Here is a 56,220-nt window from a genome sequence, read left to right on the forward strand (position 1 = left end):
CGATCCTGGAGGCGCGGCACCTGGTGCTGCTCGCCACCGGTGAGGGCAAGGCGGACGCGGTGGCCGCGACCGTCGAGGGCCCGGTCGCCTCCGTGGTGCCGGCCTCCGCGCTGCAGTTGCACCCGCACGCGACCGTCGTGGTCGACGATGCGGCCGCGTCGAAGCTGAAGCTGGCGGGTTACTTCCGGCACACGTACGCCAACAAGCCGGAGTGGCAGGGGCTGTAGCCCTGCCGGGCGTTTACGTGACGGTGCCGGTCGCCCCCGTCGGGGTGACCGGCACCGTTCGTTTCTGCCCTGAAGCGGGGCCCGGGCCACTGGAACGCTCGGCCCCCACCGGGGTGCCGCCTTGCCCACCCTGCCGCCCAAGGCGGGTGCGGCGGACGGGAGCGGAGCCGTCCGTGGGCGCCGGCGGATCTCCCAAGGCGTGGTGCGGCACCCCGTCGGGCCGACGCCCCCGGAGGGGGCGGGTGGTGGGAGATGGGCGGGGGGCACGGCCATTGCCCACGGGTGGGCGGGGCAGTTCAAGCCCGGCTCTTGGGCGAGAGCCCGCCGGGGGGGCGGAGCGCGGTCCCGGGGCCTCAGCCGCTCACGATCGCCTCCACCGCCCACGGGCGAGCGGGGCAGTTCAAGCCCGGCTCTTGCCGAGGCGCGGCCCCGGGGCCTCAGCCGCCCGCGGGTGAGCGGGACAGTTCAAGCCCGGCTCTTGCCGAGGCGCGGCCCCGGGGCCTCAGCCGCCCACGAACACCTCCGCCGCCCGCGGGTGAGCGGGACAGTACAAGCCCAGCTCATGCCGGGGCGCAGCCCCGGGGCCTCAGCCGCTCACGATCGCCTCAGCGGCAGCGACCCCGCACACCCTCGCCGCCCCGTGCGTAGCGATGTGCGGTGCGCCGCGTGGTGGGGCCTGGGGTACGCCCATTTCGACGACGACCGTGTCCGGGCGGGCGGCCAGGAGGTCGTCCAGGGCCCGGGACATCCACGGGTGCCGGTGCTCGTCGCGGACCACCGCCACCACGCGCCGCTCCCCCGCGGCGGCCAGGGCGGCGGAGCCCGCGTCGGCGCCGGTGTAGGAGCCGGTGGTGGTGCCGGGCAGCAGGCGTTCGAGTTCGGCGGCGACGCCCCACGGCGTCTCGTCGCCGACCGCGATGTTGGCGACGGGCGTGAAGGCGGCGACGTGCACGGGGCCCGAGACCGGCGCCCCCTGCTCCCCGCGCGTCACCGTGACCGCGCGGCGCGCCGCGTCGAGCCCCACCCCGGAATCGCCCTCCGGGGTCCCGGTACGGGCCGACGCCGTCGCCCACTTGGACAGCGCGCGGACCCGCGCGGCCGCGTCCGCGAGGCGTTCCTCCGGGAGGTCACCGGAGCGCACCGCGCCCACCAGCGCGTCCCGCAGCCGCAGCACCGTGTCGTCGTCGGCGAGCCCACCGCCCACGCAGATCGCGTCGGCGCCCGCGGCGATCGCGAGGACGCTGCCGCGCTCGATGCCGTACGTGGCGGAGATGGCCTTCATCTCCATGCCGTCCGTGACGATCAGGCCCTCGTAGCCGAACTCCTCGCGCAGCAGGCCGGTGAGGATGCGACGCGACAACGTTGCCGGGTACTCCGGGTCGAGCGCGGGCACCAGGATGTGCGCGCTCATCACGGCCCGCGAGCCCGCCGCGATCGCCGCCCGGAACGGCGCGAGGTCACGGGAGCGCAGCACGTCCAGGTCGACGTCGATGCGCGGCACGTCGTGGTGCGAGTCGACCGCCGTGTCCCCGTGTCCCGGGAAGTGCTTCGCACAGGCGGCGACGCCCGCGGACTGCAGGCCCTCGACGTACGCGGCGGTGTGCCGGGCCACGAGCGTGGTGTCCGCGCCGAAGGAACGTACGCCGATCACCGGGTTGTCCGGGTTGGCGTTGACGTCCGCGGAGGGCGCCCAGTTGAGGTTGACGCCGCACTCGGCGAGGCGGTGGCCGAGCTCGGCGGCGACCGCGCGGGTCAGCGCCGCGTCGTCGACCGCGCCGAGCGCGTGGTTGCCCGGGAAGGACGAACCTGTGCGGACTTCGAGGCGGGTGACGTCGCCGCCCTCCTCGTCGATGGCGACCAGGACGTCATCACGCTCGGACCGCAACTGGGCGGTGAGGGCGGCAAGTTGCTCGGGCGTGGCGATATTGCGACCGAAAAGACCGACCGACGCCAGTCCCTCGCCGAGCCGGCGCAGCAGCCAGTCGGGCGCCGATGTGCCGGTGAACCCGGGCTGGAGGACGGTCAGGGCGTCGCGCGTCAGAGTGTCGGTACCACGTGTCAATGTCGACCGGTTTGTCATCTGGGTGCGTTATCCCTTCACGGCGCCGGATGTGAGTCCCGTGGCCATCTTCTTCTGGATGAACATGAAGAAGATCACCACCGGCAGAGCGATCATGGTGGACGCGGCCATCAACGCGCCGTAGTCGGTGCCTCGTTCGGTCGTGAACGTCATCAGCCACACGTTAAGCGTGTACTTCGAGTCCTCGTTCATCAGGATGTACGCGAACAGGTACTCATTCCACGCGTTGACGAGGGCGAAGATCGAGGAGGCGGCGAGGCCGGGGGCGAGCAGCGGGAAGACGACGCGGCGGAACGCGCCCATCCGCGTACAGCCGTCGACCATCGCCGACTCCTCCAGCTCCACGGGGATGTTGACCACGAAGCCGCGGATCATCACCGTGGCGAAGGGCAGCGTGGAGACGAGGTAGACGACGATGACGCCCCAGTACTCGTTGAGTCCGCCCATCGCGTTGAGCTGGGTGTAGATGGGGATGAGCATCGCGGTCGGCGGCAGCATCTGGACCAGGATCATCGCCATGAGGAGCGCGCGCCGGCCGGTGAAGCGGAAGCGGCCGATGGCGAGGGCCGCGAGGGTCGCGATGACCATGCCGCCGACGACGGCGACGATCGAGATGATCAGGCTGGACTGGATCGCGGTGCCGAAGTTCGGCTGTTTCACGGCGCGGGCGAAGTTGTCGAAGGTGAGCGACGACGGCCACAGCGTCTGGTCGTAGGAGCGGATCTCGTGGTTGGGGCGCAGCGCCGAGATGACGAGCCAGTAGACCGGGAAGGCCATCACGACGGCGATGGCGAGCCCGAGGATGTTGTAGCCGAGCCTGGTCTTCTTGCGGTCGGGGCGCAGCCCCTGCCTGACCGGTGCGGTGGAGGCGCTCATTCGACCTCTCCTGTCTTCATGAGCTGGCGCAGGTAGTACACGGCCACGCCGGAGAGCAGCAGAACGGTGATCAGGGCGATCGCGGTGCCCTGGCTGAAGGACGTCGAGGTGAACGCCTTGGAGAAGGAGTAGAGACCGAGGGTCTCGTAGTCCGGTTCGGGTTTGTTGCCGCGCAGCAGCCAGATCTGCCCGAAGACGTTGAAGTCCCAGATCACCGAGAGCGTGGTGACCATGATGAAGACGGGCTTGATGACCGGCCAGGTGACGAAGCGGAAGACACCGAGGGCGCTCGCGCCGTCGAGCTGGGCGGCCTCCTCCAGCTCCGCGGGGACCTGGGTGAGGGCCGCGTACAGGGTGATCACGACGAACGGGACGGCGCCCCAGATGACGAGCGCGGCGATGATCGAGAAGCCCTGCAGCGGGTCGAGGAACCAGTTGTGTCCGAGGAAGTCCTCGCCGGCAACCTTGGCGATGAGCGTGTTGATCAGGCCGTAGTCGGAGTCGGCGAGCCAGCGGAAGATCGAGGAGGCGACGAGCAGGGGCATCGACCAGGCGGCGATCAGGGCCGTGGTGAGTGTGAGCCGCACCCAGGTCGCCAGGCGCATCATCAGCAGCGAGATCAGCAGGCCGATCGCCATGGTGAGCGCGACGCAGACCACCATGAAGACCACCGTGCGGACGGTGACCTGCCAGAACTCCGCGTCGCCGAGGATGTTGGTGAACTGGTCGAGGCCGACCCACGGCGGGCTCTCACCCGTCCACAGCTCGCGGCGTCCCATGTCCTGGAAGGACATGATCACGGTCTTGACCAGGGGGTACGCATAGACAGCGGCCAGCGCGACGATCGCCGGCAGGATCAGGAGGTAAGGGAGCGACGCCCCCTTCTTCCGCGGGGGGCGGCCGGTGCCGCGGGGGCCTTTGATGCCCTTGGTGAGCACGTCCCCTTCCGGGGTGTCCGCCGTGAGCGGCGGCGGCCCGGCGGCCTTGGTGTCGGCGGCAGTCACGTGGCTGACCTTTCTCGTTCTCAGCGAAAGGGAGAAGAGGAGACAGAGGGGGAACGGCGGGGCCGGTCGATGCCGGCCCCGCCCCCGCCGCTCCTCGCTCCGGAGCCCCGAAGGCGGCTCAGGACTCCTTGTTGATCAGCTCGTCGATCTTGGCGTCGGCCGCCTTGGTGGCCTCGGCGACGGACTTGCCCTTGAGGATGTCGAGAAGCATGTTCTTCAGGACCTCCTCCTTCTCGATCGCCGTCCAGCCCGGGGCGATCGGCGTGAACCAGGCGCTCTCCACCGCGTTCGCCGCGGCCTCGGTCTCCGCCTTCTCCTTCAGCGGCTGCAGCTGCTTGGTGTTGCTCGGCAGCACGTTCTTGGAGGTGAGGACCTCCTGGGACTTCCCGCTCGTGAACATGGAGATCCAGTCCTCGGCGAGGTCCGCGTTCTTCGACTTCTGCGTGACGGCGAGGTCGGAGCCGCCGACGAAGGACGGCAGGGTCTTGCCGTTCGGGCCCGGCATGGAGGCGACGGCGATCTTGTCCTTCAGCTTCGGGTTGCCGTTGGCCTTGCCGTCGACGACGGAGCCGGCCTCCCAGCCGTTGCCGTACAGGACGCCGGCCTTCTCGTTGGCCATCACGTTGGCGTGGTCCTGCTCGTCCTTGGTGATGTCGCCCTTGTTGTACTTCTTCACCAGGTCGATGAAGTGCTGGATGCCTTGCCTCGACTTGGCGTCGGAGAGGGTGCCCTTCCACTTCTTGGTGGCGTCGTCGTACGAGGCGATGCTGCCGCCGTACGCCTCGACGTAGGACATGGCGGCGTACCAGTAGCGTCCCGGCAGGTACAACGAGGAGAAGCGCTTGTCCTTCGCGCCCTGCTTCGCCGTCTCCTTGTCCATCGCCTTGAGGAACGCGGCCTCGTCGGTGGGCAGCTTGTCGGAGCCGGTGGCCGACTTCAGCAGGTCCTTGTTGTAGATGGCGACGCGCGCGCTGGAGTAGTACGGGACGCAGTACATCTTGCCCTCGAAGGAACAGGTGTCCGCGAGGCCCTTGATCCAGGAGTCGCTGTTGTCGTACTTCTTCGGGTCGATCTCGGCGAGCGCCCCGTTGAGGATGTACTGCATGGTCTCGGTGTTGCCGAGCTCGACGACGTCCGGGAACTTGTCGCCGCCCAGGGCGGTGTCGAGCTTCTTGGCCTTGTCAGCCCACTGCTGGTACGAGACGTTGACCTTGACCTTCGGGTACTTCTTCTTGAACTGCGCGTTGACGTCCTTGACCAGCTCGGGCCAGGTGCTCTGCGCGTCGACCATCAGCCAGACCGTGACGGCCCCCGTGCGGTCCTTCGGGTCCTTGCCGGCATTGCTGCCCCCGTCGCCCCCACACGCCGCGACCGCGGACATCATCGCCGCGACGCCAACGGCCGCTATGAGCTTGCGCTTCATGTCACCCTCCTCAGGGATGCCTGCAACCCCCCACCCACAGCGATGACATACGGCGAGCACACGTCTGTGTACGCGGATCCGGCTGATGGGACTGGGACCTGATCTTTAATGGTGTAGACCAGTACGGGGAGCTTGGCCCAGACCAATAGGGCTGTCAAGGGTGGTCGAGAGGGGTCTCCGCGTCCGTTACCGGAACGACACCCGGGCCGCATCCGCCAAGCGGGGCAAGGGCGTTGACCGCGTCTCGGCACCCCCGGCGGGTGGACTAGACCAGACGGCCACCGGGCGGTATAAGGAGGGGTCACGGAGTCGCGTGGGCACCGGAGCGCGGGAAGGCGGAGCATGAGCACCGACGTCAGCAGTGCGGAGAACGAGGGCGGGGCGCCCGTCCGCACCGCACGCGTGCCCAAGTACTACCGCCTCAAGAAGCATCTGCTCGACATGACGGAGACACTGCCGCCCGGCACCCCCGTCCCGCCCGAGCGCACCCTCGCCTCCGAGTTCGACACCTCCCGCACCACCGTCCGCCAGGCCCTCCAGGAGCTCGTCGTCGAGGGCAGGCTCGAACGGATCCAGGGCAAGGGCACCTTCGTCGCCAAGCCCAAGGTCTCCCAGGCGCTCCAACTCACCTCGTACACCGAGGACATGAGGGCCCAGGGCCTGGAGCCGACGTCGCAGCTGCTCGACATCGGCTACGTCACCGCCGACGACACGCTCGCGCACCTCCTCGACATCTCCGCCGGCGGCCGTGTCCTGCGCATCGAGCGGCTGCGCCTCGCGAGCGGGGAGCCGATGGCGATCGAGACCACGCACCTGTCGGCGAAGCGCTTCCCGGCGCTACGCCGCAGCCTCGCCAAGTACACCTCCCTCTACACCGCGCTCGCCGAGGTCTACGACGTGCGCCTCGCCGAGGCCGAGGAGACCATCGAGACCTCGCTGGCCACGCCGCGCGAGGCGGGCCTGCTCGGCACGGACGTGGGCCTGCCGATGCTGATGCTCTCCCGCCACTCGATCGACGGCTCGGGGCAACCGGTGGAGTGGGTACGCTCGGTCTACCGCGGCGACCGCTACAAGTTCGTGGCACGGCTGAAGCGGCCGGCGGATTAGCGGTTCGGCTGGGGGTCCGGGGGTTACCCCCGGGAGAACACAGCGTGGCACGACTGAAGCGGCCGGCGGATTAGCGGTTCGGCTGGGGGTCCGGGGGTTACCCCCGGGAGAACACAGCGTGGCACGACTGAAGCGGCCGGCGGATTAGCGGTTCGGCTGGGGGTCCGGGGGTTACCCCCGGGAGAACACAGCGTGGCACGACTGAAGCGGCCGGCCGACTAGCCGTCGGTGCAGCCCCAACTCCCGCGCCCGGTAACGGAGTAGACGCTTTCCCGCACGCGGTGTAGCGCAGCTCACATTCCCTGGCTTACGGTCCTCCCGTCATCGCATGGACGTGGAGGACACACCGGTGCGTACCGCTTCTCCTAGAACCATCATTCTGTGGACCGCCGTCGCCCTGGTGGGCGCGGCCGGCTGGTCCGTACTCGCGCTCTCCCGCGGCGAGGAGATCTCCGCCGCGTGGATGGTGGCCGCCGCCCTCGGGACGTACGCCATCGCCTACCGCTTCTACGCGAAGTTCATCGCCAACAAGGTGCTGAAGGTCGACGCGAAACGGGCCACGCCCGCCGAGCGGCTCAACAACGGCATCGACTTCCACCCCACCGACCGGCGCGTGCTCCTCGGGCACCACTTCGCGGCCATCGCGGGGGCCGGTCCACTGGTGGGCCCCGTGCTCGCGGCGCAGATGGGGTATCTGCCGGGCACCATCTGGATCATCGTCGGCGTGATCTTCGCGGGCGCCGTCCAGGACATGGTCGTGCTGTTCTTCTCGACGCGGCGCGACGGGCGTTCGCTCGGGCAGATGGCGCGCGAGGAGATCGGCCCGTTCGGCGGGGCCGCCGCCCTGGTCGCCGCCTTCGCCATCATGATCATCCTCCTCGGGGTGCTCGCCCTGGTCGTGGTGAACGCGCTGGCCGAGTCGCCTTGGGGCACCTTCTCCATCGCGATGACCATCCCGATCGCGCTGCTCATGGGCTTCTATCTGCGGGTACTGCGCCCCGGGCGGGTCACCGAGGTGTCGCTGATCGGCGTCGCGCTGCTGCTGATCGCGCTCATCGCGGGCCGCTGGGTCGCCGAGTCCTCGTGGTCGGACACCTTCACGCTCGCGCCGTCGACGCTCGTGATCTGGATGGTGATCTACGGGTTCGTCGCCTCGGTCCTGCCGGTGTGGATGCTGCTCGCCCCGCGCGACTATCTGTCGACGTTCATGAAGCTCGGCACCATCGCGCTGCTCGCCATCGGCGTCGTGGTCGCGCTGCCGACGCTGAAGATGGACCCGGTCACCGACTTCGCCTCGCGCGGCGACGGCCCGGTCTTCGCGGGCTCGCTGTTCCCCTTCGTCTTCATCACCATCGCGTGCGGCGCGCTCTCCGGCTTCCACGCGCTGATCTCCTCCGGTACGACGCCGAAGATGATCCAGAAGGAGACGCAGGTCCGGATGATCGGCTACGGCTCCATGCTGATGGAGTCGTCGGTGGCCGTGATGGCGCTGGTCGCCGCCTCGATCATCGATCCGGGCCTGTACTTCGCGATGAACGCGCCCGCCGGAGTCATCGGCGACAGCGTGCAGTCCGCGTCGCAGGCCGTCGCCGGCTTCGGGTACTCGATCTCGCCCGCGGAGCTCGCGCAGGCCGCGAAGAACGTCGAGGAGTCGAGCCTGCTGTCCCGTACGGGCGGTGCGCCGACGCTCGCCGTCGGCGTCTCGGAGATCTTCTCGCAGGTCACCGGGGGCGGGCTGCGCTCCTTCTGGTACCACTTCGCGATCATGTTCGAGGCGCTGTTCATCCTGACCGCGCTCGACGCGGGCACGCGCGTGGGCCGCTTCATGCTCCAGGACATGCTCGGCAACGTCTACAAGCCGTTCAAGAACATCAGCTGGAAGCCGGGGCTCCTGCTCACCAGCGCCGTCGTCGTCGGCCTGTGGGGTTACTTCCTGTGGATCGGCGTGCACGAACCGCTCGGCGGGATCAACCAGCTCTTCCCGATCTTCGGCATCTCCAACCAGCTGCTCGCCGCGGTCGCCCTCGCCGTCTGTACGACGCTGCTGGTGAAGTCGGGGCGGCTCAAGTGGGCCTGGATCACCGGGGTCCCGCTGATCTGGGACACCGTCGTGACGCTGACCGCCAGCTGGCAGAAGGTGTTCTCCTCCGATCCGCGCGTCGGCTTCTTCCAGCAGCGCTCGAACTACCAGGACGCCATCGACGACGGGAAGATCCTGCCGCCCGCGAAGACCATGGACGACATGCACACCGTGGTCACCAACTCCACGGTGGACGGCGTCCTTTCGGCCGCGCTCGCCCTCCTCATCGTCGTGGTGGTCCTCGACGCGCTGCGGGTATGCGTGAAGCACGTACGGAATCCGCAGTCGTCGAAGCTGAGCGAGGCGCCGTACGTCGAGTCCACGCTGGTGGCACCGGCCGGGCTCGTCCCCACGCAGGAGGAGAAGGCGGAGGCGCGCGATGCCGGCGTCGGCAGTTCTACGGGTGGCTAGGTATGTGCGGTGGTTCGTCCGGGAGTTGACGGACGAGAGCGCGTACGAGCGGTACGTGACGCACCTCGGGCAGACCCACCCGGGTGCGTCCGTGCCGTCCCGGCGCGACTTCGAGCGCATGCGGACGGACCGCCAGGAATCGGATCCCCGACAGGGGTTCCGCTGCTGCTGAGCGGGCCCGGCGGCCCGTCCGTTATCCGGACGGGGGTTCCATAGATCAAGACTCTCGCTTAGATTTCCCGGGCGTTAAACATGAGATAAGTGGGATCTCTGATCAGCGAGGGGAACGGAACGTCGAATGTCCGATGCGCCTGAAGTGAAACAACCGGTGGTCACGCCGGTCCGCGTGATCATTGCACTCTGTCTGGTCGCACCGTTCGTCGCGATGCTCTGGGTCAGCTCCTACGCGAGGGTCGAACCGACCTTCATCGGCGTCCCGTTCTTCTACTGGTACCAGATGCTCTGGGTGCTCGTCTCGACCGCGCTCACGATGATCGCGTACAAGCTGTGGCAGCGCGATCAGCGTGCCCGCAAGGTCACTTCCGAAGGGACGGGCGCGTGAACGGCGGCGTCAACGGTGTCGCGCTCACCGTCTTCATCATCTTCTTCGTGGCCGTCACGGTCATGGGCTTCCTCGCCGCGCGCTGGCGCAAGGCCGAGAACGACTCGCTCGACGAATGGGGCCTGGGCGGCCGCTCGTTCGGCACCTGGGTCACCTGGTTCCTGCTCGGCGGCGACCTCTACACCGCGTACACCTTCGTCGCCGTCCCCGCGGCGATCTACGCGGCCGGCGCCTCCGGCTTCTTCGCGGTGCCGTACACGATCCTGGTGTACCCGCTGATCTTCACGTTCCTGCCGCGCCTGTGGTCGGTCTCGCACAAGCACGGGTACGTGACGACCTCGGACTTCGTACGCGGCCGCTTCGGCTCCAAGGGCCTCTCGCTCGCGGTCGCCGTCACCGGCATCCTCGCCACGATGCCGTACATCGCGCTCCAACTGGTCGGCATCCAGGCCGTTCTCGACGTGATGGGCGTCGGCGGCGGCGAGAACACCAACTGGTTCATCAAGGACCTGCCGCTGCTGCTCGCCTTCGGCGTGCTGGCCGCGTACACGTACTCCTCGGGCCTGCGGGCGCCCGCGCTGATCGCGTTCGTCAAGGACGGCCTGATCTACCTCGTGATCGCGGTCGCCATCATCTACATCCCGATCAAGCTCGGCGGCTTCGAGCACATCTTCGCCGCGGCGAGCGACAAGTTCGACGCCGCGAACGAGACGGCGGGCAAACCGGTCGCCGGGCTCGCGCCGGGCTCCTCGGGCACCTGGACGTACGCGACGCTCGCCATCGGCTCCGCCCTCGCGCTGTTCATGTACCCGCACTCGATCACGGCGACCCTGTCGTCCAAGAGCCGCAACGTGATCCGCCGCAACACCACGATCCTGCCGCTGTACTCCCTGATGCTCGGCTTCCTCGCGCTGCTCGGGTTCATGGCGATCGCGGCCGGGATCAAGGTGCAGAACGGGCAGTTGGCGATCCCGCAGCTGTTCGAGGACATGTTCCCCGACTGGTTCACGGGCGTCGCGTTCGCCGCCATCGGCATCGGCGCGCTGGTCCCCGCGGCCATCATGTCCATCGCCGCCGCGAACCTGTTCACGCGCAACATCTACAAGGACTTCATCAAGCCGGACGCGACGCCCGCGCAGGAGACCAAGGTCTCCAAGCTGGTGTCGCTGCTCGTGAAGGTGGGCGCGCTGGCCTTCGTCCTGACCATGGACAAGACCGTCGCCATCAACTTCCAGCTGCTCGGCGGCATCTGGATCCTTCAGACCTTCCCGGCGCTCGTCGGCGGCCTGTTCACCCGCTGGTTCCACCGGTGGGCGCTGCTCGCCGGCTGGGCGGTCGGCATGGTGTACGGCACGCTCGCCGCGTGGGGTGTCGCGTCGCCGACGCAGAAGCACTTCGGCGGCTCGTCGGCTGAGATCCCCGGCATCGGTGAGATCGGCTACATCGGCTTCACCGCGTTCGTCCTCAACGTCGTCGTCACCGTCGTCGCGACCTTCGTCCTGAAGGCGCTCAAGGCCCCGGACGGCGTCGACGAGACGACCCCCGCGGACTACACGGCCGACGCCGGCGACAAGGGCGTCCAGGTCGACCTTCCGACGGTCGGCGCGGGCACCGGTCACTGACCCTCGCGTACGTGACATGTGTCGGCCCCTCCACGGCGGAGGGGCCCGACACATTTTCCGAAACACGTTGCGGCCGCGGCCGGGCGTCGCGTAACCATGGCGACGTGATCAGAACAGTGCGCCCCGAAGAGTACGCCGCGCTCGGCGAGTTGAGTGCCCGCGCCTACCTGGGCAGCGGCCTCCTCGCGTTCGGCGAGGACGACTGGTACGCCGCCGAACTGCGCGACGTCGAGAAACGCGCGCGGCAGGCCGAGGTCCTCGTCGCCGACGACCCCCAAGGCCGGGTCCTCGGCGGCGTCACCTACGTCCCCTCGCACGACCACCCGTACGCGGACCTGGCCCGCCCCTCGGAGGCCGAGTTCCGGATGCTGGCCGTCGCCGTCGAGGCGCGCGGGAAGGGCGTCGGCGAGGCGCTCGTGCGGGCCGTGATCGACCGGGCCCGCGCCGCCGGGAAGACGGCCGTGGTGCTCTGCACACAGCCGCTCGCGACCGCCTCGCACCGCCTCTACGAACGCCTCGGCTTCAGGCGGATCCCGGACCGCGACTGGTCCCCGATCCCGGAAGTGACGCTGCGGGCGTACGAGTTGAAGCTGGCGGCGGACTGAGGCATCGGCGCGCATCGGCGCCCGGACCGCCACCGACACACAACATATGGTGCTGAAGCGAAGACCCGACACAACATGTATGCTCGCTCTCGCTGTCACCACAGGGGAATCCGGTGCGAATCCGGAACTGTCCCGCAACGGTGTACGTAGGCGCACATAAACGCCCGCGTGAGTCCGATGACCTGTCGACGGCACGCCCGAGCCGACCGGCCCGGGCGTCGACGACGTCCGGGCCTCGCGGAAAGGGCCGGTGGACGAGGGCCCGCCATCGCGCGCCCGCGCTGCCACCTCCTCCCCGCAGGCCTCGGGGCCTGCCGTCACACTCGCGTCTGCCCCGCGACGTCTGGCACGCACGCTCGCCGCGTTGCGGGCCGGGCCTAGTAGCTCCGCTACGAGGCCCGGCCCGCGCCTTGCGATCGCACGCACCAGACGCCCCGGAGCCGCCCTTTGGGCGACAACGCGAGTGTGACGGCAGGCCCCGCCCGAGCGAGGGAGAGCCTCCACGTGACCATCGCGCCCGCCGATCCTGCTTCAGCCGAGGTCGGTGCCCCCGGTGCCGCGCTGCTGCGCAGCCTGACGGACCTCACCGCCGACCTTCCCGACGCCGACCCCGGCCGGATCGCGGCCGCCGCGCTGCGCGGCCGTTCGGCACGGGCCGATGAGGCGGAGCTGCGCGATCTCGCCACCGAGGCCGCCGCCGGGCTGATCTCCGAGGACCCCGCCTACTCCCGGCTCGCCGCCCGCCTGCTCACCCGCTCCATCGCCGCGGAGGCCGCCTCGCAGGGCGTCACGTCCTTCACCGAGTCGGTCGCCGTCGGCCACCGCGAGGGCCTGATCGCGGACCGCACGGCCGAGTTCGTACGGGTGCACGCCGCGCGCCTCGACGCACTGATCGACGTCGCGGGCGACGACCGCTTCGGCTACTTCGGCCTGCGCACCCTGCACAGCCGCTACCTGCTGCGCCACCCCATCACCCGGCACGTCATCGAGACCCCGCAGCACTTCATGCTGCGCGTGGCCTGTGGCCTCGCCGAGGACGACACCGTCCGCGCCCTGGACGAAGTCGCCGCGCTCTACGGCCTGATGAGCCGCCTCGACTACCTCCCCTCCTCCCCCACCCTCTTCAACTCCGGCACCCGCCACCCCCAGATGTCGAGCTGCTACCTGCTCGACTCCCCGCTCGACGAGCTCGACTCGATCTACGACCGGTACCACCAGGTCGCCCGCCTCTCGAAGCACGCGGGCGGCATCGGCCTCTCGTACTCCCGCATCCGCAGCCGCGGCTCGCTGATCCGCGGCACGAACGGGCACTCCAACGGCATCGTCCCGTTCCTCAAGACCCTCGACGCCTCGGTCGCCGCCGTGAACCAGGGCGGCCGCCGCAAGGGCGCGGCCGCGGTCTACCTGGAGACCTGGCACTCCGACATCGAGGAGTTCCTGGAGCTGCGCGACAACACCGGCGAGGACGCGCGCCGCACCCACAACCTGAACCTCGCGCACTGGATCCCCGACGAGTTCATGCGCCGGGTCAACGCGGACCAGCCCTGGTCGCTGTTCTCCCCGGCCGACGTGCCCGACCTCGTCGACCTCTGGGGCGACGAGTTCGACGCCGCGTACCGCGACGCCGAGGCCCGCGGTCTCGCCCAGAAGACCATCCCCGCCCGGGACCTGTACGGCCGCATGATGCGCACCCTCGCGCAGACCGGCAACGGCTGGCTGACCTTCAAGGACGCCGCCAACCGCACGGCCAACCAGACGGCCGAGCCGGGCCACACGGTCCACTCCTCCAACCTCTGCACGGAGATCCTGGAGGTGACGGACGACGGGGAGACGGCCGTCTGCAACCTGGGTTCGGTGAACCTCGGCGCCTTCGTCGTCGAGGGCGACATCGACTGGGAACGCCTCGACGAAACGGTCCGCACGGCCGTCACCTTCCTCGACCGCGTCGTGGACATCAACTTCTACCCGACCGACCAGGCGGGCCGCTCCAACGCCCGCTGGCGCCCCGTGGGCCTGGGCGCGATGGGCCTCCAGGACGTCTTCTTCAAGCTGAAGCTCCCCTTCGACTCGGCGGAGGCCCGCGCCCTCTCCACCCGCATCGCGGAACGCGTCATGCTCGCGGCCTACGAGGCGTCTGCCGACCTGGCCGAACGCAACGGCCCCCTCCCCGCCTGGGAGAAGACCCGTACGGCGCGCGGCGTCCTGCACCCCGACCACTACGACGTACAGCTGACGTGGCCGGAACGCTGGGCGGCGCTGCGCGAACGTATCGCGTCGGTCGGCATGCGCAACTCCCTCCTCCTCGCCATCGCGCCCACCGCCACCATCGCCTCGATCGCCGGCGTCTACGAGTGCATCGAGCCCCAGGTCTCCAACCTCTTCAAGCGCGAGACGCTGTCGGGCGAGTTCCTCCAGATCAACGGATACCTGATCGACGAGCTGAAGAAGCTCGGCGTGTGGGACGCGCAGTCGCGCGAGGCGCTGCGGGAGTCCAACGGCTCGGTGCAGGGCTTCACTTGGATCCCCGAAGAGGTCCGCGCCCTCTACCGCACGGCGTGGGAGATCCCGCAGCGCGGCCTGATCGACATGGCGGCGGCGCGCACCCCGTTCCTCGACCAGGCCCAGTCCCTGAACCTCTTCCTGGAGACGCCCACCATCGGCAAGCTCTCCTCGATGTACGCGTACGCCTGGAAGTCGGGCCTGAAGACGACGTACTACCTGCGCTCACGCCCGGCGACGCGCATCGCGCGGGCGGCGGGCAACAGCACCGTCCCCACGCAGACCGCGACCCCGGCGACCCCGGACCCCGACGCGGTCGCCTGCTCCCTGGAAAACCCCGAGTCCTGCGAGGCCTGCCAGTAATGAACGTTCCTACAGAGAAGAACCTGCTCGACCCGGGCTTCGAACTGACCCTGCGCCCCATGCGCTACCCGGACTTCTACGAGCGCTACCGCGACGCCATCAAGAACACGTGGACGGTGGAGGAGGTCGACCTCCACTCGGACGTCGCCGACCTCGCGAAGCTGTCGCCCGGCGAGCAGCACATGATCGGCCGACTTGTCGCGTTCTTCGCGACGGGCGACTCGATCGTCGCGAACAACCTGGTCCTCACGCTCTACAAGCACATCAACTCTCCCGAGGCGCGGCTGTACTTGAGCCGCCAGCTGTTCGAGGAGGCCGTGCACGTCCAGTTCTACTTGACGCTGCTCGACACCTACCTCCCTGACCCGGAGGACCGGACGGCGGCCTTCGCGGCGGTGGAGAACATCCCGTCCATCCGCGAGAAGGCGGCATTCTGCTTCAAGTGGATGGACTCCGTCGAGAAGATGGACCGCCTGGAGTCCCAGGCGGACCGCCGCCGCTTCCTCCTCAACCTGATCTGCTTCGCGGCGTGCATCGAGGGCCTGTTCTTCTACGGTGCGTTCGCGTACGTGTACTGGTTCCGGTCGCGGGGTCTGCTGCACGGGCTGGCCACGGGGACCAACTGGGTCTTCCGGGACGAAAGCATGCACATGGCCTTCGCCTTCGACGTCGTCGACACGGTCCGCAAGGAGGAGCCGGAACTCTTCGACGACGAGCTCCAGCAGCAGGTCACGGCCATGATGCGGGAGGCGGTCGACGCGGAGCTGCAGTTCGGGCGCGACCTGTGCGGTGAGGGTCTGCCGGGCATGAACACCGAGTCGATGCGCCAGTACCTGGAGTGCGTCGCCGACCAGCGCCTCCAGCGGCTCGGCCTGGCGCCCGTCTACGGCTCGGAGAACCCGTTCTCCTTCATGGAGCTCCAGGGTGTCCAGGAGCTGACCAACTTCTTCGAGCGGCGGCCTTCGGCGTACCAGGTCGCGGTCGAGGGCTCGGTCGGGTTCGACGAGGAGTTCTAGGTCCCCTAGGCGACCTTGGTGAACTCGGCGCGGCGGGACCGGAGTTCGGCGTCCCGCCGCGCCTGCTGGATCTGCCGGTCGATCCGCCGGTCGCGTGCCATCCCGTACAGGGACGGGGCGGCCAGGAGGAGGAAGACGAAGAGGACTGCGAAGTAGTTCATCGCTGTGTTCATGTCCTCTACTGTCCGCCCGTCCGTGGCCGCACGGCAGTGGCAGGACTGTCAGCAACCCTCGAATTACTGCCACGTATGCGGCACACTGTCAGGCATGCTGAAAAACGTGGCCGCCGTGCTGCTGGACGGCGTGCACCCCTTTGAACTCGGCGTCGTCTGCGAGGTGTTCGGCCTCGACCGCAGCGACGCCGGGCTGCCCGTGTACGACTTCGCGGCCGTCTCCACCGAGGGACCCTCGCTCACCACGCACGTGCCGGGCATGACGGTCTCCACCCCGCACGGCCTCGAACGGCTCGCGGAGGCCGACCTCATCACGATCCCCTCGGCGGGGCGGCGGTTCGGCCAGTACCCGCCGGAACTGCTCGACGCGCTGCGGCAGGCAGTCGACCGGGGCGCGCGCGTACTCAGCCTCTGCGCCGGGGTGTTCGTCCTCGGCGAGGCCGGGCTGCTCGACGGCCGCCGGTGCGCGGTCCACTGGCGGTACGCGCGCGAGCTCGCCGTCGCCTACCCGCGCACCCGCGTCGACCCCGATGTGCTGTACGTCGACGAGGGCCCGGTCATCACCTCCGCAGGGACGGCCGCGGGCATCGACGCCTGCCTCCACATCGTCCGGACCGAGCACGGCTCCGAGGTCGCCAACGCGATAGCCCGCCGCATGGTCGTCCCGCCGCACCGCGACGGCGGCCAGGCCCAGTACGTGGAGCGCCCGCTGCCGGCGACGCGCTGCGACACCGTGGGCGGGGTGCTGGCGTGGATGGAGCGGCATCTGGGAGAGCCGGTGACCGTGGAGGAGCTGGCGGCGCGGGCGCACATGTCGCCGCGTACGTTCGCGCGGCGCTTCCAGCAGGAGACCGGCACGACCCCGTACCGCTGGCTGCTGCGCCAACGCGTCCTGTTCGCCCAGGAGTTGCTGGAGGGCACGGACGAGACGGTCGACGCGATCGCGTTCCGCGCCGGGTTCGGCAACGCGGCGGCCATGCGCCATCAGTTCATGAAGGCGCTGGGCACGACGCCCAACGCCTTCAGAAGGACGTTCCGGGTGAAGCTCGCCTCCTAGGTCCCGGTCGCCGGCCTGTCAGTCGCGGGCCTTCACCCGCAGGTTCCCGTTCTTGGGGCCGATGGTGATCCCCAGCTTGGCCCTCGCGTCGGTCTCGGGGACCTGCTCGAACCGCCACCGGGACACCAACGTGCCGAGTATCAGCGCGAGTTCGACCATGCTGAAGTGATCACCCGGGCACTTGCGGTTGCCGGTGCCGAACGGCTGGTGCGCCACGTTCGCCACGTCCGTGACGCGCTCCGGCAGCCAGCGGTCGGGGTCGAAGACGTTCACGTCGTCGAACGAGCGCGGGTCGTGCTGCATCGCGTACGGGCTGTAGACGATGTCCGTCCCGGCCGGAATGCGATACCCACCGAGCGTCGTATCGACCGCCGAAATGCGCGTGAATATCCACACGCTGGGGCGAATGCGCATCGACTCGGTGAGGAGGTTCCGCATATATGCGAGTTTCCCGATGTCACCGAAAGCCACCTGCCTGGCGCCACCGGTAGCCGATTCAACCTCTTGGTACAACCGGCTTTCATGGTCGGGGTGTTCGGCGAGGAGCCCGAGCGTCCATGCCAGCGTCTTGGAGACATTCTCGCCGCCGGCCAACAGGAGGGCGAGAACCTGATCGTGGATCTCTTGGTCGGTGACCGCTTCCCCGTCATCGTCGTGCGCGTCGAGCAATGCCGCGAGAAGGTCTCCGGTGTCGATTCCCTCGGCCGCCTGAGCCCTTCGCTCGACGATGATCTCGTCGACCATGCGGTGCAATTCGGCCATCGCGCGCTCGAAACGCCGATTGGCGGGCAGGGGCAGCCGGTACAGCGGTCCGAAGGAGAGGATCATCCGCCGGTACATACCGGCGAAGACCGTGCCCATCGTCTCGCCGAGGCGGTCCGAGCGGTCGTCCTCCGCGTCGATGTGCAGCATGGCGCGGGCCGTGATCCGGGCCGCCAGGCGGAACATCTCGGCGTTGATGTCGACGGTCTGCCCGTCCTGCCAGCGGTCGGCCGCGGCCTGTGCCTCCTCCGCCATCAACGAGGCGTAGTCGGCCATCCGCTCGGCCCGGAACGCGGGCTGGATGGCGCGGCGCTGGCGCCGGTGCTTCTGCCCGTTGCTGCTCGCCACGCCCTCGCCGAGAAGCACCTCAAGGGTGTCCCACATCGCGCCGCCGATGAGGAAGTCCGGGCTCTTGAGGAGCTTCTCGACCAGTACGGGGTCGCAGACCGCGAAGACCGTCTTGGGGCCGAGCCGCAGCCGGACGACGTCGCCGCCGTCCCGCAGCCGGGTCAGGAAGGCCAGCGGGTCGCGGAGCATCTGCGGGGCGTGGCCGAGCAGCGGCGCACCGCCGGGCGCGAGCGGCGGCAGCGACGCTCCCGCCTGGCCGGGCGCCGGGGGCGGCAGCGTGGATTCCACGGTCATGCGCACTCACCTGCCTGTTCGGGGACCCGGTCAGGGATCCGGTGGGGAGCCTGCCTCGGGACGCGGCCCGCGCCGGGCACGGGGGCAGCGCCGACGGGCTCGTCGCTGACGTACGGCGGATTGCTGCGGTCCTCCCAGTCATCGACCTGATAGCGGCCCGACTCGTGGTGGAACCAGTAGACGGAACTGAACCAGTTCCGCATGTTCTCCAGGCATGACCTCATGGCCACGGAGAGGTCTTTTCCTTTTTCTCCGAGCGTCTCGACGCCGTCCGCGATGTTACCGACCTCGATTTCCGCCTCCAGGAAATCGTCGACACATCCGAGGACCCGGCGCCGAACTTCCGCCGTGGCTTCGGGAACGGAAAGCCCCTCGTGCTCGATGAGGCTTATCCCGAGGTTGTGGAATTCGTTTCCCGCGAGTTCCTTGGGGAGCGAACACAGGTCGTTGTACCAGGCGGAGAAATCCTGGAAGGCAAGTGCCGCGCGCACGAACGCCGGTGTTTTGCGCACCCACGCCGGGAGTTCGTACTGCGCCGTCGCCTCCAGCAGATCTATCCAGATCCAGTGCGCGAAGGTCTGCCGGCGCAACTCTATGTACGCGTCGACGCCGGGAACGGTCCCCGTCGTCCGGTTCCTGAACTCCTGGTCGTACGCGTCGATCACCGGGTGGAAATGGCGGGCGAACCGCACGTTCCAGGTGTGGCTCATCGAGCCGTAGAACCGCTGGAAGCAGTCGGCGAACCCCGCGACCAGCGGATCCCTGTGGTTCAGATGGAGCTCGGGCGCCTCGGTCGCCGCGTGCAGCTGGGCGACGAGCCGCCGCCAGCCGTCCGCTCGGCCGTGGATCACGTCGCGGTCGTGCCGGTCGTCCCAGGCGAAGAACCACGCGCTGTAGTCGCTGATCGTCGCGAGCAGTTCGTCCGGGGCGCCGATGTAGTAGCCCGCGACGAGGTCCGAATAGCACAGATCGTCGGCATACTTGGCCACCTTGTCCGGTGGCATGAGCCCCATTTCCAGGAGCCAGGACCTGGTCCTTCCCTGGAGCTCTGGCCAATACGGGTGCAGTCTGCGAGGAAACCCACCCTCGATCACCGGAAGCGCCACAGCCGTCGGAACCGACGTTTGTGAGAAAGCAGGCACGTAGTAACCCCTCTCTGTGGCCTGCAGCGCGCGCCCCTCCCGCGGTGCCGGTCGCGCGCCGTCGTGTAACCCCGCGCTTTCTATTGAGCACCATAACTGACCGCGCTGGGAACGGATTTGCTCCCCTCACTACCCCACACTTCCCGATTCTTCACGTGCGGTGACCGGATTCGGGCGGTACGCGGCCGGGCTCCACACCTCTGCCCGCACATGCGAACGGCGCCCGGCCGGAGGTCACTTCCGTACCGGGCGCCGCGTGACGCCTACGACTCCCCTACAGGGAGCGCCAGTTGCTCAGCTGTTGGGGACCACCGGGTAACGCGGCGTCCCCTCCTCCATCTGCTTCAACGCGCCCTTGCGCTCCCGCTTCGACAGCCGGTCGATGTACAGGTACCCGTACAGGTGGTCCGTCTCGTGCTGAAGGCAGCGCGCGAAGTAGCCGGTGCCACGCACCGTGATCGGGTTGCCCTTCTCGTCCCGGCCGTCGACCACCGCGTAGTCGGGGCGGGCGAGTTCGGCGTACGCCGTCGGCACGGACAGGCAGCCCTCGTTGGAGTCGTCGAGGCGCCGCTGCTCGGTGGGCAGCTCGCGCAGGACCGGGTTGCACACGACGCCGGTGTGCCGCGCGCCGTCGTCGTCCGGGCAGTCGTACACGAAGACCTTCAGGTCCACACCGACCTGGTTGGCGGCGAGGCCCACGCCCTCGGCGGTGTGCTGGCTCGCGAACATGTCGTCGACGAGCTTCGCGAGCTCGTCGTCGAACTCGGTGACGTCCTTGCACTCCTTGTGCAGCACCGGGTTCCCGACGACGGTGATCGGCCGCGACGTGCCGCGCTCCCGGTACGCCGCCTCCCGTGCCTCGCAGTCCTCGGTGTCGATGACGAAGCCCTCTTCGTCCACGGGGAGGACCCCATCGGTGTGCTGCTGATCGGTGTCCTGCTGAGCCATGACGGAGGCGGGCCTTCCTGGGAAACGGGGTGAGAATGCTGGTTAACAGGGTACGGGGGCCCGGCGGCGCGGCTCAGCACACCTCTTCGAGATCCCGCCAGTCACGGGAGTCCGGCGAATCCGCGACCCACCCGTCGAGCATTCCGCGCACCAGGGAGGCCGGCGCGGCCACCCCGCACTCCCGCTCCGGCACCCACAGCTGCCCGTCGGTCCGGTGCCCGAGGGGCCCGGGGTGCCCCGGCTCGCTGTGGTCGTGCGGATCGAGATGCGTGCCGTCCCCCTCGTCGGACGGCATCCGCGACTCCGAGCACGTCCGGCACAGCAGCCGTACGGAGGACGACCAGTCCTCGGCGGCGAAGCCCGCGTCGGCGGCAAGCCGCTCCAGCGCGTCCCGGTCGTCCTCGGTGGCGGCCTCAAGGAGCACCACCCAGGTGGGGACCGGCGAGGGCGCCCACAGCTCGATCTCGTCGAACACCGGGTACGAGTGCCCGGACGCCGTGGTCCGCTCGCCGTGCGGGACGCCGTCGTGCAGCACGACCTCGCCCCAGCGCCGCCCGGACGACGGCAGCGGGATGGAGAGCAGCTCGATGCGCGCGGGGTCGAGCCTGCGCCCCCACACGACCTCCGCCTCGCCCTCCGGCGAGAGCCGCACGGCGGCGCTCCCGAGGTCCATCCCGGTCGGCTCCCCGGCAGCGGCGGCGCCGCCCGGCACCTTCAGCCCGTACGCCTGCCAGGCCCTGCGCGCGAGCGGCCAGTCCTGCAGGGCGGTGGCGGCGATGCCCACGTTCCACCAGTCCGGTGCCCCGCCCTCCTTCTCGAGCAGGGCGACGGCCCGCAGGCCCGTGCTGCGGGCCTGCTCCCAGTCGTGCCGGAACTTGTGCAGCAGCGCGAGGTTGAACCAGGACTCCGACAGCCAGGGCTCCAGGTCGGCGGCGCGCGTGAGCAGCGCTCCCGCGTCCTCGTACCGGCCGTCGCCGATCAGCGTGAACGCGCGATCCGTGGCCTGCCGCCAGGAGGCGGAGGGCCGGTGCCGTCCCTTGCCGAAGATCCTCACGATTCCCGCCTGCCGATACTCGGGGCTGTGCCCCAGGACGCCGCGTTCTGTGCGTTTTCTGCCTTGCTTCGCATCCAACCACGTACGGTCGGACGACCGCTCATTACCCATGGGTTACCCAACCGACCCTAGGCTCAGACCGGGCTGGGACACCACTCTGGCCAGCGCTTCCACGACCTCCGGCTGGTACTCCCGGCCCGTGGCCAGACGCAGGCTTTCCAGGGCCCTGAGCGGCCCCTGTGGTCCCTGTTCCCTCGCCATCTCGTCGTACGCGTTCGCTGTCCGCACAATCCGGGCGGTGAGCGGCTGCTCGCGGTACGGGTCGGCCTGCCGCTCGACCACCACGGCCACCTGGGTGTCCACCCCGGTCTGGCGGACGACGGCGCCGCCGAGCAGGGCTATCCGCCGCTGCTGGGCGGGCGGCAGCGCGGCGGTGGCGCCCTCGGCCACCGGGTCGACGAGCGAGAGCTGCCCGATGTCGTGCATCAGCGCCGCGTACTCCAGGACCGACAGGTCCGGCTGCGAGAGCCCCAGGTCGCGGCCGACGGCCCGGCTGAGCGCGGCCACCCGGCGGGCGTGCCCGTGCGGCGTGTAGCCGGCGATCTCGGTGGCGCGGGCCAGTGAGGTGATGGTCTGCCGGTACGTCGCCTTGACCACGGCGTACCGGCGGAACGCCAACTGGGTGAGCAGCAGCGGCAGGCTGATCAGGGGCAGCGCCCACAGCCCGGCGACGGCGACGGCGAGCGCCATGACGGCCCCCGTCGCACACACGGCGGAGCCGATCCCGAGCATCGCCCGCAGCTCGTCGCGCAGCAGCGGGCCGAACGGCCACGCCGTCCTGGCGTGCGCCATGACGGCGGCGAGCACGGCATCGCACAGCGCGGTCAGCACCAGCAGCCCGACGATCAGCAGTGCGTAGGACGCCCCGTCGCCGAACCACTTGGCCAACACGCCTTCGTTGTAGAGCGGTTGGAAGCAGACGGCGGCGAACCCGACGGTGAGCACGCGCCGCGTCACGTGGTCGAGCGAGGCGCCCTTGCCGCGCGCCACATGCGGTATGCAGCCGACGAGCGTTCCGGCGACGACGATCGCGACGACCTGCAACGCGCCGTGGTGCGTGGGCCGCCCCGCGACCTCCCCGAGCAACGCGTACGCGAGCGCCCCCGCGGCCCCGAGCGGCGCGGCCTCCCGGTCCTCGGCGCCGCCCCACCGCGCCAGCTCCCCCACGGCGACGAGCACCCCGAACGCCAGCGCGTTCCCCCGCTCGACGACGCCGTGCCACACGGTGTCCCCCAGGGCCGTGGCGGCGAGCACCACGGCGATCCCGAACACCACGACGAGCAGTCCGGGCACGCGTCCCGCCCGGGGCGAGCCGTCCCTTTCGGTGCGGTGCTCCGGCTCGGCCCGCGTCACAGGGACGCCGCCGGAGGGACGGCGACGCTTTCCGGACGTGGCGCGGGCACCACCGTCTCGTCCGCCGTGACCACGGGATGCCACCCGTCGCGCTCAAGCACCCGCACCAGCGCCCCCACCATCAGCGGATCGAACTGCGACCCGGCACACCGCTCCAGCTCCGCCAGCGCCACCGTGACGGGCCGCGCCCGCGAATACGTCCGCGTGGAGGTCATCGCGTCGAACGCGTCCGCCACCGCCACCACGCGCGCGAACTCCGGGATCTGCGCCCCCGCGAGCCCGTACGGGTACCCGCTCCCGTCGAGCCGCTCGTGGTGATGCAGGATCGCGGCCCGTGCCTCGCCCAGGAACGCGATCCCCCGCACCATCTCGTGCCCGTACTCGGGATGCAGCTGAATGACCTCGCGCTCCTCGGGTGTCAGTGGCCCGTCCTTGCGCAACAGGCGTGTGGGCACGCCGAGTTTCCCCACGTCGTGCAGGATCCCGGCGAACCGCAGCGCCTCCACCCGCTCCCCCGCCATCCCGAGCTCGCGGGCGATCATCATCGACGCCTGTCCGACCCGCTCGCTGTGCCCGCGCGTGTACCCGTCCTTGATGTCGACGGCCTGGACGAGCGCCCGGATCGTGGCCTGGTGGGCCGACCACTCCCGCTGGTACTGGGCGAACATCCAGCAGGAGATGTACATCGGCAGGAGCACGAGCAGCGCGGCGAGCGGACCGTACGAACTCGTCCACATCGTCGCCATCACGAGCCCGGCGAGCCCGTGCGCGGCGACCGGCGCGAGCATCCGCAGGAAGAGGCCGCGCCAGGCGCTGCGCAGCGGCACCCGCTCCGCGCAGGCGAGCACGCCCCCGTCGAGCACGGTGAGCGCGCCGCAGAACGCGAGGACCGCGGCCCCACCGGGTACGAGCGCGTAAGGGAACTGGGGGTCGGCGACCGCGTCGGGCCCGCCGAGCGCGCCGAAGACGCGCGCCGCGGCCCAGGAGGCGAGGGCGAGTTGGGCCGCGCGCCACGTCTTGCGCAGCCACGCGGGCCGCCGCTCGACAGAGGTGAGCAGGGCGCCTGGCAGGGCGACGAGCGCGGCGGCGGCCGGCGGCAGCAGGAACGCCCCTGCGAGCAGTACGGGAAAGAAGGTGCCCATCCCCTTGGGCGCGCGCCGTCCGACGAGCCGGCAGCGGCCGAGCTGCTCACATCCCGCGTAGAGGAACGCGAGCAGCGCGACGCCGGGCCAGGATGTGGCGGCGGAGAACGCGGGGGCGGCGCAGACAGCGGCGGCACCGGCGGTCAGGAGCACATACGCACGGGCCACAGGCGGAACCGACCGCATGCCCCAACTCCCTCCCCAAGGCGTCCAGTTCAGGGAGGATAGGACGGGCGGGAAGGTGCTCGCGCCGCATCGCGGGGATTGCCGGGGCCTCGGGCCCCGGATTCGCACGATCGGGTGAACGGGGCCCGGAAAGGCCCTCATTCATCAGGCACTTCAGGCGAGCGGGTTGCCCATGCCCTCTTCGGGCGTGACCTGGCCCGAGCGGATCACTTCGATCCGCCCCATGACCTTGGCCCGCAGATCGGTGGGCACGTCGTCCTGACCGCAGCACCGCTTCACCAGCTTCTTCACGGCCTGCTCCAGGCCGTACTTCTCCAGGCACGGGGAGCACTCCTCGAAGTGCACCTCGAACTTGGTGCAGTCACTGTCCGGCATCTCGTGGTCGAGGAACTCGTAGAGATGGTCCAGGACTTCACTGCAGTCCGTTTCGTGCGGCTCTCCGCAGCTCATGAGCCTGAGCCTTTCGCTTCGTTCGCCTGGCCGGCACCGGCCGGGACGAGCCCGCGGTCACGGGCGTAGTCCTCGAGCATGCCGCGCAACTGGCGACGGCCACGGTGCAGCCGGGACATCACCGTACCGATAGGTGTTCCCATGATGTCCGCGATCTCCTTGTACGCAAAGCCCTCTACGTCGGCGAGATAGACCGCGATGCGGAATTCCTCGGGGATCGCCTGGAGGGCCCGCTTCACGTCCGAGTCGGGCAGGTGGTCGAGCGCCTGCGACTCGGCGGAGCGCAGACCGGTCGACATGTGCGACTCGGCGCGCGCCAGCTGCCAGTCCTCGATCTCCTCGGCGGCACTGCGCTGGGGCTCGCGCTGCTTCTTGCGGTACGAGTTGATGAAAGTGTTCGTCAGGATCCGGTACAGCCACGCCTTGAGGTTCGTGCCCTCACGGAACTGGTGGAACGAGGCGTACGCCTTCGCGTACGTCTCCTGCACCAGGTCCTCGGCGTCCGCCGGGTTGCGCGTCATGCGCAGGGCCGCCGAATACATCTGGTCGAGGAATTCCAGCGCGTCCCGCTCGAAGCGCGCGTTGCGCTCGGCGGTGCTCTCCTCGTTCCCGGGAGTCTCCGGGCGCGCCTCCGCCTGGCCGTGCTCGGCCCCTGCGTCGGTCCCTGTGACCGGACCCACCTCCTCAAGCGACGTCGCGGGGACGAACGAGACCCCGCTCGAATCGGAGGATAGACGACGATCCGGTCCGCCCGCCGCCCGAACGGAAGCGGTCTTGGCCGCGCTCAGCACGCTCCACTCCAGGTCAGGAGCGGTGGCACGGCTGGGGCAAGCGACTGAACCCATGCGGCGGACTTCCTCTCGTACGAACTGATGTCACCGACAGTCCGGACAACAGTGGTCCCGCCCTCAACATTCCCGGCCGCTAGACGAGTGACCCGGTCCACTTCGTGACCGCGTCGGTGATGACGGCGAGGGCCTCGTCCTGGGTGATGTCCGCGCGCTTCGGTACGGCGAAGCCATGGTCCCCGTAGGGGACTTCGGTGAGCTCGTACGCGCCGCCCTCCGGGAACTCGGCGGGCCTGCCGAAGGGGTCGTTGCCGCCCTGTACGACGAGGGTGGGCACGCCCGCGCCGAGGAGTTCGTCGGCGCGGGACTTCTCCGGCTTGCCCGGCGGGTGCAGCGGGAAGCTGAGCGCGAGGACGGCGGCGGCGCCGAGTTCCCCGGCGGTGCGGCAGGCGACGCGGGCGCCGGCGCTGCGGCCCGCGGCGATCACCGGGAGTCCGGGCTTCTCCAGGGCGGGCCAGATGCCCCGCCACCCCTTGTCGAGCGTCTTCGGGGCGGGCGCGAGCTTCTTCCCCGCGACGCGCCAGGGCTGCTCGACGAGGGCGACGCTCACTCCGTGGGCGGGCAGGGTCGCGGCGAGGGCCTGAAGGTCCCGGGCCTCGATGCCACCTCCTGCGCCGTGGCTCGCGGCCAGCACCAGCTTCGGCCTCTTGGCGGGGTACCAGGTGATGCGGGCGTCGCCGGTTTCCGTGGGAACGATCTCGGTACGTGTCACCCGGCCATAGTGCATCGGACATCAAGCCCGCTCTGGGACGAGAGCCCGCGGGGTCCGGGGCAGAGCCCCGCGACGTCAACCCCGGCCCACCGCACACGGTCAGAAGAGCGTCCCCTCCTCCGGCCCCTCCAGCTCCTTCAAAAGCTCCGGTCCGTTGTTGCGCACATTGCTCACCGCCGTGGACACGGGATACGCGCGCATCAGCCCCTCCGGAGGAGGGGCGAGGAGCGAGCGGAGGTCCTCCACGTCCGTACGGGCCGGGTCCAGCCAGTCGTCCCACCGGTCCGGCGTCAGCACCAGCGGCATCCGGGGGTGGATGTCGGCGAGCGTGTGCGGCCCGTCCTTGGGCGCGACGCCGAGCGGGGCGGTCTCCGCCTCCGTGGTGATCACGGAGCACGTCACCCACCAGGCCAGCGGGTGCTCGTCCGGGAGCGTGCGGTCGTGCCAGAACTCGTAGAGGCCGGCCATCGCGAAGACCGAGCCGTCCGCGGGCGTCACGAAGTACGGCTGCTTGCGCGGCCGCTTCTTCTTGCCCTCGACCTCCAGGTCGCGCTCGGTGGCCTCGGTCACCCACTCGTAATAGCCGTCGGCGGGCAGGACGCAGCGTCGCGTGGTGAAGGCCCGGCGGAACGAGGGCTTCTCGTGCACGGTCTCGGCCCGCGCGTTGATCATGCGGGCGCCGCCCTCCGGCGTCCTGGACCACGACGGCACGAGCCCCCACTTGAGCTTGCGGAGCTGGCGAACCGGACGCTGGTCCTCAGCGTCTTTCACGGGGCGGTCGAGAACCGCGTAGACCTCCTTAGTAGGAGCCACATTGAAGTCGGCCTCATAGGCCTCCTCCGGCTCCCACTTCTCGATCTCAAAGATTCCTGCGAGATCCTCGGGCCTGCGACTCGATGCATAACGTCCGCACATACGTGCCACAGTGCCAGATGCCGACCCGCCACCGAACCCGAACGGGAGCAGCCTCCACCCATGGACTCCAGCCTCTGGGACCGGATCTTCGGAACCCAGTCCGACCCCGACCAGTGGGTGACGATCGCCACCGCCGTCGTCGCGCTCGCCGCGATCGTCCCGCACACCGTCTGGCGGCTGACCCGGAACGCCATCACGATCGCCCACGAGGGCGGCCACGGCCTGATCGCGCTCCTCATGGGCCGCAGGCTCGACGGCATCCGGCTGCACTCCGACACCAGCGGCCTGACCGTCAGCCGGGGCAAGCCGACCGGGATCGGCATGGTCCTGACCGCGGCCGCCGGGTACACGGCCCCGCCGCTGCTCGGTCTCGGCGGCGCGGCGCTGCTCTCCGAGGGGCACATCACGCTGCTGCTGTGGCTGGCCACGGCGCTGCTCGTGGCGCTGCTCGTGATGATCCGGAACGCGTACGGGGCGCTGACCGTGGTGGTCACGGGCGGCGCCTTCGTCCTCGTGTCCTGGCTCGCGGGGCCGCAGGTCCAGGCCGCCTTCGCGTACACCGTCGTCTGGTTCCTGCTCCTCGGTGGCGTACGCCCCGCCTTCGAGCTGCAGCGCAAGCGCCGCAGGGGAGGCGCCGGCGACTCCGACGCCGACCAGCTCTCGCGCCTCACGCACGTCCCCGCGGGAATGTGGCTGTTCTTCTTCCACGCCGTCTCACTGTGCGCACTGCTCGGCGGTGGCCGCTGGCTGCTGGGGCTGTGAGCAGGTGCCTTCCCGGGGGCCGACTAGAGTTGGGGCATGACCACGAATCCGGCCCACACCGCCCTCTGGCCCGCCCCTCTCGCGAGCGGAGCCGTCGACGCGACTGTTCAGGTGCCGGGATCCAAATCCGTCACCAACCGGGCACTCGTGCTCGCCGCGCTCGCCGCGGAGCCGGGCTGGCTGCGCCGCCCGCTGCGCTCCCGCGACACGCTGCTGATGGCGGCCGCGCTGCGCGAGATGGGCGTGGGCATCGAGGAAGGCGTGGGGCCCGACGGGTCGGGTGAGGCGTGGCGCGTCATCCCGTCCGGCCTTCAGGGACCCGTCACGGTCGACGTCGGCAACGCGGGCACCGTGATGCGCTTCCTGCCGCCGGTCGCCACGCTCGCCGACGGGCCGATCCGGTTCGACGGCGACCCCCGTTCGTACGAGCGTCCGCTGCACGGCGTGATCGACGCGCTGCGCGCGCTCGGCGCCCGGATCGACGATCGCGATTTCGGGAGCCCCGGCGCGCTGCCGCTGACGGTGCACGGCGGGGGCGCCCTGGAGGGCGGCCCGGTGGAGATCGACGCTTCGTCGTCGTCCCAGTTCGTCTCGGCCCTGCTGCTGTCGGGCCCGCGCTTCAACCAGGGGGTCGAGGTCCGGCACACGGGCTCGGCGCTCCCCTCCATGCCGCACATCCGCATGACGGTCGACATGCTGCGCGCGGTCGGCGCCCAGGTCGACACCCCGGAGTCGGGCGGCGAGCCGAACGTGTGGCGGGTCACGCCCGGCGCCCTGCTCGGCCGGGACATCACCATCGAGCCGGACCTCTCGAACGCCCAGCCGTTCCTGGCCGCGGCCCTGATCACCGGCGGCAAGGTGACGATCCCCGACTGGCCGGAGCACACCACGCAGCCCGGCGACGCGCTGCGGGACATCTTCACGCAGATGGGCGGTCGCTGTGAACTGACCGAGCGGGGCCTCGAATTCACCGGCTCCGGCTCGATCCACGGCATTGACGTCGACCTGAGCGAGGTCGGCGAGCTGACCCCCGGCATCGCCGCGGTGGCCGCCCTGGCCGACTCCCCGTCCACCCTGCGCGGCGTCGCCCACCTGCGCCTGCACGAGACGGACCGGCTGGCCGCGCTCACCAAGGAGATCAACGAGCTGGGCGGTGACGTGACGGAGACCTCCGACGGTCTTCACATCCGCCCGCGCAAGCTGCACGGCGGGATCTTCCACACGTACGACGACCACCGCATGGCCACCGCGGGCGCGATCATCGGCCTCGCGGTCAAGGACGTACAGATCGAGAACGTGGCGACCACCGCGAAGACGCTGCCGGACTTCCCCGACATGTGGGCCGCGATGCTCGGGACCGACCGGGCGTAGGGGCACACCGCGATGCGCCGCTACGGCAAGCACACCGACGAGGACGACATCCGCCAGCGCCCGAACCGCAAGGGCAACCGGCCGCGGAGCAACATCCGTCCCAAGCACGAGGACGCGGCCGAGGGCATGGTCCTCACGGTCGACCGCGGCCGCCTCACCGTCCTCATCGACGACGTCCCGGTGACCGCGATGAAGGCCCGTGAGCTGGGCCGCAAGGCGGCGGTCGTGGGCGACCGGGTCTCCGTCGTCGGTGATCTGTCCGGCAAGAAGGACACCCTCGCGCGCATCGTCCGCATCGGTGGGCGCAGCTCCCTGCTGCGCCGCACGGCGGACGACGACGACCCGTACGAGCGGGTGGTCGTCGCCAATGCCGACCAGCTGGCCATCGTCACCGCGCTCGCCGACCCGGAGCCGCGCCCGCGCATGATCGACCGCTGCCTGGTGGCGGCGTTCGACGGCGGCCTCACCCCGCTCCTCGTCCTGACGAAGTCGGACCTGGCCCCGCCGGACAAGATGCTCGAGCTGTACGGGGCGCTCGACATCCCGTACGTCGTCACGAGCCGCGAGGAGCTGGAGGACGGTACGGCCGTGGCGCGGGTGCGCGAGCAGCTCGACGGGAAGATCACGGCGTTCGTCGGCCACTCCGGTGTCGGGAAGACGACGCTGGTCAACGCCCTGGTGCCGGACGATCAGCGGCGTACGACGGGGCATGTGAACGCGGTGACAGGGCGCGGCAGGCACACGACGACGTCGGCGCTCGCGCTGCCGCTGTCGGGGGACGCGGGCTGGGTCGTCGACACGCCCGGCGTGCGGTCGTTCGGGCTGCACCACGTGGACCCCTCGCGCGTCATCAAGGCCTTCCCGGACCTGGAGCCGGGCACGGAGAACTGCCCGCGCGCGTGCAGCCACGACGAGCCGGACTGCGCCCTCGACGCCTACGTGGAGGAGGGGCACGCGGATCCGGCCCGGCTGTACTCGCTGCGCCGCCTCCTCGCGACCCGGGAGCGCAGGGACGGCGACTGAACTCGCACTTGTTTGCCACCGCGCCGTACAGGTAAGGGCATAATCGCACCAAGCCGGACGCAAGATCGCAGACATTCAGAGATCAGTGGAACGCGGGAGGCACAAGGACATGGCGTGGCTGCTGGTCGTCGTCGCGGGGATCCTGGAGACCGGATTCGCCGTCTGCCTGAAGCTCTCCCACGGCTTCACGCGGCTGTGGCCAACGGTCGCGTTCGCCGCGTTCGCCCTCGGCAGCTTCGGGCTCCTCACGCTCTCCCTGAAGAAGCTCGACGTGGGTCCCGCGTACGCGGTGTGGACGGGCATCGGCGCGGCCGGCACGGCGATCTACGGCATGGTCTTCCTCGGCGACGTGGTCTCGGTCCTCAAGCTCGTCTCGATCAGCCTGGTGATCGCGGGCGTGATCGGCCTGCAGCTCTCGGGCTCGGCGCACTGAGCGTCCGTCCTACCGGCGTACTGCCTCTCGCACCATCCGCGCGGCCCCGCCCTCACCCGGCGGCGCCATGACGCACGACAGCGCGAGCCGCATCGCCACCTCGCAGTCCCGCGCCAGCGCCTCCGCCTCGCTCTTGGCCACGCCCGGCACGCCGAGCGCTGCCACGCTCCGGTCCCGCACGGCGACCACGAAGTCGCCGGGCGCCGGCAGCGGCCCGTCCGCTCTGCGCTGGGCCGGCACGGACGAGGAGGACGGCACGGCGGACAGCGTCGGCGAGGGCAGGCGTGCGCTCCAGCATCCGGTGAGCGCGGCCCGCACCAGCGGATTGCGCCGCGCGCTGGTGACGGTCCACTCGGCAACGCCATCGAGCCCGCCTTCCTTCAACGCCCGGTCCACGCCCGCGAGATAGGCGTCGGCCTCCCGGCGTACGAGGGCGCGCGCGAGTCCCTCCTTGCTGCCGAACTCGTTGTAGAGGGTCTGCCGGGAGACCCCGGCGACCGCCGCCACGTCGACCATCCGCACGCCGCCCCACGGTCGCCGCGCGAGCGCCGTGTAGGCCGCTTCCAGTAGGGATTCCCGCGCTGCAGGCATCGTCGCCTCCCCGGTTCGCCGGGTTTCGTAAGGCCTGTGTGGCCAGAGTTGACGCGCTCTTAAGCGGTGTCAAGGCCTCTCGTCGAGCACACCGGGCCCGCCGCCGGATCGGTCCCTGTAGAAGTCGGCGTACCGCGATCGATACTGTTCACTCATGCCCGACTACCAAGATGATCTGCGTCTCGCCCATGTCCTCGCGGACGTCGCCGATGCCGCGACGATGGACCGGTTCAAGGCCCTCGACCTGAAGGTGGAGACCAAGCCGGACATGACTCCGGTGAGCGAGGCCGACAAGGCTGCCGAGGAGCTGATCCGCGGCAACCTCCAACGGGCACGGCCGCGGGACGCCGTCCTGGGCGAGGAGTACGGCATCCAGGGCACGGGCCCGCGCCGCTGGGTCATCGACCCGATCGACGGGACCAAGAACTACGTGCGCGGCGTCCCGGTCTGGGCCACGCTGATCTCCCTGATGGAGGCGGGCGAGGGCGGCTACCAGCCGGTCGTCGGCGTGGTCTCCGCCCCGGCCCTCCAGCGTCGCTGGTGGGCGGCGAAGGGGGCGGGCGCGTACACGGGCCGCAGCCTGACCTCGGCGTCGCGCATCCACGTCTCCAAGGTGGGCCGTCTTGAGGACGCCTCGTTCGCGTACTCCTCGCTGACCGGCTGGGAGGAGGAGGGCAGGCTCGACGGGTTCCTCGATCTGACGCGGGCCGTGTGGCGCACGCGTGGCTACGGGGACTTCTGGCCGTACATGATGGTCGCCGACGGGTCGATCGACATGTGCGCCGAACCGGAGCTCTCCTTGTGGGACATGGCGGCGCCGTCGATCGTCGTGTCCGAGGCGGGCGGCAGCTACACGGGGCTCGACGGGCGTCCCGGCCCGCACAGCGGTAACGCGGCGGCCTCGAACGGCCTGCTCCACGACCAGTTGCTGAGCTACCTGCGCGCTTCGGTGTGAGTGCGGTGAGCGCGGGTTGAGCTGCTTGCGCCCCTGAACTCGCTCCCCGCGCCCCCTTGTTGACGCTCCCTTTGCCTGCAACTCTGAGAGTCCCCCCACTTGTGAACTTGTGAACCGTTTCTCGTTCCGTACGGACCCGGTGCCGCAAGTACCTCACACAGGAAGGTGGCTCCATCCATGCTCGTCCGTGACGCCATGAGCACGATGGTCCTCACCATCGGCCCCACCCACACCCTGCGCCAGGCGGCCCGGCTGATGTCGGCACGCCGCGTCGGCGCCGCCGTCGTCCTCGACCCGGACGGCATCGGCGTCGGGATCCTGACCGAGCGCGACATCCTCAACTCTCTCGGCCAGAACCAGGATCCGGACCTGGAGACCGCGGGCGCCCACACCACCGCGGACGTCGTCTTCGCCGCCCCGTCGTGGACCGTGGAGGAGGCCGCGGCCGCCATGGCGCACGGCGGCTTCCGGCATCTCATCGTGCTCGACGGACAGGAGCCGGTCGGCATCGTCTCGGTCCGCGACATCATCCGCCGCTGGGCCCCGGCCCGACGACAACCCGCCCCGCTCACGGCGTAGCAGCGACGCTCGGACACGACAGACAGGGCCGGTCCCCCGAAGGGAACCGGCCCTGTCTGCTCAGCAGTTCTCGATCAGCGCACGTCGAACCGGTCGAGGTCCATGACCTTGACCCACGCCGCGACGAAGTCCTTCACGAACTTCTCCTTGGCGTCGTCGCTCGCGTACACCTCGGCGAGCGCGCGCAGCTCGGAGTTGGCGCCGAAGACCAGGTCGGCGCGGGTGCCGGTCCACTTGACCTGCCCCGAGGCGTCGCGGCCCTCGAACTCGTCCTGCGCGGACGACGTCGACTCCCACTGGGTGTCGATGTCGGTGATGTTGACGAAGAAGTCGTTGCTCAGCGTGCCCGGACGGTCGGTCAGGACGCCGTGCTTCGACTGGTTCGCGTTGATCCCGATGACGCGCAGACCGCCGAGGAGGACGGTCATCTCGGGCGCGCTGAGGGTCAGCAGGTTCGCCTTGTCGGTGAGCAGGAACTCCGCCGGGAGGCGGTTGGCCTTGCCCACGTAGTTGCGGAAGCCGTCGGCCTTCGGCTCGAGAGGCGCGAAGGACTCGATGTCCGTCTGCTCCTGCGAGGCGTCGACACGGCCCGCCGTGAACGGCACCTCGACCTGGACGCCGCCGTCCTTGGCGGCCTGCTCGACGGCCGCGGAACCCGCGAGCACGATCAGGTCGGCCAGGGAGACCTTCTTTCCGCCTGCGACGTTGAAGGACTCCTGGATGCCCTCGAGCACGCGGAGCACCTGGGCGAGGCTCTCCGGGTTGTTGACCTCCCAGCCGCGCTGCGGCTCCAGGCGGATACGGGCGCCGTTGGCACCGCCGCGCTTGTCGCCACCGCGGAAGGTGGAGGCGGAGGCCCAGGCGGCGGACACCAGCTGCGGGACCGTGAGGTCCGAGGCGAGGACCTGCTGCTTGAGCGTGGCGATGTCGGCGGCGTCGATGACCGCGCCCTCACGCGCCGGCAGCGGGTCCTGCCAGAGCAGCTCCTCGGAGGGAACCTCCGGGCCGAGGTAGCGGACGACGGGGCCCAGGTCGCGGTGCGTCAGCTTGTACCAGGCACGGGCGAAGGCGTCCGCGAACTCCTCCGGGTTCTCGTAGAAGCGCCGCGAGATCGGCTCGTAGACCGGGTCGAGCTTCAGCGAGAGGTCCGTGGTGAGCATCGTGGGCAGACGCTTGACCGAGGAGTCCTCGGGGTCCGGGATGATCGCCTCGGCGTTCTTCGCCACCCACTGGTTGGCGCCGGCCGGCGACTGCGTGAGCTCGTACTCGTACTCGAAGAGGTTCTTGAAGAAATAGTTGCTCCACTGGGTGGGCGTCTCGGTCCAGGTCACCTCAAGGCCGGAGGTGATGGCGTCGCGGCCCTTGCCGGAGCCGTGCCCCGACTTCCAGCCGAGGCCCATCTGCTGCATGGGCGCGCCCTCGGGCTCGGCGCCGACGAGGTCCGCGTCACCCGCTCCGTGCGTCTTGCCGAAGGTGTGGCCACCGGCGATGAGGGCGACGGTCTCCTCGTCGTTCATCGCCATGCGGCGGAACGTCTCACGGATGTCGCGGGCCGCGGCGATCGGGTCCGGGTTCCCGTTGGGACCCTCGGGGTTGACGTAGATGAGGCCCATCTGGACGGCGCCGAGCGGGTCCTCGAGGTCGCGGTCGCCCGTGTAGCGCTTGTCGTCGAGCCAGATCTGCTCGGGGCCCCAGTAGACGTCCTCGTCCGGCTCCCACACGTCGGCGCGGCCGCCGGCGAAGCCGAAGGTCTCGAAGCCCATGGTCTCCAGGGCGACATTGCCGGTGAGGATCAGAAGGTCGGCCCAGGAGATGTTCTGGCCGTACTTCTTCTTCACGGGCCAGAGCAGCCGGCGGGCCTTGTCCAGGTTCCCGTTGTCCGGCCAGCTGTTGAGCGGGGCGAAACGCTGCTGGCCCGCGCCCGCGCCACCGCGGCCGTCGCTGATCCGGTACGTACCGGCGGAGTGCCAGGCCATACGGATCATCAGCGGGCCATAGTGCCCGAAGTCGGCGGGCCACCAGTCCTTCGAGGTGGTCAGGACCTCGGCGACGTCGCGCTTCACGGCCGCGAGGTCCAGGGAGTTGAACGCCTCGGCGTAGTCGAACTCCTCACCCAGCGGGTTCACCACGGCCGGGTTCTTCGCAAGGATCTTCAGATTGAGGCTCTCAGGCCACCACTGCCGGTTGCCGCCGCCCTGCGTCGGATGCGCGGCTCGGCCGTGCCCGACCGGACAACCACCCGCCTCCGCGTTGGGGTCCGTGACAAATTCTTCGTGATTCTCGGACATTGGGGGCCCTTCCCGAGTCGTCCTGTCGCTTGGCTATAGCCGAGCCTGATCCTACAATGGACAATGTCTAAGTCAAGGAAAGCTCCAAAGTCACACCCAATCGGGGCTTAGGCCCCCTCACTGTTAGGCTGGTCCTCATGAGTGACCTGTTGGAACGACTGCGCGGACGCGGCTGGCGTATGACCGCCCAGCGGCGCGTCGTGGCCGAGGTGCTCAACGGGGACCATGTGCACCTCACCGCTGACGAGGTGCACGCCCGCGCGACGGCGAAGCTCCCCGAGATCTCGCGGGCGACCGTCTACAACACGCTGGGCGAGATGGTCTCGCTCGGCGAGGTGATCGAGGTCGCGACGGACAAGCGCGCCAAGCGCTACGACCCGAACGCTCACCGCCCGCACCAGCACCTGGTCTGCGACGTGTGCGGCCAGATCCGCGACGTGCACCCGACGGGCAACCCGCTGACGGCCCTGCCGTCCGACGAGCGCTTCGGCTTCACGATCTCGGACGTCGAGGTCACCTACCGGGGCCTGTGCCCGAACTGCGCCGCGAAGGCGTAGCCCTCCCCCCTCCGCAAGGCCCGCACCGCGAGGTGCGGGCCTTTTGCGTTGCATGAGTCAACCACGCACCCCCTTCCGCAATCTGACGGGTCGTCATATTCTCGCGATCGCCCACGAGAATCCGCCGCACCCCGGAGGGCCCATGCACCCCAAGCTCCAAGCCCGCGCACTCACCAGGACTTTCGGCACCACGCACGCCCTCGGACCACTCGACCTGAAGGTCACCCCCGGCGAGTTCGTCTGCGTGGTCGGCCCCTCCGGCTGCGGGAAGTCCACCCTGCTCCGGATAGCCGCGGGCCTCACCCGCCCCTCCAGCGGCACCCTGGAGATCCGTACGACGAGCCCCCGCCCGGCAGCCATGATCTTCCAGGACTACGGGATCTACGACTGGAAGACCGTCCTGGCCAACGTCCGCTTCGGCCTCGACATCCAGAAGACCCCGCGCAAGGAGGCGAACGCCCGCGCCCGCGACTGGCTCGCCCGGATGGGCCTCGCCGACTTCGCCGACGCCTACCCGTCCGCCCTCTCCGGCGGCATGCGCCAGCGCGTCGCGATCGCGCGGGCGCTGGCCGTGGAGCCGGAGATCCTCCTCATGGACGAGCCCTTCGCGGCCCTCGACGCCCAGCTCCGCACGATCCTCCAGGACGAGCTTCTGGCGCTCACGCAGACGACGCGGACCACCACGCTCTTCATCACGCACAGCCTGGAGGAGGCGATCGTCCTCGGCGACCGTGTCCTGGTGATGTCGGCCCGCCCTGGCCGCGTGATCGCCGAGCGCACGCCGCCGTTCGAGCGCCCGCGCACCGGAGACATCCGCGACACCCCCGAATTCACCTCCCTGAAGGGCGAGTTGTGGGACCTGCTGCGCGGCGAGGTGCACCAGGAGGCGGTCCCGGCATGAGTTCCCTCCCGCCACCCACCACCGCCCTTTCAATGAAGGGGCTGCGCCCATGACCAACCTCATTCCGACCAAGGCCACGGACGACCTGCTGGTCCGCGCCCCCGGCCCCGAGGAGCTCCACCCCGTCCGCGCACGGCGCAGGCGCCGCGCCCTCGAACTCTCCCTCGCGATCGCGGTCCCCGTGGTCCTGATCCTGCTCTGGCAGCTCGCGGCCTCCCAGTCCTGGATCGACGAGCGCATCTACCCGGCCCCGTCCACGATCCTCGCCGACGGCTGGCAGCGCGCGGCCGACGGCGAACTGTGGCCGGACGTCTGGGCCACCCTGAAACGGGTCCTCGCCGGCTACGTCATCGGCACGGTGTCGGGCTACCTCCTCGGCCTCCTCATGGGCTCGATCTCCCTGGTCCGCGCGGCACTCGAACCCCTCCTGGACGCCCTCTACGTAGTGCCGAAACTCGCCCTCCTGCCGATCTTCCTGAACATGTTCGGCCTGGGCGAGGGGCCGCAGATCGCACTCGTCGCGGCGACGGTCTTCTTCTTCGTGTGGATCTCGACGATGGCGGCGGTCATCTCCGTCCCCATCGGCCACCGGGACGCGGGACAGGTCTTCGGCGCCTCCCCCTGGCAGATGTTCCGGCACGTCCTGCTGCCCGCCTCGCTCCCCGCCGTCCTCGTCGGCGCGCGCATCGCGGCGGGCGTCGCGGTCCTGGTCATCGTCGCCTCGGAACAGATCGCCGCGAACGACGGCCTGGGCCATCTGATCTTCGACGCCCGCGCCCTCTTCCAGAACGACGTGATGTTCGTCGGCATCGTCTGCGTCGCCGCCCTCGGCGTCCTCTTCTCCGAACTGGTGCGCCTGGCAGGCCGGTTCCTCACCCCCTGGGCCCCACGCGACCGCGGCCGCGGCCAGTCCTGACGCCCACCATTCGCACCCCGTACGGAGGCTCCATGCGCACCAGATACGTAGGTACGACCCTGATCGCGGCCGGCGCCCTGCTGCTCGGCACGACGTCCTGCGCCAAGACCGACGCCCCGTCCGACGCGGCCGCGAAGCCCCGCGCGATCAAGGCGGTCGCGGGCTGCGGCAAGGGCTCCTGGACGGATCCGGCGGACCGCTCCCCCGACCGCGATCCCGCCCGCTGCGACAAGGGCGCCCCCGCCCCGGTCAAGCTCGCCAAGCCCCGCGAGCTGACGATCGCGACGGGCACGCTGAGCGCCGAGTACGTGGCCCCGCTCGAAATGGCCGTCAAGAAGGGCGAGTTCAAGAAGGAGGGCCTGGACGTGAAGCTGAAGGTCCTCCCGACACCCGACGCCCTCCCCCTCCTCGCCAAGGGCGAGATCGACGCCCAGTGGGCCGCCCCGGAGGCGGCGGTCATGAACGGCATCCTCGGCGGCTTCGACATCAAGTGGGTGTCCGGCAACTTCTCCCCCGACCCCAAGTCCAAGAGCGGGCTCTGGGTGCGCCTCAAGCAGGGGCAGAGCGCGTCCCAGGTCCGGATGGCGGGCAAGAAGATGGGCACGCTGATCGGCAAGGGGTCGGTCGCCTCGTACCCGATGAACATCGCCCTGAAGGAGCACGGCGGCGGCCTCAACAAGATCCAGTTCCAGCAGCTCGGCTCGGCCGACGTTCTGACCGGACTGCAGAACGGCGGGGTCGACTCGGCCTGGCTCCTCGACCCGATCTGGCGCAAGGTCGACGGCGACAAGCGCTACGCGTTCCTCGGCGGCCAGCCCCAGGGCGAGCCGCTCGGCGGCCTCCTGTACGGGCCGAACCTCCTCAGCAAGGACCCGGACGCGGGCGTCGCGTTCCTGCGCGCGTACATCCGCACCGTGAACACGTACTTCCGGGACGACTACAAGAAGGACCCCGCCTTCGTCGCCGAACTGGCCCGCCTCCTGAAGACGGACAAGAAGGTCCTTCAGGAGACGCCGTCGCTTCGGATGGACTGGGAGATCCGCTCCGGCACGACGGACCGGCTGCAGGCCGCGTACAAGGCGGCGGGCGTCTCCGAGGGCGATCCGCTGCCGGAGTCGAAGACGGTGAACAGGAAGCTGTACGAGGAGGCCGTCGGCCACAAGCCGTGAAAACGTCCGAGGCCCGGATCCTTGAAGGATCCGGGCCTCGGACTTTCAGTAGCGGGGACAGGATTTGAACCTGCGACCTCTGGGTTATGAGCCCAGCGAGCTACCGAGCTGCTCCACCCCGCGCCGTTGAAATGAACACTACGGCACGCCTCCGACCAGCGCAAATCACATCCGAGGGCACCCAGGGACACTTCCGCTCCGGACATGCGTGAGGCCCGGATCCTTGAAGGATCCGGGCCTCAGGCTTTCAGTAGCGGGGACAGGATTTGAACCTGCGACCTCTGGGTTATGAGCCCAGCGAGCTACCGAGCTGCTCCACCCCGCGCCGTTGAAATGAACACTACGGCAGTACCCCCCACCAGCGCGAATCGCCTCCGCGCGCTACGCCGACAGCTCCTGCCGCAACGCGTCCCGCAACCGCCCGGCCCGCTCCGCGACCTCCGCGGGGCCCAACTCGACCGCCCGGGACGCCCACTTCTGGCCCTCGGCGAGGTCACCGCGCCGCGCGCACAGCAGCGCGAGCCGAAGCGCCGCCCGCCCGTGCCCCGCACCGGCCGCCCGCGTCCACCAGAGCGCCGCCTCCGGCTCGCTCCCCTCCCGGGCGAGCAACAGCCCAAGGTTGAACGCCCCGTTGCGCGACCCGGCCTCCGCGGCCTCCCGGTACCACCGCGCCGCCTCCACCACGTCGCCGCGCGCGGCGGCCAGCATCCCGACCCGCACCTGCGCACGCCGGTGCCCGTGCTCGGCGGCCCGCTCGTACCACTCCTCGCACTCGCTCTTCTCGGTGACGGGCTCCCCCAGCTCGTGCCGAACAGCGGGCGGCCGCCGCACATCGAGCAGCGAGGCGAGCCGGTACGCGGCCTCGCCGCTGCCGCCCCCGGCCGCACACCGCAGGTGCCGCTCGGCGGCCGGCTCGTCGCCCTCACGCTGCCGCGCGATCCCGGCCTGCAGCGCCGCCTCGGTGTGCCCACCGGCCGCGGCCCGCTCGTACCACTGGAGCGCTGCCGCCTCGTCGTCCCGACTCGCGTACAGGATCCCCAGGTTGAACGCCGCGTCGACGCTCCCGGCCTCCGCCGCCTTGGAGAACCAGGGCTCGGCGCCGACCGCGTCCCCGTTCTGCAGGAGCAGCACCGCCAGCGCGTTGGCCGCCTCACGGTGACCCGCGTAGGCCGCACGGCGGTACCAGCCCTCGGCCTGCGCGGTGCGCTTCTGTTCGGCGCAGAGCAGGCCGAGGTTGTACGCGCCGTTGTTGTCTCCCGCGTCCATGGCCGCGCGGTACCAGCGCTCGGCGGTCTGCGTCTCACCGCGCTCGGCGTGCAGGGCGCCCAGCGCGTTCGCCGCGTTGCCGTCGCCGTCCTGGGCAGCCCGCAGCCACCACACGGCGGCGCTCTCCTCGTCGCCCGCGTCGCGCAGCAGGAACGCGAGGGCGCACGCGGCGCGCGCCTCGCCGTCCTTGGCGGACGTCAGGTACCAGCGCCCGGCCTCCTTCAGCTCGCCGCGCTTCTCCAGGATCGAACCGAGGTGCAGCGCGGCCCGCCGGTGCCCGCGCGCGGAGGCCTGCCGGTACCACTGCTCGGCCTCCTCCGCGGGATTCCCGCCGTCTCCGGAGACGAGCACATCGGTGCCGCCCTTCCGGTCGAGCGCGCGGGCGAGCCGGTACGCGGCCTCGCGGTGCCCGCGCTCCGCGGCGACCCGCATCCAGCGCTCGGCACCGACGTCGCTGCGGTGCTCCAGAAGATCGGCGAGCGCGTACGCGCCCAGCGTGTGGCCGTGCTCGGCGGCCTGACGCAGCCAGTATTCGGCGGCGGGCTCGTCGCCGCGCTCGCGGAAGTGCCGGCCCAGGGCGTGCGCGGCGGGCGCGGAGCCCGCGACGGCGGCGATGCGCCACCAGCCGGCGGCCTCGTCCGCGTAGCCGCGCTGGTGGAGCAGGACTCCGAGATTGTTGGCCGCGGCCCGGTCACCCTCGCCCGTGGCGGCACGCAGCAGAGGCTCGGCTCCGATGAGATCTCCGCGGCGCAGCAGCATGGCGCCGAGGACGCTCATCGCCTCGACGTCGCCGGCCTCCGCGGCCAGCCGCTGGCGTGCTTCTTCCGCAGCCTCGCCGGGTTCGTCCCGATCTGTCGACTGCACAAACCGCCCTGTCTCCAACAGAGTTGCCTTGTCCCCCATAACGTCCATCGTCGCACCACCTGCAACCTGGGTACACCTGGTATACCGCAGCCAGTGAGGTCACTTCAGCGTTTTGTCGACATGCCCACAGGGAGACAAGTGAAACACGCTTTTCTCAACTCCCCCCGAGGGGAGCATCGTTCGCACACGCTTCGCACATGCCAGTGGCTCATGACAGCAGGGGCCCCGACGCACCGAAGGCCCGGAAGCCTTAGCTTCCGAGCCTTCGATCATCAGTAGCGGGGACAGGATTTGAACCTGCGACCTCTGGGTTATGAGCCCAGCGAGCTACCGAGCTGCTCCACCCCGCGCCGTTGTGTCCAAACCGTACCACGGCGCGGAGGGGGCATCTGACCGGTCAGCCGCCGGCTGCCTCCTTGTTGTCGCCGCTCTTGTCGTTCTTGTTGTCCCCTGCCGCCTTGTCGGCCTTGTTCTGCGCGTCCTCCGCGCGTTCCAAGGCGTCCTGCAGCCGCTCCTGGGCCTCGCCGTAGGCGGTCCAGTCGTTGTCCTTCAGGGCCTCTTGGCCGTCCTTGAAGGCCTCGTCCGCGTCCGCGAGCGCTTCCTTCACCGTCGAGTTCTGAGGCGTCTGCGGATCCTCGCCGGGCTTCTCCGGCTCGGCAGGCGTGTCCCCGCTCACGTCGAAGGCCTCGTTGAGCGCCTCGGACAGCGAGTCCGCGAAACCGATCTTGTTGCCGTAACTGACCGCGACCTTGCGCATGAGTGGGTACTCGGCATTGCGGCCCTGGGCGTAGATCGGCTCTACGTAGAGGAAGCCCTTGTCCAGCGGCACCGTCAGCAGATTGCCGTACAGGACCGTCGAGTCGGCGCCCTTCATATCGCGCACCCAGTTGGCCACGGAGCCCGAGGAGTTGAGCGTGTTCTGCACCTGCTCGGGTCCTGCGACCTTGTCCTCGGTGACTCTGAGCAGCCTTATGGCGCCGTAGTCCTTACTCGTCGCGTCGGCGTCGACCGCCATGAAGGCTCTCAGGTTGGGCCGCCCGCTCGGCGTGAACGTCGTCGTCAGTGAGAACTGCTGGCTGGTCTGACCCGGCATCTTCATGGACAGGTAGTACGGCGGGACCGCGCTGTTGTCCTTCTTGGTCGGGTCGTTCGGCACCTGCCACGCGTCGGACGCGTTGTAGAACTGGTTCGAGTTCGTCACGTGGTAGAGGCTCAGCAGCTCACGCTGCACCTTGAACATGTCCTGCGGGTAGCGCAGGTGCTCCTTCAAGGAGGCCGGGATCGCGCTCTTGTCCTCGACCGTGCCGGGGAACGCCTTCTTCCAGGTCTTCAGGACCGGGTCCTTGTCGTCCCACGTGTAGAGCTTGACCTCGCCCGTGCCCGCGTCGACGGTCGCCTTCACCGAGTTGCGGATGTAGTTGACCTGGTTCTGCTGGGCCACCACCGCGCGCTGGCTGTCCGCCTCGTTGAGCGAGTCGGCGGTGCTGTCGCCCAGCGTCGTGCGGGACGCGTAGGGATAGCCGTTCGACGTCGTGTAGGCGTCGACGATCCACTTGATCTTGCCGTTCACGACCGTCGGATACGGGTCCCCGTCGATCGTCAGCCACGGCGCGACGGCCTCGACGCGCTCCTTGGGAGTGCGGTTGTAGAGGATCCGCGAGCCCTCACCGATGGCCCCCGAGTAGAGGATCTGCGGCTCGCTGAAGGCGACGGCGTACGCGGCGCGGTTGAGCGGGTTCGCCAGATTGACGCCGCCCTTGCCCTTGTAGCTGGTCGTCTTCTGGGTGCCGTCGTCCTGCTCGTAGTCCAGCTCCTTCTGCGGCCCACCGACGATCGAGTACTGCGACGTCTTCTCGCCGTAGTAGATGCGCTGGTTGTAGTCGCCGAGGTCGCCGGTGGTCGGCAGGCCCGACTCGGTGAACTGCGGGGCACCCCCGGACGTCGCCGTCCCCTTCGCCGTCACGGCCCCGAAGCCGTGCGTGTAGACGAAGTGGTCGTTGATCCAGTTGCGCTTGTCGAGCTTGCTCAGGTTCAGCTCACGCAGGCCGACCACGGTGTCCTGGCCGTTGTAGCGGTCCACGTCCAGGGTCGTCGGGAACTGGTAGTACTTCCGCTGCTGCTCGAGCTGCTGGAAGGTCGGCGAGACGATGTTCGGGTCGTTGAGCCGGTAGCTGGCCGCCGAGTCGGACTCCGTCCGCTGCTTGTCGGCATCGTCCGAACCCTTGCCCTTGTAGTCCACGGGCTTGGCCTTGTCGATGCCGTAGGCCTTACGGGTCGCCTCGATGTTCTTCTTGATGTACGGGGCTTCCTTGGACTGCTCGTTCGGCTGGACCTGGAACTTCTGGACGATGGCCGGGTACAGGCCGCCGATCAGGATCGCCGAGAGCACCATCAGACCGAAGCCGATCACCGGCAGCTGCCAGGTGCGCCGCCACAGGGTCGCGAAGAAGAGGATCGCGCAGATGACGGCGATGCAGAACAGGATCGTCTTCGCCGGCAGATACGCGTTCGCATCGACGTACCTGAGGCCCGTCCAGTTGTCCGTCGCCTTGAAGTCGCTCTGCTTCACCGCGAGCCCGTACCGGTCGAGCCAGTACGCGACCGCCTTCAGGGCGACGAACACGCCCAGCATGACGGAGAGGTGCCCCGTCGCCGCGGCCGTGGCCCGCGCACCCGGGCTGGTGATCCGCAGGCCGCCGTACAGGTAGTGCGTCAGCGCGGCGGCGACCAGGCCGATGACGGCTGCCGCGAACCCGAAGCCGAGCAGGAAGCGGTACCAGGGCAGGTCGAACGCGTAGAAGGACACGTCCATGTGGAACTGCGGGTCCTTCTGGTTGAACGGCACGCCGTTCACGAACATCAGCCACGTACGCCACTGGCTGGCGGCGGAAGCTCCCGCGATCAGACCCACGAGGGCGGTGATGCCGACGAGCAGCCACCGCTTGAAGGGCGCGATGCCCATGCGGTAGCGATCGAGGCTCTGCTGCTCCATCGACATGGCACTCAGCGGCGGGCGCAGTCGGTGCGCCAGCCAGACGTTCACGCCGACGGCGAGCGCCATCAGCAGTCCGAAGACGAAGAAGAGCCCGATCTTCGTCCAGAGTTGAGTCGTGAAGACGGACGAGAACTTGACCGAGCGGTACCAAAGCCAATCGGTCCAGAATCCGGCGAACATGACGAAGACCATGCCGAGCACGGCCAGGACGCCCAGCGTCAACAACAGCGTTCGGGCACGCCGGGAGGGGCGGCCGACTCTGATCCGCGGTCCCGTCGGGCCCCCGCCGCGGTCCGGCATCTGGAAAGCCAAGGTGTGCACCTCGAAGTTCGGTATTCGGTCGGTCGGTCGGGCCCCCGAAAGAGCGGACCCATCACCTATGCAACTTACTCACCCTTTACTCAGTTCCCGGTTCGGGGGACGAACGAGGCAGGATTGTGACCATGTCCAACACTCCCATGGCAGCGAGCCCCCTCACCCGAGCCGTACTCGAGATCGATGAGTACGCCGCCGGGCTTGGCTGGGACCAGCCCGCTCGCCTCTTCGCCCTCGTCGACACCGCCGCGCTGCGCGCCCAGGAACCCGCTCTCGCCGCCCAGCTCGGGCTCGAGGGCGAGCAGGAGGCCGCCCCCGGCCTCACCCCGATCGAGCAGGACGAGATCCCTGCCGGAAAGCCGCTGGACGAGTTCCTCGGCACCATCGCGTGGCCCGACGCCGTCGTGGGCTGCGCGCTGACGGTCGAGCGCCTCATGCTGCCGCCGTCCGCGGAGGCGTCCGTCCCGGAGGGCCTCAGCGACGCGAAGCTCACGAAGTGGGTGGCCGAGCACCCGGACCGCCAGGAGGTCCGTATGACGGTCGGCGTTCTGCGCGACGGCACCCGCGACTCGGCGCTGCGACTGCGTGAGAAGGACGCGACGACGGAGGTCCTCACGGGCTCGAATCTCGTACCGGGGCTCGCGGAGGCCCTGTCGGTGACGTTCGCCGAGTGATGTCTTCTTCGTCTACGTAGAGGGGCGCCACCGGTGAGTTCCGGTGGCGCCCCTCTACGTAGTGCGGTGTTTGCGTCTGTTCAGCCCTTGGCTGTGCACGTGGTCAGGTCCGCCGTGTCGCCGCTGCGGATGTCCTTCAGGGCGTCCATCGCGTCGTCCAGGGTGTCCACCTTGACCAGCGTCAGCCCGTCCGGGGTGTCCTTGGCCGCGGTGGCGCAGTTGTCCTTCGGCGTGAGGAAGTACTGGGCGCCCTTGTCGCGCGCGCCGACGGTCTTCATGCCGATCCCGCCGATGGGGCCGACCTTGCCGGCCTCGTCGATGGTGCCGGTGCCGGCCACGAACTTGCCGCCGGTCAGGTCCTGCGACGAGAGCTTGTCGACGATGCCGAGGGAGAACATCAGGCCCGCGCTCGGACCGCCCACGTCGGCGAGCTTGATGTCGATCTCGAACGGGAAGGTGTGGTCGGTCCCCGCCTGGATGCCGACGATCGCGCGGTCGTCCTCGGCCTTCTCCGTCTTGATCGTCACGTTCTCCGTGCGGGTCGCCACCTTGCCGGCCTTCTCGGCGGCGGCCGCCTCCTTGACGGGCACGACCGTGAAGACGACGTTCTCGCCCGGCTTGTGCTTGGTGACGAGCTTGGCGACGTCGGTGGGCTTGGTGACCTTGGTGCCGTCGACGGCCTTGATGACGTCCCCGGCGTGCAGCCTGCCCTGGGCCGGGCTGTCCTTGACGACACTGGAGACGATCACCCAGGACTTCACGGGGATGCCCATCTCGTGCAGCGCCGCCACCTTGGCGCTCTCCTGGGACTGGCTGAACTCCTCGGCGTTCTGCTGCGAGGACTGCTGCTCGGTCTGGCCGTCCGGGTAGAGCGTCTCGTGCGGCACCACGATGCTGTCGTGCGCGAGCCACCCGTAGACGGCCGACACCAGGTTCATGTTGTAGTCGGCGCTGGTGACGCGGACCGTCGTCATGTTCAGGTGGCCGGACGCGTCGTACGTCTTGTGGCCGGAGATCTCGATCACGGGCTCGCCGCCGTGGTCCGCGAGGGTGTTCACCGTCGGTCCCGGCGACATCTCCGCGTAGGGCACTTTGATGAGCACCCCCGCGCACAAGAGCGCGATCAGCATCAGGGTCGAGGCGAGCATCGTCGCAGTGCGGCGTGGCATGGAACGACAGTACGGGACGACGCTGTCAGCGCACCTGTGGGGCCAGGCCTGTCAGGTCCCCTGGTGCGACTTCTCCATGGCCTCACGAAAACGCGCGTAACCACTGAGTTCCGTGACGTCCCCGGTCTTGTGGCGCTGACGTCCGGCCCAGATGCCCCAGATGCCGGCGGCCACCGCAGCGACCACCGGAATGAGAAGCCACAGGAGCGCTGCCATCCCGACCTCCCGACCCCATGAGCGACTGCCACTGACGTATCAGCAGATTAACCATCCGCAGTCCCAACGCTCGCCGCAGGGGGGCGGTTACGCAACCGGAACACCCTTGGCCCCGACCGGAGTCGGCCAGGCGTGTTCGAAAGACGCCTCAGCAGGCGCCGACCCACTCCTCGGTGCCGTCCGAGAACGTCTGGTGCTTCCAGATCGGCACTTCGTGCTTCAGGTCGTCGATCAGCTTGCGGCAGGCTTCGAAGGCCTCGCCGCGGTGCGGGCAGGACACGGCGACGACGACCGCCAGATCGCCCACCGTCAGATCGCCGACTCGGTGCACTGCCGCCAGGGCACGCACGGGGTACTCGGCGACCACCTTCTCGGCGACGCGCCGCATCTCCGCCTCGGCCGTCGGGTGGCAGGAGTAGCCCAGCTTGTCCACGTCGGCCCCGCCGTCGTGATTGCGCACGGTCCCCACGAAGAGCGCGGTGCCGCCCGCCGCGTCGTCACCGACGGCCCGGAAGACCTCGTCGAGGGAGAGCGGCGTCTCTCGGACGGCGAGCAGCTTGATCGGGTCCTGTGCCCTCAGCTCGCCGGGGTGGTCGTGCTCAGTGGGTGCCATGCCCTCATCGTGCCGCACGCCGCCGACAACCGTGAATAGCGTTTTCGACCGGCACGCACGCGTACCGGCTTGGAGCCTTCTACAGGTACGCGGGTCTCAGATGCGCCGCCGCGCCTTGCGCACCCGCCGCACCACGGCCGCCGTGCCCAGAAGTGCGACGGTCGCGCCCGCGGCTCCGGCCGCCGTCGCGTCCTTGCGTCCGAGGCGTCGGCCCGCCACGGTGCGCCGGCCCGCGACCTCCTCGAGCAGTTCCGCGAGGACCTCCTCGTTGGTCCACTGGGGTCGCCACCCGGAATCGTGCAGCCGGCTCCCGCTGACCACCCACGGGTACATCGTGTAGGCGAGGTCGCCCGCCGGGGAGGGCGTCAGGCCGATCCGGTGCAGCCGGGCCGCCGCGCCGAGGGCGACGGCGGAGGGCAGCTCCATGCGCCGGATGCCGCTGAGCTCCTCGATCTCCTCCTGCTCCAGCCAGCCGTCGCAGCCGACCGCGAGCTCTCCGTCGACCTTTTCCAGGGCCGCGTGCTCCAGGGCGCTGCACAGGTCGTCCACGTGGCAGAACTGCCAGGCCGGCCGCGAACCGGCCACCACAAGGAGGCGCGGCGACTCGAAGTACCGGGTGAGCGCCGTGTCCGTACCGCCGACGAGCACTGCGGGGCGCACCACGGTGACGTTCAGGCCGGGATGCGCGCGCGGGGCGCGGCGGGCGAGCCGCTCGACTTCCAGGAGGTCGCCGACTCCGGTCGCTTCCGCGGTGGCACGCAGCTCCGCGTCCTCGGCGAGCGGAAGCTCGTTGTCCTCAAGGGCTCCGTAGACCATCGTCGAGGTGCACAGGACGACGCGGTGCACGCCTGCGGCGGCCGCGGCGGTGAGCACTGTCTGTGTGCCCCGCACGTTGTACGCGGTGCGGGCCGCGGGGTCGGACTCCAGGTCGAGGTCGAGGGCCAGGTGCACGACGACGTCGGCGCCGCGCAGCTTCTCGGCGATGGCCGGGTCCCGCACATCCAGGACGTGCCAGGTCGCTGACGTGCACTCGCCGCGCCGCTCGTCGATGGCGAGGACCTGCTTGATCTCGTCCGACGCGGCGAGCCGCTCGGTGAGCAGGGCGCCGACGCCGGACGCGGCACCGGTGACCGCGACGACGGGGCCGCGGACGGCTGGACGGGAGGAAGGGTTTCGCGCTGCGCGAACCTGCGGATCTGGGGAACTCACCGGGCGTCTCCAGCGGTTGTCTTCAGTACGTACCCGTATGACGCGTACGTACCAGGAGGCATCCATCCTGCCGCAGGCCATGAGTCGGCGAAGCACTGAGGCCCGATCCGGCCATGGTGTCTACGCTGGGTGTGTAGTCGGGCAGTCGCCGCCGGGCCCAGAAACCGGCGGCCCAACCAGCCGAGGAATCCCGTGAGTGACACCCCATTCGGTTTCGGCCTTCCGCCGGAGGAGCCGGAAGACGGCGACGAGGGCAAGAAGAAGGACCAGCAGGGCGGTGGCGGTCAGGGACCGGCCGGCCCCTTTGGATTCGGGTTCCCGGGCCTGCCCGGCGCGGGCGGACCGGGCGGCGAGGGCGGGGACAACCCGTTCGCGGCCATGTTCGGCTCCATGAATCCGAACGATCTGGGGGCGGCCTTCCAGCAGCTCGGCCAGATGCTCTCCTACGAGGGCGGGCCGGTGAACTGGGACATGGCCAAGGACATCGCCCGCCAGACCGTCTCGCAGGGCACGCAGGACGGCGTCAAGGACACCAGCGTGGGCCCCGCCGACCGCACAGCGGTCGAGGAGGCCGTGCGCCTGGCCGACCTGTGGCTGGACGACGCGACGTCGCTGCCTTCGGGCGCGCACTCGGCGGTGGCCTGGAGCCGCGCCGAGTGGGTCGAGGCGACCCTCCCGGTGTGGAAGGAGCTCGTCGACCCCGTCGCCGAGCGTGTCGGCATGGCCATGGGCGACGTACTGCCCGAGGAGATGCAGGCCATGGCGGGCCCTCTGATCGGCATGATGCGCTCCATGGGCGGCGCCATGTTCGGCCAGCAGATCGGGCAGGCCATCGGTGTCCTCGCGGGCGAGGTCGTCGGGTCCACGGACATCGGCCTGCCCCTGGCCCCGGCCGGCAAGGCCGCGCTGCTGCCGCTGAACGTCGAGGCCTTCGGCAAGGACCTCGGGGTCCCGCAGGAGGAGGTCCGCCTCTACCTGGCGCTGCGCGAGGCCGCTCACCAGCGGCTGTTCTCGCACGTGCCGTGGCTGCGCTCGCACCTGTTCGGCGCAGTCGAGGGGTACGCGCGCGGGATCAAGGTCGACACCTCGAAGCTGGAGGACGTGGTCGGGCAGTTCGACCCGCAGAACCCCGAGCAGATCCAGGAAGCACTCCAGCAGGGCATGTTCCAGCCGGAGGACTCCCCGGAGCAGAAGGCCGCTCTGGCCCGCCTGGAGACGGCTCTCGCGCTCGTCGAGGGCTGGGTCGACGCGGTGGTCCATGCGGCCGCGAAGCCGCGCCTGTCGTCCGCCGACGCGCTGCGCGAGACGCTGCGCCGCCGCCGCGCGACCGGCGGCCCCGCGGAGCAGACGTTCGCGACGCTGATCGGTCTGGAGCTGCGTCCGCGGCGCCTGCGTGACGCCTCGCGCCTGTGGGCCTCGCTCACGGACGCGCGCGGTGTGGACGGGCGTGACGGCCTGTGGGCACACCCGGACATGCTGCCGACGGCGTCCGATCTGGACGACCCGGACGGTTTCGTGCACCGCGACGAGCAGTTGGACTTCTCCGAGCTCGACAAGATGCTCGGTGAGGCCGCGAGCGGCCGCTCCACCGAGAAGCCGGACCTGAAGAAGGACGAGGACGACAAGGGCGAGGGCGACTCCGACAAGTGAGCCTGTACGACGACACGGTCCTCGTGCTCAAGAGCTACGAGGACCAGCCGGAACTTCGCCAGGCCTACCTGGACCATCTGTCGGAGCACGGTGCCGACGGCCTGTGGAAGCCCTGCACCGCGGGGCACATCACGGCGAGCGCCCTGGTCGTCGACCCCACGCGCGGGCGCGTGCTGCTCACGCTCCACAAGAAGCTGCAGATGTGGCTTCAGATGGGTGGGCACTGCGAGCAGGGCGACCCGACTCTGCGGGCCGCGGCCCTGCGCGAGGCGACGGAGGAGTCGGGCATCCCCGGCCTCACGCTCCTCGCAGGCGGCCCGGTCCGCCTGGACCGGCACCCGATTCCGGGGCCGTGCACCCAGCACCTGGACGTGCAGTACGCGGCGCTCGCCCCGGCGGACGCCACGGAAGCGATCAGCGACGAGTCCCTGGACCTGCGCTGGTTCGGCTACGACGAGGTGGCGGACGTCGCCGACGCCTCTGTCGTCCGCCTGGTGGAGGCCACGCGGGCACGGCTCTAGAGAGGCACAGGTAAGGGGCGAGCGCCATGGGCGCTCGCCCCTTACCTGTGTGCCTGTACGTGGATGCGCGCCCTTCTAGCTCCAGACGTTGCCCTGGTTCTGGCCGCGGGCGCCCTGCTGCCCCACTCCGTACTGCGCGGCGAGGCCCCCGCCGACCGCCGCGTGCTGCGGCGGCAGCAGCTCGCTGGGCTGGACCAGCGCGTAACCGCTGCCCATGAAGCTGAGCTCCCAGCCCTCGCCGGTGTTGCCCCGACGCCGCATGACGCCGGACGAATGCGTCTGCGCCTGCATCTGCACCCGGAGTCCGGTGGACCAGGCGACGATGGCGTCCGCGTCGGCGTTGACGTACTGGTCGGGCGTGACCTGGAGCATCAGCGGCTGGCCGGATGTCATCAGCGCGACCTTGCCGTGCCCGGTGATGTTGAGCTGGTACTTGCCGGAGCCGGAGATGCCGAACTGGCTGTCCACGGCGACGACTTCGTGGTGCAGCGAGGAGTCCATCGCCAGCACGTAGCTGCTGTCGACGGTCAGGCCGTCCTGTTCGACATCCACTACGTGGATGTACTGGGCGAGGTTCGCCAGGTAGACGGTGCCCTGCCCGTGGCAGCGCATCAGGCTGAGGCCCTCGCCGGTGTGCGCGCGGGCGCGCTGCTGTCCGGACGTCTGGTACTCACCGTCGAACTCCATCAGCCCCTGGTAGGCGACCATCGCGCCCTTGCGGGCGAGGATGTCGTCGTGACCTTCCAGGGCGACCCGCAGCATCTGCGGGTTCTGCACCGTGTAGCGCTCCTGGGTCTGCTGCTCGGTGTGCGCGAAAAGCGGACTCTGCATGGTGTTGTTCGCTCCCCCTCAGCCCCGGACTCGGAGGCGGTCGGTGCTGTCCTCACTGGGCTGTACGACGACGATGCCTTCGCCGGAGAAGCCCATCTGGTAGGCCTCGCCGCTGCCGCGCCCGATGAGCGAGCCGGCCCTGAAGCTGCGCTTGCCCTTCACCTTCAGGCTCGGCGACCAGGCGATGAGCGCGTCGGGGTCCACGTAGGTCTCGTCCTCGCCGCGGCCGCAGTCGACCACGATGGGGGTACCGCGGGAGGTCAGCGCGACGTGTCCCTGGCCCCCGACCGTGATGTTCCACAGGCCCTGACCCGTGAACTTGGCGAGCCCCTTGACGCGCTCGACGCCCCACTGGAGGTGCGCGTCGAAGGCGAGGAGGTTGGTGCCGTTGACGGAGATCGACTCGCCACCGAGGTTGATGACGACGACGTCGGCGCCATAGTCGGCGAGGTAGAGCAGGCCGTCACCTGAGCACTTCATGAGAGGCGCTCCCTCGCCCGTGATCCAGTCACGGGCGACCTGGCGGACGGCGGGCGGGTTGGGCTCGTACTGGACGAAGCCTTCGTAGGCGACCATCGAGCCCACGCGCGCGAAGAGGTCGTTTCCGGTCTGCATGGCGACCTTCAGCATGTTGCTGCCGTGGTTCTCCATGCGGGTGGCTACCGGGGTCGGGGCGAAGCCCGCGAGTGGTTGGTTCATGACGGGCTCCCTCAGACCTCGTACGGCTGGACGACGATGAAGTTGCCGGGTGCGCCCCGGAACTGCAGGTTGACGCCTTCGCCGCTGTCACCCGGATAGGCGTTGCGGCGCATGCGGACCTGGTTGGAGACGATCGCCTGCGCGGCCGCGGACCAGGCCACGACGGCGTTGGAGTCGGCGAACGTGGTGGGCGTGACCGGCAGCACGACGGGCGTGCCGTGGGTCTTCACGACGACCGTTCCGGTGCCCTGGAACTGGAGCACGAACAGAGCGCCTCCGGGGATGCCGTGCCCTTCGATCCTGCGCACTTCGTGCTGCAGGCTCTCGTCGAACGCGAGGACGTTCTCCGCGGAGACGCAGATCGAGTCGCCCTGGAGCTCAATGGGATGCACGTGGGTGGCCTCTTCCGCGAAGAAGACCTGGCCGCGGCCGGAGCAACGCATCAGCTGCATCTCCTGGCCCGTGGCGTTGCCCACGATGCGGCCCGCGAACCCGGCGCCCTTGTAGCTGAACTCGACCTTGCCCTGGTAGAGCACCATGCTGCCCTGGCGGGCGAGGACGGGCTGGTCACCGGCGGCTCCGAGGTCGACCCGGATCAGCTTCTTGTTCTGGAGCGTCCAGCGCTGCCCTGTGGGAGCCTCACGGAACTTCTCCAGGGCGGCGGCCACGCCCGGCGCGGCGGCCTGCTGCGGGATGCCCTGCGGCGCACCCTGCGGGGAGGGAGCGGCCGGGGGCTGACCGAAGACCGGCTGTGCAGGGGGCGTCTGGGGCTGCTGCCCGAAGCCCTGCGGAGCGGGCTGCGTCTGGGGCTGCTGGTCGTAGCCGGGTGGCAGCGATGCGCCGCCCTGACCGGGGACCTGGCCGAACTGCGGCTGCTGGGGCGGCTGCTGGCCGAACGGGCTCGGAGCGCTCGGCGCCGGGGGCGGCGGCGGGACCGTGCCTGGTGGCGTGGCCAGCGGGGCGGCGATGGTGGGCGCCGCGTGCACCGAAGGAGCGGGGGCCGGCGGGGGCGTGGGTGCCGGCGCCGGGGCGACGTTCTGCGGCACCGGGTCGGGCGCCGGAGCGGGCGCGGGCGGGGCAGGCGCGGGCGCTGCCGGGGCCGCGAAGGACGGCGGCGCGGCGGCCTGGGCGGGAGGCGCGAAGCTGGGGGCCTCGGACTGCTGTGGTGCGGCGGCGGGCTCCTCCTCCGCGACCTCGCCTCCGAAGTTCTTCAGCAGCGCATCCAGGCCCCCGTCGAAGCCCTGCCCGACAGCGGCGAACCGCCATACGTCCTTCAGATAGAAATCGCCCAGCATCACCGCACGCTCGGTGGAGAACTCACCACCCTGGAAGGAATATCGCGCGACTTCCTCACCACCGGCGACGATACGGATGTATCCGGGAGCGACCTGCGACATCTGCCCCGCACCGTCGATGGTCGCGGTGAACGCAAGCTTTTGGATGTTCGCGGGGATCTTGTCGAGTGTGACGCGGAAGGACTCCGTGTCGCCGGCCTGTGTGCCGAGCAGCTGGACGGATTCCTCGGGAGTTTTCGGCTGGTTGAAGAAGACGAAGTACCGGTCGTCGGACAACCGCTCCTCGGCGTCGAGGCCGAAGCAGCTGATGTCGAAGCTCAATCCGGGGCCGGTGATCTGTACACCCACGTACAGATCCGTGCCTGCGGTGAGGTCACTGATCTTGGCCTTGTGGCCGCGTTGGAATTCCCTGGCCATACGTAACGACCGTCCCCCATCCCGATGGTGATTGCGTCGCGCCAGGCTATCCGCAAACACTGACAGTGAGAGAAGTCGGTACACCCCTGGTACAGAAGTCGCGCTGAAAGGCGATCAGTCGCCGCGGGCGGCGGGCAGATGCGGGAGCCGGTCGGCCGCGACCACTCCTTCGAGGTACCCGCGCGCCCGCTCCGTGCGTGGATACGCCTCCAGGAGCCTCCAGAACCGCGGCCCGTGACCGGGGACCAGCAGGTGCGCGAGCTCATGGATGAGTACGTAGTCCACGACGTACTCGGGCATGCCCTGCAGCCGGTGGGAGAGCCGGATACTGCCTTCCGCCGGAGTGCACGAACCCCACCGGGTGTTCTGGTTCGTGACCCACCGCACCGAAGCGGGGCGGGCCTTCCCCTCGAGGTACTGGTCCGACAGACGCTCGGCGCGGTCCGCCAGCTCTGTGTCGCCGAGCACCCGCTTGCTCTCCTGCGCGGCGAGCTTGTCGAGCATGACGCCCACCCAGCGCTTCTCCTCGGCCTCCGACATGCGCGCCGGGATGAGCACCACGGTGCGATCACCCTCTCGGTACGCGGAGACGGTCCTGCGACGCCGGGAGCTTCTGCGCACCTCGACCGCGCTCGCCCCCAGGCCGCCTGCGGGCGGGCTGGTCGTGCTGCGCTGCGTGTTCGTGGCACGGTGCAGTGGGTCGGCGGACACGCCCCGACGTTACCCGCTGGACCGGGCGGAAGTCCCGCCTCCGGAAGTCTTCGGTGCGGCCCCGAAACCCACCCCTCGATTAGTACGACTATCACCCACAGCCTGTGGACAACTTTCCGCACGACTCCGGCCGTCCGGGCATGCTGGCGGTCGATCGACGGGAACGACGCCATCGGCACAGTACGGGGGACAGCCATGCATCCGATCCTGAAGCCGGCCCTGCGGCGCGGCTGGCACGACCTGAACACGGTGCAGTTCGGGCTCACGCCGGCGCACGCGGTGGTACTCGGCCCGGTCGACACGGCCACCGGCAGCTTCCTGACGCTGCTCGACGGCACCCGCGGGGTCCCGCTCCTGCGGGAAGAGGCCCAGAAGATGGGCCTTCCGGACGGTCACGTGGACGCGCTCCTGGAGCGGCTGAGCGGAGCGGGACTCCTCGACGACGCGACCGGCGGCGGCAGCCCCGGCGCTGAACTGCGCAAACAGAAGCGCGCGATGGATCGGCTCCGCCCCGACCACGCCGCCTTGACCGTCACGACATCGGAACCGGCCGAAGCGATACTGAAGTTGACCGCCCGGCGCGCGATGCGGGTCCAGGTGAGAGGTGCCGGGCGAGTGGGCGCGGTCATCGCCTCGGTGCTCGCGTCTGCGGGTGTCGGCCATGTCGATGTGCGGGACGGCGGATGCGTCGAGCCTTGGGACGTGGCACCGGGCGGGCATCCGGTGGAGGCGACGGGCGAGCGCCGGGACGTGTCCGCACGGCGGGTGGTGCGCTCGATGGCGCCGGCCAGGCCACCGCGCCCCGACCGGCGCAGTTCGGCCCCTGCGCACCTGTCGGAGCCGGATCCCGAAGAGCCCCCGCTCTCCCTCGTGATCATTGCTCCGCGTGACGGACTCGCGGTCCACTCCCCCGACCCGGCCGCGGTCGAGGACCTACTGGAGACCGGCATTCCCCACCTGTACGCGGGCGTCGTCGAGGCCACCGGCGTGGTCGGGCCGCTGGTGCTGCCCGGCGGGACGGGCTGCGCACACTGTCTGCTCCTCGGGCGCACGGACCGCGATCCGACCTGGCCCCGGCTGCTCGCCCAGTGGAGTTCGGGGCATGTCGGCCGTCAGGTGCAGGCCTGTGACCTGGGCCTTGCCACAGCTGTCGCGGGCCTCGCCGCGGCACATGGACTGGCCTTCCTCGACGGCGAGTTGCCGTCGAGCACGGGGGCGCGCTGGGAGGCGGCCGCGCCGGGCCTGGACTGGCACGCCCGGCCGGTGTGGCCACATCCACAGTGTCCGTGCGGTGCGGGTGAGAGAGGTAACGGGCAGGAGGTCTCCGAGGACGCCGTGCCGCACGACACAATGGCGGGGTAGACCATGGCTGTCGGCACCACGGCACCCGGGCATGCGCGGCATGACTGTTCGGCACTTGGAGGGGTACATGTCTGATCTTCCCCGGAAGGCGGTTACCCGTACCGCCAAGCTGGCAGCGCTGCCGATCGGCTTCGCGGGCCGCGCGACCTGGGGCATCGGCAGACGCATCGGCGGCAAGTCCGCCGAGATCGTCGGGCGGGAACTGCAGCAGCGCACGGCGGATCAGCTGTTCAAGGTGCTCGGCGAACTCAAGGGCGGGGCCATGAAGTTCGGGCAGGCGCTGTCCGTCTTCGAGTCCGCCCTCCCGGAGGACATCGCGGGCCCGTACCGCGCCGCCCTGACGAAGCTCCAGGAAGCCGCGCCTCCGATGCCGACCCGCACCGTGCACGCGGTCCTCGGCGAGCGGCTCGGCGAGCAATGGCGCGACCTGTTCGTCGAGTTCGAGGACAAACCCTCGGCCGCCGCGTCGATCGGGCAGGTGCATCGCGCCGTGTGGCACGACGGCCGCGAGGTCGCCGTGAAGGTGCAGTACCCGGGCGCGGGCGAGGC

General features: G+C 69.9%; 52 protein-coding genes, 3 tRNA genes and 1 riboswitch (2 of these 56 running past the window's edge). Of the genes, 25 read left to right on the plus strand and 30 right to left on the minus strand.

Going from position 1 to position 56,220, the window contains the following annotated elements; all coding sequences use genetic code 11:
• Positions 1-227: the 3' portion of a glucosamine-6-phosphate deaminase gene (gene nagB / locus ACFYWS_RS04775; RefSeq protein WP_389269582.1), read on the plus strand. It extends 559 nt beyond the left edge of the window; 227 of the gene's 786 nt are visible here — the last part of the coding sequence; its start codon lies off the left edge, out of view; it ends in the stop codon at positions 225-227.
• A gap of 586 nt (positions 228-813) precedes the next feature.
• On the opposite strand, the gene ACFYWS_RS04780 is transcribed toward nagB, so the two are convergent.
• The 4 genes from ACFYWS_RS04780 to ACFYWS_RS04795 all read right to left on the minus strand — a co-directional run bounded on the left by ACFYWS_RS04780 (position 814) and on the right by ACFYWS_RS04795 (position 5,610).
• Positions 814-2,307: a glycoside hydrolase family 3 protein gene (locus ACFYWS_RS04780; protein ID WP_389269584.1), complete on the minus strand. Its 1,494-nt coding sequence runs from the start codon at positions 2,305-2,307 to the stop codon at positions 814-816.
• 9 nt (positions 2,308-2,316) lie between these two features.
• On the minus strand, positions 2,317-3,183 hold the full coding sequence (locus ACFYWS_RS04785) for a carbohydrate ABC transporter permease (RefSeq protein WP_389269586.1): 867 nt from the start codon (positions 3,181-3,183) through the stop codon (positions 2,317-2,319).
• The gene (locus ACFYWS_RS04790) at positions 3,180-4,121 is read right to left on the minus strand and encodes a carbohydrate ABC transporter permease (RefSeq protein WP_389271691.1); all 942 of its coding nucleotides are present in this window, start codon (positions 4,119-4,121) and stop codon (positions 3,180-3,182) included. Before ACFYWS_RS04790 ends, ACFYWS_RS04785 begins: the two co-directional genes overlap by 4 nt.
• Positions 4,122-4,305: 184 nt before the next feature.
• Positions 4,306-5,610 carry a sugar ABC transporter substrate-binding protein gene (locus ACFYWS_RS04795; protein WP_389269588.1) on the minus strand — a complete coding sequence of 435 codons (1,305 nt, stop codon included), beginning with the start codon at positions 5,608-5,610 and terminating at the stop codon, positions 4,306-4,308.
• A 342-nt stretch (positions 5,611-5,952) separates the two neighbouring features.
• Here ACFYWS_RS04795 and ACFYWS_RS04800 point away from each other — a divergent pair, with 342 nt between their 5' ends.
• The 8 genes from ACFYWS_RS04800 (at position 5,953) to ACFYWS_RS04835 (ending at position 15,875) form a co-directional block, all read left to right on the plus strand.
• Entirely contained in the window at positions 5,953-6,717 is a 765-nt protein-coding gene (locus tag ACFYWS_RS04800) for a GntR family transcriptional regulator (RefSeq protein ID WP_389269590.1), read from the plus strand.
• Positions 6,718-7,066: 349 nt separating this feature from the next.
• Positions 7,067-9,208, plus strand: a complete 2,142-nt coding sequence (locus ACFYWS_RS04805; protein ID WP_389271694.1) for a carbon starvation CstA family protein — start codon at positions 7,067-7,069, stop codon at positions 9,206-9,208.
• Entirely contained in the window at positions 9,177-9,380 is a 204-nt protein-coding gene (locus tag ACFYWS_RS04810) for a YbdD/YjiX family protein (RefSeq protein WP_389269592.1), read from the plus strand. The genes ACFYWS_RS04805 and ACFYWS_RS04810 overlap by 32 nt, the downstream gene beginning before the upstream one ends.
• A gap of 126 nt (positions 9,381-9,506) precedes the next feature.
• Positions 9,507-9,770, plus strand: coding sequence for a DUF3311 domain-containing protein (locus ACFYWS_RS04815; protein WP_389269594.1), 264 nt, complete (start codon positions 9,507-9,509; stop codon positions 9,768-9,770).
• Positions 9,767-11,392, plus strand: a complete 1,626-nt coding sequence (mctP, locus tag ACFYWS_RS04820; protein ID WP_389269596.1) for a monocarboxylate uptake permease MctP — start codon at positions 9,767-9,769, stop codon at positions 11,390-11,392. Before ACFYWS_RS04815 ends, mctP begins: the two co-directional genes overlap by 4 nt.
• Positions 11,393-11,496: 104 nt before the next feature.
• Entirely contained in the window at positions 11,497-11,997 is a 501-nt protein-coding gene (locus ACFYWS_RS04825; RefSeq protein ID WP_389269598.1) for a GNAT family N-acetyltransferase, read from the plus strand.
• Positions 11,998-12,101: 104 nt separating this feature from the next.
• Positions 12,102-12,180, plus strand: a riboswitch (cobalamin riboswitch).
• A gap of 321 nt (positions 12,181-12,501) precedes the next feature.
• Complete coding sequence (locus tag ACFYWS_RS04830; RefSeq protein WP_389269600.1) at positions 12,502-14,859, plus strand: ribonucleoside-diphosphate reductase subunit alpha; 2,358 nt, start codon at positions 12,502-12,504, stop codon at positions 14,857-14,859.
• On the plus strand, positions 14,859-15,875 hold the full coding sequence (locus tag ACFYWS_RS04835; protein WP_389269602.1) for a ribonucleotide-diphosphate reductase subunit beta: 1,017 nt from the start codon (positions 14,859-14,861) through the stop codon (positions 15,873-15,875). The genes ACFYWS_RS04830 and ACFYWS_RS04835 overlap by 1 nt, the downstream gene beginning before the upstream one ends.
• 5 nt (positions 15,876-15,880) lie before the next feature.
• On the opposite strand, the gene ACFYWS_RS04840 is transcribed toward ACFYWS_RS04835, so the two are convergent.
• Positions 15,881-16,048 carry a hypothetical protein gene (locus tag ACFYWS_RS04840; protein WP_389269604.1) on the minus strand — a complete coding sequence of 56 codons (168 nt, stop codon included), beginning with the start codon at positions 16,046-16,048 and terminating at the stop codon, positions 15,881-15,883.
• A gap of 94 nt (positions 16,049-16,142) precedes the next feature.
• On the opposite strand from ACFYWS_RS04840, the gene ACFYWS_RS04845 reads away from it, so the two are divergent.
• Complete coding sequence (locus ACFYWS_RS04845; RefSeq protein ID WP_389269606.1) at positions 16,143-17,105, plus strand: GlxA family transcriptional regulator; 963 nt, start codon at positions 16,143-16,145, stop codon at positions 17,103-17,105.
• A gap of 18 nt (positions 17,106-17,123) precedes the next feature.
• On the opposite strand, the gene ACFYWS_RS04850 is transcribed toward ACFYWS_RS04845, so the two are convergent.
• From ACFYWS_RS04850 to ACFYWS_RS04895, 10 genes are all read right to left on the minus strand, one after another.
• A complete protein-coding gene (locus ACFYWS_RS04850) occupies positions 17,124-18,509 on the minus strand; it encodes a cytochrome P450 (RefSeq protein ID WP_389269608.1) in 1,386 nt (461 codons plus the stop codon).
• Entirely contained in the window at positions 18,506-19,603 is a 1,098-nt protein-coding gene (locus tag ACFYWS_RS04855) for a multidrug MFS transporter (RefSeq protein WP_389271696.1), read from the minus strand. Before ACFYWS_RS04855 ends, ACFYWS_RS04850 begins: the two co-directional genes overlap by 4 nt.
• Positions 19,604-19,945: 342 nt before the next feature.
• Positions 19,946-20,599: a peptide deformylase gene (gene def, locus ACFYWS_RS04860; RefSeq protein ID WP_389269610.1), complete on the minus strand. Its 654-nt coding sequence runs from the start codon at positions 20,597-20,599 to the stop codon at positions 19,946-19,948.
• 73 nt (positions 20,600-20,672) lie between these two features.
• Complete coding sequence (locus ACFYWS_RS04865) at positions 20,673-21,653, minus strand: tetratricopeptide repeat protein (RefSeq protein ID WP_389269612.1); 981 nt, start codon at positions 21,651-21,653, stop codon at positions 20,673-20,675.
• A gap of 114 nt (positions 21,654-21,767) precedes the next feature.
• Positions 21,768-23,006, minus strand: coding sequence for an HD-GYP domain-containing protein (locus ACFYWS_RS04870; protein WP_389269614.1), 1,239 nt, complete (start codon positions 23,004-23,006; stop codon positions 21,768-21,770).
• Between the two features lie 56 nt (positions 23,007-23,062).
• The gene (locus ACFYWS_RS04875) at positions 23,063-24,394 is read right to left on the minus strand and encodes an HD-GYP domain-containing protein (RefSeq protein WP_389269616.1); all 1,332 of its coding nucleotides are present in this window, start codon (positions 24,392-24,394) and stop codon (positions 23,063-23,065) included.
• Between the two features lie 153 nt (positions 24,395-24,547).
• Positions 24,548-24,844, minus strand: coding sequence for a mycothiol system anti-sigma-R factor (rsrA, locus tag ACFYWS_RS04880; protein WP_327661665.1), 297 nt, complete (start codon positions 24,842-24,844; stop codon positions 24,548-24,550).
• Complete coding sequence (gene sigR / locus ACFYWS_RS04885) at positions 24,841-25,524, minus strand: RNA polymerase sigma factor SigR (RefSeq protein WP_389271699.1); 684 nt, start codon at positions 25,522-25,524, stop codon at positions 24,841-24,843. Before sigR ends, rsrA begins: the two co-directional genes overlap by 4 nt.
• A gap of 244 nt (positions 25,525-25,768) precedes the next feature.
• Positions 25,769-26,404: an alpha/beta family hydrolase gene (locus ACFYWS_RS04890; protein ID WP_389269619.1), complete on the minus strand. Its 636-nt coding sequence runs from the start codon at positions 26,402-26,404 to the stop codon at positions 25,769-25,771.
• 99 nt (positions 26,405-26,503) lie between these two features.
• On the minus strand, positions 26,504-27,319 hold the full coding sequence (locus tag ACFYWS_RS04895; RefSeq protein ID WP_389269621.1) for an SOS response-associated peptidase: 816 nt from the start codon (positions 27,317-27,319) through the stop codon (positions 26,504-26,506).
• Positions 27,320-27,379: 60 nt separating this feature from the next.
• Between ACFYWS_RS04895 and ACFYWS_RS04900 the strand changes: the two genes are divergently transcribed.
• From ACFYWS_RS04900 to ACFYWS_RS04915, 4 genes are all read left to right on the plus strand, one after another.
• Complete coding sequence (locus ACFYWS_RS04900) at positions 27,380-28,081, plus strand: M50 family metallopeptidase (protein ID WP_389269623.1); 702 nt, start codon at positions 27,380-27,382, stop codon at positions 28,079-28,081.
• A 36-nt stretch (positions 28,082-28,117) separates the two neighbouring features.
• Positions 28,118-29,452, plus strand: a complete 1,335-nt coding sequence (aroA, locus tag ACFYWS_RS04905; protein ID WP_389269625.1) for a 3-phosphoshikimate 1-carboxyvinyltransferase — start codon at positions 28,118-28,120, stop codon at positions 29,450-29,452.
• 12 nt (positions 29,453-29,464) lie between these two features.
• Positions 29,465-30,475 (plus strand): ribosome small subunit-dependent GTPase A, encoded by a 1,011-nt coding sequence (rsgA, locus tag ACFYWS_RS04910; RefSeq protein ID WP_389269627.1) that lies wholly within the window; start codon positions 29,465-29,467, stop codon positions 30,473-30,475.
• 109 nt (positions 30,476-30,584) lie between these two features.
• Positions 30,585-30,908, plus strand: a complete 324-nt coding sequence (locus ACFYWS_RS04915; RefSeq protein ID WP_326013912.1) for a multidrug efflux SMR transporter — start codon at positions 30,585-30,587, stop codon at positions 30,906-30,908.
• Between the two features lie 9 nt (positions 30,909-30,917).
• Here the strand turns inward: ACFYWS_RS04915 and ACFYWS_RS04920 are convergent, their stop codons facing one another.
• Positions 30,918-31,499, minus strand: coding sequence for a TetR/AcrR family transcriptional regulator (locus ACFYWS_RS04920; RefSeq protein WP_389269630.1), 582 nt, complete (start codon positions 31,497-31,499; stop codon positions 30,918-30,920).
• Between the two features lie 154 nt (positions 31,500-31,653).
• Between ACFYWS_RS04920 and hisN the strand changes: the two genes are divergently transcribed.
• Positions 31,654-32,454, plus strand: a complete 801-nt coding sequence (hisN, locus tag ACFYWS_RS04925) for a histidinol-phosphatase (RefSeq protein WP_389269632.1) — start codon at positions 31,654-31,656, stop codon at positions 32,452-32,454.
• Between the two features lie 177 nt (positions 32,455-32,631).
• The gene (locus ACFYWS_RS04930) at positions 32,632-33,033 is read left to right on the plus strand and encodes a cyclic nucleotide-binding/CBS domain-containing protein (RefSeq protein WP_389269634.1); all 402 of its coding nucleotides are present in this window, start codon (positions 32,632-32,634) and stop codon (positions 33,031-33,033) included.
• A gap of 74 nt (positions 33,034-33,107) precedes the next feature.
• On the opposite strand, the gene katG is transcribed toward ACFYWS_RS04930, so the two are convergent.
• Entirely contained in the window at positions 33,108-35,321 is a 2,214-nt protein-coding gene (katG, locus tag ACFYWS_RS04935) for a catalase/peroxidase HPI (protein ID WP_389269636.1), read from the minus strand.
• A 137-nt stretch (positions 35,322-35,458) separates the two neighbouring features.
• Here katG and ACFYWS_RS04940 point away from each other — a divergent pair, with 137 nt between their 5' ends.
• From ACFYWS_RS04940 to ACFYWS_RS04955, 4 genes are all read left to right on the plus strand, one after another.
• Entirely contained in the window at positions 35,459-35,878 is a 420-nt protein-coding gene (locus tag ACFYWS_RS04940) for a Fur family transcriptional regulator (protein ID WP_389269638.1), read from the plus strand.
• A 142-nt stretch (positions 35,879-36,020) separates the two neighbouring features.
• Positions 36,021-36,779, plus strand: coding sequence for an ABC transporter ATP-binding protein (locus tag ACFYWS_RS04945; RefSeq protein ID WP_389269640.1), 759 nt, complete (start codon positions 36,021-36,023; stop codon positions 36,777-36,779).
• Positions 36,780-36,828: 49 nt separating this feature from the next.
• Entirely contained in the window at positions 36,829-37,695 is an 867-nt protein-coding gene (locus ACFYWS_RS04950) for an ABC transporter permease (RefSeq protein WP_389269642.1), read from the plus strand.
• Between the two features lie 32 nt (positions 37,696-37,727).
• Entirely contained in the window at positions 37,728-38,864 is a 1,137-nt protein-coding gene (locus ACFYWS_RS04955) for an ABC transporter substrate-binding protein (RefSeq protein ID WP_389269644.1), read from the plus strand.
• A 49-nt stretch (positions 38,865-38,913) separates the two neighbouring features.
• Here ACFYWS_RS04955 and ACFYWS_RS04960 read toward each other — a convergent pair.
• From ACFYWS_RS04960 to ACFYWS_RS04980, 5 genes are all read right to left on the minus strand, one after another.
• A tRNA-Met gene (locus tag ACFYWS_RS04960) sits at positions 38,914-38,987 on the minus strand.
• A gap of 128 nt (positions 38,988-39,115) precedes the next feature.
• Positions 39,116-39,189 (minus strand) — tRNA-Met (locus ACFYWS_RS04965).
• 56 nt (positions 39,190-39,245) lie between these two features.
• Complete coding sequence (locus tag ACFYWS_RS04970) at positions 39,246-41,042, minus strand: tetratricopeptide repeat protein (RefSeq protein WP_389269646.1); 1,797 nt, start codon at positions 41,040-41,042, stop codon at positions 39,246-39,248.
• 228 nt (positions 41,043-41,270) lie between these two features.
• A tRNA-Met gene (locus tag ACFYWS_RS04975) sits at positions 41,271-41,344 on the minus strand.
• Between the two features lie 47 nt (positions 41,345-41,391).
• On the minus strand, positions 41,392-44,289 hold the full coding sequence (locus ACFYWS_RS04980; RefSeq protein WP_389271702.1) for a UPF0182 family protein: 2,898 nt from the start codon (positions 44,287-44,289) through the stop codon (positions 41,392-41,394).
• Positions 44,290-44,432: 143 nt separating this feature from the next.
• Here ACFYWS_RS04980 and ACFYWS_RS04985 point away from each other — a divergent pair, with 143 nt between their 5' ends.
• Positions 44,433-44,978, plus strand: a complete 546-nt coding sequence (locus ACFYWS_RS04985; protein ID WP_389269648.1) for a PPA1309 family protein — start codon at positions 44,433-44,435, stop codon at positions 44,976-44,978.
• A gap of 80 nt (positions 44,979-45,058) precedes the next feature.
• Here ACFYWS_RS04985 and ACFYWS_RS04990 read toward each other — a convergent pair whose 3' ends face one another.
• The 4 genes from ACFYWS_RS04990 to ACFYWS_RS05005 form a co-directional block, all read right to left on the minus strand.
• Positions 45,059-46,147 (minus strand): PDZ domain-containing protein, encoded by a 1,089-nt coding sequence (locus ACFYWS_RS04990; protein WP_389269650.1) that lies wholly within the window; start codon positions 46,145-46,147, stop codon positions 45,059-45,061.
• A gap of 51 nt (positions 46,148-46,198) precedes the next feature.
• Positions 46,199-46,363: a hypothetical protein gene (locus ACFYWS_RS04995; RefSeq protein WP_389269652.1), complete on the minus strand. Its 165-nt coding sequence runs from the start codon at positions 46,361-46,363 to the stop codon at positions 46,199-46,201.
• 148 nt (positions 46,364-46,511) lie between these two features.
• On the minus strand, positions 46,512-46,976 hold the full coding sequence (locus ACFYWS_RS05000; RefSeq protein WP_389269654.1) for a molybdenum cofactor biosynthesis protein MoaE: 465 nt from the start codon (positions 46,974-46,976) through the stop codon (positions 46,512-46,514).
• Between the two features lie 96 nt (positions 46,977-47,072).
• Positions 47,073-48,185 (minus strand): SDR family oxidoreductase, encoded by a 1,113-nt coding sequence (locus ACFYWS_RS05005; RefSeq protein ID WP_389269656.1) that lies wholly within the window; start codon positions 48,183-48,185, stop codon positions 47,073-47,075.
• 192 nt (positions 48,186-48,377) lie between these two features.
• Between ACFYWS_RS05005 and ACFYWS_RS05010 the strand changes: the two genes are divergently transcribed.
• Both ACFYWS_RS05010 and ACFYWS_RS05015 read left to right on the plus strand, forming a co-directional pair.
• Complete coding sequence (locus ACFYWS_RS05010) at positions 48,378-49,835, plus strand: zinc-dependent metalloprotease (protein ID WP_389269658.1); 1,458 nt, start codon at positions 48,378-48,380, stop codon at positions 49,833-49,835.
• Positions 49,832-50,356 carry an NUDIX hydrolase gene (locus ACFYWS_RS05015; RefSeq protein WP_389269660.1) on the plus strand — a complete coding sequence of 175 codons (525 nt, stop codon included), beginning with the start codon at positions 49,832-49,834 and terminating at the stop codon, positions 50,354-50,356. The genes ACFYWS_RS05010 and ACFYWS_RS05015 overlap by 4 nt, the downstream gene beginning before the upstream one ends.
• A 75-nt stretch (positions 50,357-50,431) precedes the next feature.
• Here ACFYWS_RS05015 and ACFYWS_RS05020 read toward each other — a convergent pair whose 3' ends face one another.
• The 4 genes from ACFYWS_RS05020 to ACFYWS_RS05035 form a co-directional block, all read right to left on the minus strand.
• Positions 50,432-51,187 carry an AIM24 family protein gene (locus ACFYWS_RS05020; protein ID WP_389269662.1) on the minus strand — a complete coding sequence of 252 codons (756 nt, stop codon included), beginning with the start codon at positions 51,185-51,187 and terminating at the stop codon, positions 50,432-50,434.
• 18 nt (positions 51,188-51,205) lie between these two features.
• Positions 51,206-51,886, minus strand: coding sequence for an AIM24 family protein (locus ACFYWS_RS05025; protein WP_389269664.1), 681 nt, complete (start codon positions 51,884-51,886; stop codon positions 51,206-51,208).
• An 11-nt stretch (positions 51,887-51,897) separates the two neighbouring features.
• Positions 51,898-53,598: a TerD family protein gene (locus ACFYWS_RS05030; protein WP_389269666.1), complete on the minus strand. Its 1,701-nt coding sequence runs from the start codon at positions 53,596-53,598 to the stop codon at positions 51,898-51,900.
• Between the two features lie 114 nt (positions 53,599-53,712).
• Positions 53,713-54,309, minus strand: coding sequence for a M48 family metallopeptidase (locus tag ACFYWS_RS05035; RefSeq protein ID WP_389269668.1), 597 nt, complete (start codon positions 54,307-54,309; stop codon positions 53,713-53,715).
• 195 nt (positions 54,310-54,504) lie between these two features.
• Between ACFYWS_RS05035 and ACFYWS_RS05040 the strand changes: the two genes are divergently transcribed.
• Together ACFYWS_RS05040 and ACFYWS_RS05045 are read left to right on the plus strand one after the other, a co-directional pair.
• Positions 54,505-55,671, plus strand: coding sequence for a TOMM precursor leader peptide-binding protein (locus tag ACFYWS_RS05040; RefSeq protein ID WP_389269670.1), 1,167 nt, complete (start codon positions 54,505-54,507; stop codon positions 55,669-55,671).
• A 67-nt stretch (positions 55,672-55,738) separates the two neighbouring features.
• A protein-coding gene (locus tag ACFYWS_RS05045) for an ABC1 kinase family protein (RefSeq protein WP_389269672.1) crosses the window boundary here: on the plus strand, positions 55,739-56,220 show its start. The gene runs 883 nt beyond the window's last position; 482 of the gene's 1,365 nt are visible here — the first part of the coding sequence; its start codon is at positions 55,739-55,741; its stop codon lies beyond the right edge, outside the window.

It is taken from the genome of Streptomyces sp. NPDC002795 (assembly GCF_042888725.1).
Classification (GTDB): domain Bacteria; phylum Actinomycetota; class Actinomycetes; order Streptomycetales; family Streptomycetaceae; genus Streptomyces.

Bases quoted from the DNA above. Each gene is read 5' to 3' on its own strand.
- ACFYWS_RS04780 (WP_389269584.1), bottom strand. From the start codon at position 2,307: ATGACAAACCGGTCGACATTGACACGTGGTACCGACACTCTGACGCGC.
- ACFYWS_RS04785 (WP_389269586.1), bottom strand. From the start codon at position 3,183: ATGAGCGCCTCCACCGCACCGGTCAGGCAGGGGCTGCGCCCCGACCGC.
- ACFYWS_RS04795 (WP_389269588.1), bottom strand. From the start codon at position 5,610: ATGAAGCGCAAGCTCATAGCGGCCGTTGGCGTCGCGGCGATGATGTCC.
- ACFYWS_RS04800 (WP_389269590.1), top strand. From the start codon at position 5,953: ATGAGCACCGACGTCAGCAGTGCGGAGAACGAGGGCGGGGCGCCCGTC.
- ACFYWS_RS04810 (WP_389269592.1), top strand. From the start codon at position 9,177: ATGCCGGCGTCGGCAGTTCTACGGGTGGCTAGGTATGTGCGGTGGTTC.
- ACFYWS_RS04815 (WP_389269594.1), top strand. From the start codon at position 9,507: ATGTCCGATGCGCCTGAAGTGAAACAACCGGTGGTCACGCCGGTCCGC.
- ACFYWS_RS04835 (WP_389269602.1), top strand. From the start codon at position 14,859: ATGAACGTTCCTACAGAGAAGAACCTGCTCGACCCGGGCTTCGAACTG.
- ACFYWS_RS04840 (WP_389269604.1), bottom strand. From the start codon at position 16,048: ATGAACACAGCGATGAACTACTTCGCAGTCCTCTTCGTCTTCCTCCTC.
- ACFYWS_RS04845 (WP_389269606.1), top strand. From the start codon at position 16,143: ATGCTGAAAAACGTGGCCGCCGTGCTGCTGGACGGCGTGCACCCCTTT.
- ACFYWS_RS04850 (WP_389269608.1), bottom strand. From the start codon at position 18,509: ATGACCGTGGAATCCACGCTGCCGCCCCCGGCGCCCGGCCAGGCGGGA.
- def (WP_389269610.1), bottom strand. From the start codon at position 20,599: ATGGCTCAGCAGGACACCGATCAGCAGCACACCGATGGGGTCCTCCCC.
- ACFYWS_RS04875 (WP_389269616.1), bottom strand. From the start codon at position 24,394: ATGCGGTCGGTTCCGCCTGTGGCCCGTGCGTATGTGCTCCTGACCGCC.
- rsrA (WP_327661665.1), bottom strand. From the start codon at position 24,844: ATGAGCTGCGGAGAGCCGCACGAAACGGACTGCAGTGAAGTCCTGGAC.
- ACFYWS_RS04895 (WP_389269621.1), bottom strand. From the start codon at position 27,319: ATGTGCGGACGTTATGCATCGAGTCGCAGGCCCGAGGATCTCGCAGGA.
- ACFYWS_RS04900 (WP_389269623.1), top strand. From the start codon at position 27,380: ATGGACTCCAGCCTCTGGGACCGGATCTTCGGAACCCAGTCCGACCCC.
- aroA (WP_389269625.1), top strand. From the start codon at position 28,118: ATGACCACGAATCCGGCCCACACCGCCCTCTGGCCCGCCCCTCTCGCG.
- rsgA (WP_389269627.1), top strand. From the start codon at position 29,465: ATGCGCCGCTACGGCAAGCACACCGACGAGGACGACATCCGCCAGCGC.
- ACFYWS_RS04915 (WP_326013912.1), top strand. From the start codon at position 30,585: ATGGCGTGGCTGCTGGTCGTCGTCGCGGGGATCCTGGAGACCGGATTC.
- ACFYWS_RS04920 (WP_389269630.1), bottom strand. From the start codon at position 31,499: ATGCCTGCAGCGCGGGAATCCCTACTGGAAGCGGCCTACACGGCGCTC.
- hisN (WP_389269632.1), top strand. From the start codon at position 31,654: ATGCCCGACTACCAAGATGATCTGCGTCTCGCCCATGTCCTCGCGGAC.
- ACFYWS_RS04930 (WP_389269634.1), top strand. From the start codon at position 32,632: ATGCTCGTCCGTGACGCCATGAGCACGATGGTCCTCACCATCGGCCCC.
- katG (WP_389269636.1), bottom strand. From the start codon at position 35,321: ATGTCCGAGAATCACGAAGAATTTGTCACGGACCCCAACGCGGAGGCG.
- ACFYWS_RS04940 (WP_389269638.1), top strand. From the start codon at position 35,459: ATGAGTGACCTGTTGGAACGACTGCGCGGACGCGGCTGGCGTATGACC.
- ACFYWS_RS04945 (WP_389269640.1), top strand. From the start codon at position 36,021: ATGCACCCCAAGCTCCAAGCCCGCGCACTCACCAGGACTTTCGGCACC.
- ACFYWS_RS04950 (WP_389269642.1), top strand. From the start codon at position 36,829: ATGACCAACCTCATTCCGACCAAGGCCACGGACGACCTGCTGGTCCGC.
- ACFYWS_RS04955 (WP_389269644.1), top strand. From the start codon at position 37,728: ATGCGCACCAGATACGTAGGTACGACCCTGATCGCGGCCGGCGCCCTG.
- ACFYWS_RS04970 (WP_389269646.1), bottom strand. From the start codon at position 41,042: ATGGACGTTATGGGGGACAAGGCAACTCTGTTGGAGACAGGGCGGTTT.
- ACFYWS_RS04980 (WP_389271702.1), bottom strand. From the start codon at position 44,289: ATGCCGGACCGCGGCGGGGGCCCGACGGGACCGCGGATCAGAGTCGGC.
- ACFYWS_RS04985 (WP_389269648.1), top strand. From the start codon at position 44,433: ATGTCCAACACTCCCATGGCAGCGAGCCCCCTCACCCGAGCCGTACTC.
- ACFYWS_RS04990 (WP_389269650.1), bottom strand. From the start codon at position 46,147: ATGCCACGCCGCACTGCGACGATGCTCGCCTCGACCCTGATGCTGATC.
- ACFYWS_RS04995 (WP_389269652.1), bottom strand. From the start codon at position 46,363: ATGGCAGCGCTCCTGTGGCTTCTCATTCCGGTGGTCGCTGCGGTGGCC.
- ACFYWS_RS05000 (WP_389269654.1), bottom strand. From the start codon at position 46,976: ATGGCACCCACTGAGCACGACCACCCCGGCGAGCTGAGGGCACAGGAC.
- ACFYWS_RS05020 (WP_389269662.1), bottom strand. From the start codon at position 51,187: ATGCAGAGTCCGCTTTTCGCGCACACCGAGCAGCAGACCCAGGAGCGC.
- ACFYWS_RS05025 (WP_389269664.1), bottom strand. From the start codon at position 51,886: ATGAACCAACCACTCGCGGGCTTCGCCCCGACCCCGGTAGCCACCCGC.
- ACFYWS_RS05030 (WP_389269666.1), bottom strand. From the start codon at position 53,598: ATGGCCAGGGAATTCCAACGCGGCCACAAGGCCAAGATCAGTGACCTC.
- ACFYWS_RS05040 (WP_389269670.1), top strand. From the start codon at position 54,505: ATGCATCCGATCCTGAAGCCGGCCCTGCGGCGCGGCTGGCACGACCTG.